This is a genomic window from Polaribacter sp. Z014 (genome assembly GCF_023555435.1).
Taxonomy (GTDB): Bacteria; Bacteroidota; Bacteroidia; order Flavobacteriales; family Flavobacteriaceae; genus Polaribacter.
This window is the reverse complement of sequence record NZ_JALCZP010000002.1, coordinates 346,029-403,699: the sequence shown is the minus strand read 5'-3', so window position 1 is coordinate 403,699 and position 57,671 is coordinate 346,029. Positions and strand designations below refer to the sequence as shown.

Annotated in this window: 55 protein-coding genes (2 of these 55 cut by a window edge); 36 read left to right on the top strand and 19 right to left on the bottom strand. The window is 30.1% G+C overall.

The window, feature by feature from the left end:
* From MPF19_RS04950 to MPF19_RS04935, 4 genes are all read right to left on the bottom strand, one after another.
* A protein-coding gene (locus MPF19_RS04950) for a carbohydrate kinase family protein (protein ID WP_249987037.1) crosses the window boundary here: on the bottom strand, window positions 1-348 show its beginning. The gene continues 543 nt to the left of window position 1, outside the view; 348 of the gene's 891 nt are visible here — the first part of the coding sequence; its start codon is at window positions 346-348; the stop codon falls past the left edge of the window.
* A complete protein-coding gene (locus MPF19_RS04945) occupies window positions 349-1,848 on the bottom strand; it encodes a mannitol dehydrogenase family protein (RefSeq protein WP_249987036.1) in 1,500 nt (499 codons plus the stop codon).
* A gap of 8 nt (window positions 1,849-1,856) precedes the next feature.
* A complete protein-coding gene (locus MPF19_RS04940) occupies window positions 1,857-3,572 on the bottom strand; it encodes a purine-cytosine permease family protein (RefSeq protein ID WP_203392967.1) in 1,716 nt (571 codons plus the stop codon).
* 83 nt (window positions 3,573-3,655) lie between these two features.
* Window positions 3,656-4,549: a hypothetical protein gene (locus MPF19_RS04935; protein ID WP_249987035.1), complete on the bottom strand. Its 894-nt coding sequence runs from the start codon at window positions 4,547-4,549 to the stop codon at window positions 3,656-3,658.
* 311 nt (window positions 4,550-4,860) lie between these two features.
* Here MPF19_RS04935 and MPF19_RS04930 point away from each other — a divergent pair, with 311 nt between their 5' ends.
* Window positions 4,861-5,598 carry an NUDIX hydrolase gene (locus MPF19_RS04930; protein WP_249987034.1) on the top strand — a complete coding sequence of 246 codons (738 nt, stop codon included), beginning with the start codon at window positions 4,861-4,863 and terminating at the stop codon, window positions 5,596-5,598.
* Window positions 5,598-6,248 carry a hexitol phosphatase HxpB gene (hxpB, locus tag MPF19_RS04925; RefSeq protein WP_249987033.1) on the top strand — a complete coding sequence of 217 codons (651 nt, stop codon included), beginning with the start codon at window positions 5,598-5,600 and terminating at the stop codon, window positions 6,246-6,248. Before MPF19_RS04930 ends, hxpB begins: the two co-directional genes overlap by 1 nt.
* 135 nt (window positions 6,249-6,383) lie before the next feature.
* Here the strand turns inward: hxpB and fabG are convergent, their stop codons facing one another.
* The 9 genes from fabG to MPF19_RS04880 all read right to left on the bottom strand — a co-directional run bounded on the left by fabG (window position 6,384) and on the right by MPF19_RS04880 (window position 17,500).
* On the bottom strand, window positions 6,384-7,127 hold the full coding sequence (fabG, locus tag MPF19_RS04920; protein WP_203392971.1) for a 3-oxoacyl-[acyl-carrier-protein] reductase: 744 nt from the start codon (window positions 7,125-7,127) through the stop codon (window positions 6,384-6,386).
* Between the two features lie 98 nt (window positions 7,128-7,225).
* Window positions 7,226-10,195, bottom strand: a complete 2,970-nt coding sequence (locus tag MPF19_RS04915; protein WP_249987032.1) for a M16 family metallopeptidase — start codon at window positions 10,193-10,195, stop codon at window positions 7,226-7,228.
* Between the two features lie 106 nt (window positions 10,196-10,301).
* Window positions 10,302-11,174 (bottom strand): succinate--CoA ligase subunit alpha, encoded by an 873-nt coding sequence (gene sucD, locus MPF19_RS04910; protein WP_249987031.1) that lies wholly within the window; start codon window positions 11,172-11,174, stop codon window positions 10,302-10,304.
* 165 nt (window positions 11,175-11,339) lie between these two features.
* Window positions 11,340-12,266: a UDP-3-O-(3-hydroxymyristoyl)glucosamine N-acyltransferase gene (locus MPF19_RS04905; protein WP_249987030.1), complete on the bottom strand. Its 927-nt coding sequence runs from the start codon at window positions 12,264-12,266 to the stop codon at window positions 11,340-11,342.
* Between the two features lie 86 nt (window positions 12,267-12,352).
* Window positions 12,353-12,919: an elongation factor P gene (gene efp, locus MPF19_RS04900; protein WP_166387429.1), complete on the bottom strand. Its 567-nt coding sequence runs from the start codon at window positions 12,917-12,919 to the stop codon at window positions 12,353-12,355.
* Between the two features lie 95 nt (window positions 12,920-13,014).
* Window positions 13,015-13,800, bottom strand: a complete 786-nt coding sequence (lpxA, locus tag MPF19_RS04895) for an acyl-ACP--UDP-N-acetylglucosamine O-acyltransferase (RefSeq protein WP_249987029.1) — start codon at window positions 13,798-13,800, stop codon at window positions 13,015-13,017.
* Between the two features lie 3 nt (window positions 13,801-13,803).
* Window positions 13,804-15,195 carry a bifunctional UDP-3-O-[3-hydroxymyristoyl] N-acetylglucosamine deacetylase/3-hydroxyacyl-ACP dehydratase gene (locus MPF19_RS04890; protein ID WP_203392977.1) on the bottom strand — a complete coding sequence of 464 codons (1,392 nt, stop codon included), beginning with the start codon at window positions 15,193-15,195 and terminating at the stop codon, window positions 13,804-13,806.
* Window positions 15,188-16,231, bottom strand: a complete 1,044-nt coding sequence (gene lpxD, locus MPF19_RS04885) for a UDP-3-O-(3-hydroxymyristoyl)glucosamine N-acyltransferase (RefSeq protein WP_249987028.1) — start codon at window positions 16,229-16,231, stop codon at window positions 15,188-15,190. Before lpxD ends, MPF19_RS04890 begins: the two co-directional genes overlap by 8 nt.
* A gap of 45 nt (window positions 16,232-16,276) precedes the next feature.
* Window positions 16,277-17,500, bottom strand: a complete 1,224-nt coding sequence (locus MPF19_RS04880) for an HD domain-containing protein (protein WP_249987027.1) — start codon at window positions 17,498-17,500, stop codon at window positions 16,277-16,279.
* 293 nt (window positions 17,501-17,793) lie between these two features.
* Between MPF19_RS04880 and porX the strand changes: the two genes are divergently transcribed.
* From porX to MPF19_RS04855, 5 genes are all read left to right on the top strand, one after another.
* A complete protein-coding gene (porX, locus tag MPF19_RS04875) occupies window positions 17,794-19,341 on the top strand; it encodes a T9SS response regulator signal transducer PorX (RefSeq protein ID WP_249987026.1) in 1,548 nt (515 codons plus the stop codon).
* Between the two features lie 347 nt (window positions 19,342-19,688).
* A complete protein-coding gene (gene tsaE / locus MPF19_RS04870; protein ID WP_203392981.1) occupies window positions 19,689-20,096 on the top strand; it encodes a tRNA (adenosine(37)-N6)-threonylcarbamoyltransferase complex ATPase subunit type 1 TsaE in 408 nt (135 codons plus the stop codon).
* A gap of 7 nt (window positions 20,097-20,103) precedes the next feature.
* Window positions 20,104-21,300 (top strand): alanine dehydrogenase, encoded by a 1,197-nt coding sequence (locus tag MPF19_RS04865; RefSeq protein ID WP_249987025.1) that lies wholly within the window; start codon window positions 20,104-20,106, stop codon window positions 21,298-21,300.
* 45 nt (window positions 21,301-21,345) lie between these two features.
* Window positions 21,346-25,266, top strand: a complete 3,921-nt coding sequence (locus tag MPF19_RS04860) for a choice-of-anchor L domain-containing protein (RefSeq protein WP_249987024.1) — start codon at window positions 21,346-21,348, stop codon at window positions 25,264-25,266.
* 55 nt (window positions 25,267-25,321) lie between these two features.
* Window positions 25,322-25,690, top strand: coding sequence for a DUF4258 domain-containing protein (locus MPF19_RS04855; protein WP_249987023.1), 369 nt, complete (start codon window positions 25,322-25,324; stop codon window positions 25,688-25,690).
* An 87-nt stretch (window positions 25,691-25,777) separates the two neighbouring features.
* On the opposite strand, the gene MPF19_RS04850 is transcribed toward MPF19_RS04855, so the two are convergent.
* Window positions 25,778-26,455 (bottom strand): TrmH family RNA methyltransferase, encoded by a 678-nt coding sequence (locus tag MPF19_RS04850; RefSeq protein WP_203393151.1) that lies wholly within the window; start codon window positions 26,453-26,455, stop codon window positions 25,778-25,780.
* 71 nt (window positions 26,456-26,526) lie between these two features.
* Between MPF19_RS04850 and MPF19_RS04845 the strand changes: the two genes are divergently transcribed.
* Window positions 26,527-27,210 (top strand): SIR2 family NAD-dependent protein deacylase, encoded by a 684-nt coding sequence (locus MPF19_RS04845; protein ID WP_249987022.1) that lies wholly within the window; start codon window positions 26,527-26,529, stop codon window positions 27,208-27,210.
* A 343-nt stretch (window positions 27,211-27,553) separates the two neighbouring features.
* Here the strand turns inward: MPF19_RS04845 and MPF19_RS04840 are convergent, their stop codons facing one another.
* Entirely contained in the window at window positions 27,554-27,775 is a 222-nt protein-coding gene (locus tag MPF19_RS04840; protein WP_203392986.1) for a VF530 family protein, read from the bottom strand.
* A gap of 134 nt (window positions 27,776-27,909) precedes the next feature.
* Between MPF19_RS04840 and gcvT the strand changes: the two genes are divergently transcribed.
* The 10 genes from gcvT (at window position 27,910) to MPF19_RS04790 (ending at window position 38,218) form a co-directional block, all read left to right on the top strand.
* Window positions 27,910-28,995 (top strand): glycine cleavage system aminomethyltransferase GcvT, encoded by a 1,086-nt coding sequence (gcvT, locus tag MPF19_RS04835; RefSeq protein ID WP_203392987.1) that lies wholly within the window; start codon window positions 27,910-27,912, stop codon window positions 28,993-28,995.
* A 166-nt stretch (window positions 28,996-29,161) separates the two neighbouring features.
* Window positions 29,162-30,277 (top strand): SDR family oxidoreductase, encoded by a 1,116-nt coding sequence (locus MPF19_RS04830; RefSeq protein ID WP_249987021.1) that lies wholly within the window; start codon window positions 29,162-29,164, stop codon window positions 30,275-30,277.
* Between the two features lie 18 nt (window positions 30,278-30,295).
* Window positions 30,296-31,294 carry a metal-dependent hydrolase gene (locus tag MPF19_RS04825; RefSeq protein WP_249987020.1) on the top strand — a complete coding sequence of 333 codons (999 nt, stop codon included), beginning with the start codon at window positions 30,296-30,298 and terminating at the stop codon, window positions 31,292-31,294.
* 120 nt (window positions 31,295-31,414) lie between these two features.
* Window positions 31,415-31,987 carry a Crp/Fnr family transcriptional regulator gene (locus MPF19_RS04820; protein WP_249987019.1) on the top strand — a complete coding sequence of 191 codons (573 nt, stop codon included), beginning with the start codon at window positions 31,415-31,417 and terminating at the stop codon, window positions 31,985-31,987.
* A gap of 79 nt (window positions 31,988-32,066) precedes the next feature.
* Window positions 32,067-32,555, top strand: a complete 489-nt coding sequence (locus tag MPF19_RS04815) for a GlcG/HbpS family heme-binding protein (RefSeq protein WP_203392991.1) — start codon at window positions 32,067-32,069, stop codon at window positions 32,553-32,555.
* A 21-nt stretch (window positions 32,556-32,576) separates the two neighbouring features.
* Complete coding sequence (locus MPF19_RS04810; RefSeq protein ID WP_249987018.1) at window positions 32,577-34,100, top strand: Dabb family protein; 1,524 nt, start codon at window positions 32,577-32,579, stop codon at window positions 34,098-34,100.
* A 26-nt stretch (window positions 34,101-34,126) separates the two neighbouring features.
* Window positions 34,127-34,846, top strand: a complete 720-nt coding sequence (locus MPF19_RS04805; protein ID WP_249987017.1) for a 3-ketoacyl-ACP reductase — start codon at window positions 34,127-34,129, stop codon at window positions 34,844-34,846.
* Between the two features lie 259 nt (window positions 34,847-35,105).
* Window positions 35,106-36,299, top strand: coding sequence for a hypothetical protein (locus tag MPF19_RS04800; protein ID WP_249987016.1), 1,194 nt, complete (start codon window positions 35,106-35,108; stop codon window positions 36,297-36,299).
* 153 nt (window positions 36,300-36,452) lie between these two features.
* Complete coding sequence (locus MPF19_RS04795; RefSeq protein WP_203392995.1) at window positions 36,453-37,319, top strand: YkgJ family cysteine cluster protein; 867 nt, start codon at window positions 36,453-36,455, stop codon at window positions 37,317-37,319.
* 113 nt (window positions 37,320-37,432) lie between these two features.
* Window positions 37,433-38,218 (top strand): hypothetical protein, encoded by a 786-nt coding sequence (locus tag MPF19_RS04790; RefSeq protein ID WP_249987015.1) that lies wholly within the window; start codon window positions 37,433-37,435, stop codon window positions 38,216-38,218.
* A gap of 49 nt (window positions 38,219-38,267) precedes the next feature.
* Here the strand turns inward: MPF19_RS04790 and MPF19_RS04785 are convergent, their stop codons facing one another.
* Window positions 38,268-39,455 (bottom strand): hypothetical protein, encoded by a 1,188-nt coding sequence (locus MPF19_RS04785; protein WP_249987014.1) that lies wholly within the window; start codon window positions 39,453-39,455, stop codon window positions 38,268-38,270.
* 218 nt (window positions 39,456-39,673) lie between these two features.
* Here MPF19_RS04785 and MPF19_RS04780 point away from each other — a divergent pair, with 218 nt between their 5' ends.
* Genes MPF19_RS04780 through MPF19_RS04750 form a run of 7 tightly spaced genes read left to right on the top strand, consistent with a single transcriptional unit; the run spans window position 39,674 to window position 43,726 of the window.
* Window positions 39,674-39,979, top strand: coding sequence for an ArsR/SmtB family transcription factor (locus tag MPF19_RS04780; RefSeq protein ID WP_203392998.1), 306 nt, complete (start codon window positions 39,674-39,676; stop codon window positions 39,977-39,979).
* A gap of 47 nt (window positions 39,980-40,026) precedes the next feature.
* Window positions 40,027-40,263 (top strand): thioredoxin family protein, encoded by a 237-nt coding sequence (locus MPF19_RS04775; protein WP_203392999.1) that lies wholly within the window; start codon window positions 40,027-40,029, stop codon window positions 40,261-40,263.
* A gap of 14 nt (window positions 40,264-40,277) precedes the next feature.
* Window positions 40,278-40,685, top strand: coding sequence for an OsmC family protein (locus MPF19_RS04770; protein WP_249987013.1), 408 nt, complete (start codon window positions 40,278-40,280; stop codon window positions 40,683-40,685).
* Complete coding sequence (locus MPF19_RS04765) at window positions 40,678-41,655, top strand: permease (protein WP_249987012.1); 978 nt, start codon at window positions 40,678-40,680, stop codon at window positions 41,653-41,655. Before MPF19_RS04770 ends, MPF19_RS04765 begins: the two co-directional genes overlap by 8 nt.
* An 8-nt stretch (window positions 41,656-41,663) precedes the next feature.
* Window positions 41,664-42,566, top strand: coding sequence for a cation diffusion facilitator family transporter (locus tag MPF19_RS04760; RefSeq protein ID WP_249987011.1), 903 nt, complete (start codon window positions 41,664-41,666; stop codon window positions 42,564-42,566).
* Between the two features lie 11 nt (window positions 42,567-42,577).
* Window positions 42,578-43,015: a nitrophenyl compound nitroreductase subunit ArsF family protein gene (locus tag MPF19_RS04755; protein WP_249987010.1), complete on the top strand. Its 438-nt coding sequence runs from the start codon at window positions 42,578-42,580 to the stop codon at window positions 43,013-43,015.
* Complete coding sequence (locus MPF19_RS04750) at window positions 43,016-43,726, top strand: aromatic aminobenezylarsenical efflux permease ArsG family transporter (protein ID WP_249987009.1); 711 nt, start codon at window positions 43,016-43,018, stop codon at window positions 43,724-43,726.
* A 1-nt stretch (window position 43,727) separates the two neighbouring features.
* Here the strand turns inward: MPF19_RS04750 and MPF19_RS04745 are convergent, their stop codons facing one another.
* Together MPF19_RS04745 and ychF are read right to left on the bottom strand one after the other, a co-directional pair.
* Window positions 43,728-44,516: a transglutaminase family protein gene (locus tag MPF19_RS04745; RefSeq protein ID WP_249987008.1), complete on the bottom strand. Its 789-nt coding sequence runs from the start codon at window positions 44,514-44,516 to the stop codon at window positions 43,728-43,730.
* A gap of 377 nt (window positions 44,517-44,893) precedes the next feature.
* Window positions 44,894-45,985, bottom strand: coding sequence for a redox-regulated ATPase YchF (gene ychF, locus MPF19_RS04740; RefSeq protein WP_249987007.1), 1,092 nt, complete (start codon window positions 45,983-45,985; stop codon window positions 44,894-44,896).
* A gap of 155 nt (window positions 45,986-46,140) precedes the next feature.
* Here ychF and MPF19_RS04735 point away from each other — a divergent pair, with 155 nt between their 5' ends.
* On the top strand, window positions 46,141-47,655 hold the full coding sequence (locus tag MPF19_RS04735) for a carboxypeptidase-like regulatory domain-containing protein (RefSeq protein WP_249987006.1): 1,515 nt from the start codon (window positions 46,141-46,143) through the stop codon (window positions 47,653-47,655).
* A gap of 58 nt (window positions 47,656-47,713) precedes the next feature.
* Here the strand turns inward: MPF19_RS04735 and MPF19_RS04730 are convergent, their stop codons facing one another.
* Window positions 47,714-48,064: a 4Fe-4S dicluster domain-containing protein gene (locus MPF19_RS04730; RefSeq protein WP_203393008.1), complete on the bottom strand. Its 351-nt coding sequence runs from the start codon at window positions 48,062-48,064 to the stop codon at window positions 47,714-47,716.
* Between the two features lie 69 nt (window positions 48,065-48,133).
* Here MPF19_RS04730 and MPF19_RS04725 point away from each other — a divergent pair, with 69 nt between their 5' ends.
* The 10 genes from MPF19_RS04725 to MPF19_RS04680 form a co-directional block, all read left to right on the top strand.
* Window positions 48,134-49,195: an acyl-CoA reductase gene (locus tag MPF19_RS04725; protein ID WP_249987005.1), complete on the top strand. Its 1,062-nt coding sequence runs from the start codon at window positions 48,134-48,136 to the stop codon at window positions 49,193-49,195.
* 93 nt (window positions 49,196-49,288) lie between these two features.
* Window positions 49,289-50,350 carry a 3-phosphoserine/phosphohydroxythreonine transaminase gene (gene serC / locus MPF19_RS04720; protein ID WP_249987004.1) on the top strand — a complete coding sequence of 354 codons (1,062 nt, stop codon included), beginning with the start codon at window positions 49,289-49,291 and terminating at the stop codon, window positions 50,348-50,350.
* Between the two features lie 80 nt (window positions 50,351-50,430).
* Window positions 50,431-51,384, top strand: coding sequence for a D-2-hydroxyacid dehydrogenase (locus MPF19_RS04715; protein WP_249987003.1), 954 nt, complete (start codon window positions 50,431-50,433; stop codon window positions 51,382-51,384).
* Window positions 51,385-51,592: 208 nt separating this feature from the next.
* The gene (locus MPF19_RS04710) at window positions 51,593-52,264 is read left to right on the top strand and encodes a YggS family pyridoxal phosphate-dependent enzyme (RefSeq protein ID WP_249987002.1); all 672 of its coding nucleotides are present in this window, start codon (window positions 51,593-51,595) and stop codon (window positions 52,262-52,264) included.
* Between the two features lie 23 nt (window positions 52,265-52,287).
* Window positions 52,288-53,367, top strand: coding sequence for an exonuclease domain-containing protein (locus MPF19_RS04705; RefSeq protein ID WP_249987001.1), 1,080 nt, complete (start codon window positions 52,288-52,290; stop codon window positions 53,365-53,367).
* 252 nt (window positions 53,368-53,619) lie between these two features.
* Window positions 53,620-54,447 (top strand): ion transporter, encoded by an 828-nt coding sequence (locus MPF19_RS04700; protein WP_203393014.1) that lies wholly within the window; start codon window positions 53,620-53,622, stop codon window positions 54,445-54,447.
* Window positions 54,448-55,371 (top strand): tRNA (adenosine(37)-N6)-dimethylallyltransferase MiaA, encoded by a 924-nt coding sequence (miaA, locus tag MPF19_RS04695; RefSeq protein ID WP_249987000.1) that lies wholly within the window; start codon window positions 54,448-54,450, stop codon window positions 55,369-55,371. It abuts the gene before it with no gap.
* Between the two features lie 54 nt (window positions 55,372-55,425).
* Window positions 55,426-55,944, top strand: a complete 519-nt coding sequence (locus MPF19_RS04690; RefSeq protein ID WP_249986999.1) for an OmpH/Skp family outer membrane protein — start codon at window positions 55,426-55,428, stop codon at window positions 55,942-55,944.
* 286 nt (window positions 55,945-56,230) lie between these two features.
* Complete coding sequence (locus MPF19_RS04685; RefSeq protein ID WP_249986998.1) at window positions 56,231-56,608, top strand: PH domain-containing protein; 378 nt, start codon at window positions 56,231-56,233, stop codon at window positions 56,606-56,608.
* A 130-nt stretch (window positions 56,609-56,738) separates the two neighbouring features.
* On the top strand, window positions 56,739-57,671 hold the 5' end (the start) of the coding sequence (locus tag MPF19_RS04680) for an AAA family ATPase (RefSeq protein ID WP_249986997.1). Its footprint extends 1,689 nt past the window's final position; only the first 933 of its 2,622 coding nucleotides appear in the window; it begins with the start codon at window positions 56,739-56,741; the stop codon falls past the right edge of the window.

The following is a 57,671-nucleotide window of genomic DNA, read 5'->3' as shown; positions in this document are numbered from 1 at the left end:
ATCGGAAACTTTCACTATTTTTTTTGCTCCTTCCGTTAATTGAATATGATCCCAAGCTCTTGGAAACATAATATCATAAGTAGCACATCCTTTATCATCTAATGTTACTTTTACTTTTCCTGTTTTTAGTTTTTCATCAACCTGTAATGCTATTTTATTAACGTTATTATCTTCAATAAATTCCTTAATTTTTGTACCATTATCATCTGCTCCAACCCTAGTAATTATATATACATTATTCTCTAAAGATTGTAATCTTACCGCAACGTTTAAAGGAGCTCCTCCTATTTTTTTGTGCGTTGGAAACACATCCCAAAGCACTTCGCCAAAACATGTTATATTTGCCATCTAAATTTCATTTAAAATAGTACTATTAATATCTTTTACGGACTTCTCTATTCCGTTTTTAACAATATCTTGATACGCATTTGTAAACGCATTTAAGAAGGTTTTAGAGTTTTTAAGTTGCCCAAAAATGGATTCTATTTCTAAAAAAGCTGCTGGATTATTTCTAGCTAAAATTGCTTTTTCGGTTAAAACTGTTTCCATAGCATCTTTAATTATTAATTGCGCTCCATTTTCATTTACACCAACACTATAAATAGCAAAAGCAGCAATGATAAAAGCAGCATGATTTACGGTTCTATTATTTTCTAATTGATTATAAACTGTAGGTAAAATAAAAATTGGAATTTTAGCAGAACTCTCAGAACAAATTCTTTCAATTTGATCCTTTATATAAATATTTCCAAACCTTTGGATTAATGAAAACTTATAATTTTTAAGATTTACACCTTCTAAATGTCCTAAAGTTGGCGTAACTTCATTTCCCATATATATTCTTAAGAAAGAACTGATATCTGCATCATTTGCCGCTTCATCAATAGTAGAATAACCATATAAAGCTCCTAAAATACCTAATACAGAATGACCTGCATTAAGCAAACTTAACTTCATTTTTTCATAAGGAACAACATCTTTTACAAACTGTGCTCCAACGGTTTCCCAAGCAGGTCTTCCTACTACAAAATTATCTTCTATCACCCATTGCTTAAAAGGCTCACAAACCACTGGCCAGCCATCATCAATACCTGAAGTTTCTTTTAATTTTTCGATATCTAATGCAGATGTTGCAGGAGTAATTCTATCTACCATTGCATTCGGAAATGATACGTTTTCATCAATCCAAGAAACCAACGTTGGTGCTGCTACTTTTACATAACTCAACAACATTTTTTCTGCCATGTGTCCATTCCCTTGAATATTATCACAAGATTGAATGGTAATTCCTTTCAAACCTTTTTCTTTACGCATTTTTAAGGCTTGTGTTAAATATCCAAAAATAGTTTTAGGAGCACTTGGAGTTTCTAAATCATGTTGAATTAAAGGGTTTTCAAAATTGAATTCACCCGTTGCTTCGTTATAATTATAACCTCCTTCTGTAATGGTTAAACTGATGATTTTAACATCTGGACTCGCCATTTTTTCAATGACCTTAATAGGACTCTCTGGTGCAAATAAAACTTCTACCATAGAACCGATAATTTGTTTTGTTAACGAACCATCTAATTCTTTTATAACCAAAGTATATAAACCGTTTTGCTCTTTTAATATGTTGTAAATTTTGGTGTCAAAGTCTAACAATGCAACCCCACAAATACCCCAATCGGATTGTAAATTATTTTGTAATAATTGGTCTGTATAAAACGCTTCGTGAGATCTATGAAATCCTCCAATTCCAACATGTACAATACCTGTTTTAACCTTGCTTCTATCATAAGAAGGTGAAGTTATTTTAGTACTAATTTCAGCTAAATTCTGTTGATTTAATTTAATTATATTTTTCATGATTTTTTTTATTTATTTAAAGAATTACCTCTTTTAAGTGCCCAAATTGATGTTATAAAATAAATGATAGTACACACAAACGCATAGGTGTAAAAAAGTTCTCTATTTTGTATATATATATTTTCTGTTTCACTCCCAAATAAAACAATACAAGCTAATACTAGCGTAATAAGCAACGTAAGCATTGAAACTATTTTTAACACTTTTGTAAGAAGACTTGTGTCTTTTACCGCTACTACTTCTTTCTCAGCTTTTTGTTCTTGAAATTTTTTAATGTTGATATTTCTTACTCTTTCTTTTTCTTCTTCTTCTGGATATTTATTTTTTGCACCATAACGTCCTGCTAAAAAGGTGTAAATAAGAATTGTAAAAATCCAAGTTGGTATAAATAAATAATAGAAAGACATTATATTTAATGCATTTAATCCAAATCCAAATACCAAACCTAAAGCCCAAGAAGCAATAGCAGGAGTACTAAAAGTTAATTGACGATAATGAGACCAATAACGTGTATATCCTATTTTAGGAAAAATTTGATGCTCTGCAAAAACTATACTACCAACTGGTACAACTAATAAACCTGCATAGGTTAATAATGGAAGCATTTGAGAAAACACAAACGGAAAACAAGCTACTACCATGGTTACCACCCCAACTATAATGGTTGTCTTTTTTCTTGAAGTTTTAGTAAAAATTGCTTGTGCTGCTAAACCTGCTCTGTAAAGATTTGCAACAGCGGTTGTCCAACCTGCTACAATTACAATTACAAAACCAGACCAACCTAAAGCATAATAAGCTACATCTCCCGGATCTAATTCTACAATAGATTTACCAATAATAACAGCTGCTCCTGCCCCCATTATTCCTGCAGAAATCCAAGCTACAAAATGACCAAACATCATTCCTGTACTTGTTGTTAATCCGTAAGATTTCTTTTTAGCAAAACGAAATAAAGCCATATCAATAAGACCAAAATGGGTAATTGAATTCGCTGCCCAAGCAAAACCGATAACTTCAAGTAATCCAATTCCTGGTTCTCCATCACTATTAACTCCTGTCCAAATAGATTGATCTCCTAAATTTATAAGTTCCGTCCATCCACTTGGCAATGTTCTACCTAAAACATCTAAAGAAAGTGCTGGTAAAAGTATAAATGCACCACTAATAAACATCACAAATAACCAAGGCGCACAAATTGCAGAAAATTTAGATACTGCAGTAAAACCATATATAGCAATAGCAACCACTACAATACCAACAAGTAAAACAATTAAAACAAACCAAAGATTTGTTGGGTACCAATCTAGTTGCGCCGGAATATCAAAAGCAAACCGAACTGCAGTGGAAGAAACAGTAATCATCGCCGCAGAAATTACCGTAAAAATAACAACGTTTGCCCAGTTATAGAGCTTTGTCATAGAATCTCCTGCTATTTTATTAAGATACGTATATAAACTTAACCTGGTATCTACAGCAATTGGAGATGTAATTAACGTCCAACTTAAAACAGCCAATATATTACCAATCAATAAACCTAAAATAATATCTTTAGTAGTTGCTCCTAAAGCAACAAAAGTAGCACCAATTACAAACTCTGTGGCGGCCACATGCTCTGCAGCATAGAGACCTGCAAAATGTGTCCAATTATGGAGTTTGTTTTTGGCAATTGGTAGCTGTTCTGCTTCTAAGTTTTCGAACTGCTGAAATTGGTTGGATGTTTCCATGTGATGTTTTTTAAAGTTAATTTTATTAATTTTTTATACAATGCATTGCATGGTAAGTTTTACTATTTGTAATTATGAAAATCTTAAAATAAAGTTATATCTAGTTGAAGTACTGTTTTTTCCTGTTCGGGATTCCACATTGCTGTTACTCCTATTGGTAAATTATAAGTTCCTAATTTTACGTTTTTATTATAGGTTGCACCTACATTAATAAGGTTACCTGCATTTTCTGTATAAAATGTTTTATCTGTAACAAAAGACCAAGCGCCACCAGCAAATAAAGATAAGCTAGCATCCTCTTTTTCCCAAACTTTACTACTTACCTCAAAATAATGAGTCCAAGAATTTTTTAAAGAACCATCCGTTTGCACCTCATAATCTCCTGCGCCACCGTTTATAATAGTTGCGAAATACAATAATGTGCTAGGTGTAATATTGTAGCCAAAATTAACATCAACAAAATTATAACCTTGTGTTTTATCATAACTCCAATAATGCAAAACATCTCCTCTTTCTTCTACACCTGTATAATTATTATGCGAAACCGCTTCAATAAAAAATGTATCTGAAAAACGATATTTCGTATATAATGAAAACTCTTGATAATGTGCTGCTACGTTTTCACCTGTATTTTTATTAATAACATCTGTAGAAGCTCCAAAACTGGTTCCGCCCCAAACACCTAAAGTAAATTTAGAATCTCTAGAATTAAACTCTAGACTAGTAGCAATCATTGGTCCAGGAGTAACAACAGAACCATGCCACAAATGCATATTTTTAAGATGTGCGCTTATTGAAAAAGCTTTGTAATCATCTTTTTTTACATCCGTATCTTGAGCAGACACAATATGAGTCCCTAATAGCAAAAACACACAAACAGCTAATGTTATGCTTCTCACTTTTCTATGCTTAATTATGATATCATTTCTAGTTGATGCTAAATATCTTAATGATACATGTTTAATTGGTAGTGTCATTATTTCTAATTTAATGTGAAATCGTTTTCGCTTTTAAACGTCATAATGACGTTTACTATGCAAATGTAAATAAAATTATTTTACACTTCCTAATAAAAGTCAAAAAATATACTCTAATTTAGCTAAAAACTATGGTATATTGATTTAACTTACACCGAAATTAGAATTAATGGATTTAGAAATAGTATTTACAGATGACGTTTAATTTATATTTTTATTTATTAATTTCACAAAACATACTCTTTAACGTCATAAAAACGTTTATTGGTAAATCCCTAAAAATTAACTAAATTTACAACTTATAATATCTTATGAAAATTAAAAAAATTCCAAATTTATCGGTAGACTGTGTAATTTTTGGCTATGACACCAATACAAAATCATTAAATGTTTTATTAATTAAACGATATTTAAAAGCCAAATCTAGTAATGAAGTTTTGGTAGATGATTACGTATTAACGGGATATCATGTATATGAAAATGAAACTTTAGATGAATCTGCCTCTAGAGTTTTAAAAGAATTAACAGGGTTAACAAATCTATATAAAAAACAATTTAAAGCTTTTGGAGACCCTAATAGGCTGATGAATGAAAAAGATATTCTATGGATAAAAAATGAAGATTTCAATTTTAGAACCATTACAATTGCTTATTACTTTTTATTAAAAACGGAAGATATTGATGTTATCCATAACAAATATGAAGCAAAGTGGTTTCCATTTTCAGACTTACCTAGTTTAGGTTTTGATCACAAAAAAATTATACAAGAAGCTCATGAAGACTTAAAAACAAAATGTTTACATGAACCCATTATTTTTGAGCTTTTACCTGAAAAATTCACCATAAACGAGGTACAAGATGTATATCAATCCATTTTAGGGATAGAGATAGACAACAGAAATTTTAGAAGAAAAGTAATCAATAAGAAATATATTATTGCTTTGGACGAAAAGCAAGTTGGTGTTTCTAAAAGACCAGCACAACTCTATATGTTTAGTAAAAACATTTATGATAAAATGATCAATAATAATTTTTTAATCAACATTTAATGAAGATAAACACTTTTATTTTTGACATGGATGGAGTTATCATAGACTCAGAACCTTTTTGGAGACAAGCACAAATAGAAATTTTAGCCAGTTATAATGTTACCGTTACCATAGAAGACTGTATTAAAAACACCATGGGCAAAAGGATAGATGATGTTGCCTTAACCTGGTGTCAATTGCACCAATTAACTGTAAATCCTAAATTATTAGAACAAGAAATTATTACCGCTGTAGTTCAATTAATTACTAAAAAAGGAAAAGCTAAAAATGGCTTATTCGAGTTGTTAGATTATTTAACAAAAAACAACTTTAATATTGCCTTAGCAACATCCTCTAGCAAACCTATTATTAACGCAGTTTTTAACAGACTGAATATAGCTCATTATTTTAATGTTGTTTGCAGTGCAGATACTGAAGAATACGGAAAACCACATCCGGCTATTTATCTGAAAGTAGCAAAATTACTGAAAGTGAATACGGAAAATTGCTTGGTTTTAGAAGATAGCGTTACAGGTTTAATCGCTGCTAAAGCTGCCTCTATGAACACTATCGTAATTCCTGAAAATAAAAATGACCCTAGATTTACGATAGCAAATAACATCTATTCATCTATGTTAGATGTTATTATTTATCTGAAGACTCTACAATAATTTGAGCTGATAATTATAAATATAAAAACATCTCGTTACATATAAAAACAACTCTAATAGAACATATTTAGAAACGTAAAAAAAGCTTCAATATAAAATATTGAAGCTTTTTTAGAATATTATAAAGTATTCGCTTTAGTTCATACCTCCATCTACAGATAAAGTTTGACCTGTAATATAAGCACTCATATCAGAAGCTAAAAACACACATGCGTTTGCAATGTCTATTGGCTGCCCTCCTCTTTTTAAAGGAATTCCATCTCTCCAACTTTGTACAGTTGCTTCATCTAATTTTTCTGTCATTTCTGTTTCTATAAAACCAGGAGCAACTACGTTACTTCTAATATTTCTAGAACCTAACTCTAAAGCCACCGATTTAGAAAAACCAACAATACCAGCTTTTGAAGCAGCATAATTAGTTTGACCAGCATTTCCTTTAATACCAACAACAGAACTCATATTTATAATAGATCCTTTTCGTTGTTTCATCATCGGACGAATAACAGCTTTGGTTAAATTAAAAACAGATTTTAAATTTACTTCTATAACTTTATCAAAATCGTCTTCAGAAATACGCATTAACAAATTATCTTTTGTTATACCTGCATTATTTACTAAAATATCTATAGCTCCAAATTCTTTTAAAACTTCTTTTGCCAATTCTTGAGCAGCATCAAAGTCTGCTGCGTTAGATTGGTATCCTTTTGCTGAAACTCCAAAAGCCTTTAACTCTTCTTCTAAAGCAATTGCTGCATCAACAGAAGAACTGTAAGTAAAAGCTACATTTGCACCTTGTTTAGCAAATTCAATAGCAATTCCACGACCAATACCTCTTGTAGCACCTGTAATAATTGCAGATTTATTTTCTAATAATTTCATATTATTTCGTTGTTTTTACAGGCGCAAAGATACTAAAAATAAAAAACTCGTAAAACAAATTTTGCTTTACGAGTTTTACTATTTAAAAGTAATAATTACTATTGCTTTACTTCCTTTTTGTCTACATAATTAAATAAATAATCAATATCTAATTCTTTTATTTTACCCAGTTTTTGTAAAGATTTTACATCTAAATCTTTCTTATTACCAATAACCATCACATTATAAGATTCTCCTTTAATATTTTTATTAAAGAATGTCTTTAAATCTTCCATGGTCATTCCTTTAATAGTATTGTACATTGCCTCTCTATTGTCATTATCAATTCCTAATTTTTTAAGTCTTTCATAAGACCAAAAAATATTAGATTTTGTAATTCTTTGCGCTGCTAATTTCTTTAAAGTAGCTTCTTTAGCTGCATTAAATTGTTTTTCGGCTTCAGGCATATCATTCATTAATTCCATCATTGCATCTACAGCCTGCTCTAATTTGTTAGCTTGCGTACCAACATAAGCCATTACATAATTAGGAGAATCTTTTTTAGAAGCTCCTTGATAAGAAGCAAAAGCAGAATATGCTAAAGATTTAGATTCTCTAATCTCCTGAAATACAATTGATGATAAACCACTTCCAAAATACGTATTAAACAACGTTGAAGCTGCCATATTTTCTGGTTTAAAAGGCTCTCCTTTTGCCAAAAACATTAGTTCCGTTTGTACCATATCATAATCTGTAAAGAATACATTGTCACCAGTTTCGGTTTCTTTATATACTTTTGCCACTGGATATTCTTTTAACTCTCCATATACTTTATGATTGGTATTAAGTGATGCCACAGCAGTATCTACATCTTTACCATAATAAAAAATACGTTGCTTATAATTTTTCATATCCTTAATAAGCGCAACTAATTCTTCTGGATCGATAGCTTTTAATTCATCTATTTGCATGATGTCTCTTAAAGGAGAATCCTCACCATATTTACCATAATTCATCAAACCATTCCAAAGAATATTTTCTTTTTGTGTTTTTCCGTCCTGACGCCCTTTGTAGATTTTTTCTACATATTTATTGTAAGTATCCTTATCCGCTTTAGCGTTATCCCAAAGATGTTCTAACAACTTTAAACCTTGATCTAAATTTTCTTTTAATCCGCTTAAACCAACATACGTTTTATCGCTTGCTGTACTAACATAATAAGATATTCCCAATTTATAGAACTCTTTTTTAAGTTCTTCATTGGTATATTTATCAGTTCCAATATATTCTAAATAACCAGCAGCTAAAGATAATTTTTTATCATTATCACTTCCCATATCAAAAATGATATTCATATCGAATAAATCATTTTTATCATTTAAAACATAAGAAACTTTAATTCCGTTTTCTGTATTAGTTTCTTTAATTGCCGTCTTATAATCTACATATTTAGGCTGTAAAGGTTTCGATTCTATCTTATTGAAAGCTGTAATAAATTCAGAACTTTTATCTCTATTTAAATGTACAGGTGTAATTCCCGGATTTGCTACTTTTACAATATTCTTGTCTTCTCCTTTTCTTTTGTAAGTAACTACATAATTATCTTGATAAAAATTCTTAGCAAAAGCCACTAATTGCTCTTTTGATATTTTCTTTAAATCGTCTAAAAACTGAACTCTTTTAGACCAATCTTGTTGATAAATAAATGCATTTACATAGGTGTCCGCTAAAGCTGAATTGTCTTCATACTGTTTTGTTTGGCTTAATTTTAAGTCATTTACAACAGCTTCAATCATCCAATCTTCAAACTCGCCATTTTTTAATTTTTCTATTTGAGCTAATAACAATTCTTTAACTTCATCTAACGTTTGACCCGTTTTTGGTGATCCTGTAAAAGAATGATACCCATAATCATTTAAAAAAGTTGGCGAACAACTTGCTCTTTGCACCAATTGTTTCTGATTTAAATTTAAATCGATAATACCAGCATTACCGTTTGCCATAATCATATCACAAAGGGTTACCATTTTTTCTTCTTCTGTGTTTATTCCTTCAGATCTAAAAGCGATAGAAATAGATTCAGACGTTGGACCAAAAACTTCATTTACAATTGGAACTGTAATTTTTTCTTCTTTAGGCAAAGTTGGATGTGTTAATTCTTTTCTCTTGAATTTACCAAAAGCAGCATTTACTTTTTTAATGGTAGGTTCAAATTCAAAATCTCCCACTAAGATTACTGCCATGTTATTAGGCACATAATATTTGTTAAAATAATTATGGATATCTACCATAGAAGGATTTTTTAAATGATCTGCCTTACCAATAGTTGTTTGTTGTCCGTAAGGATGATTTGGAAATAAACCATCTAACATGGCAGCATAACGTTTTCTAAAATCATTATCCTGACCTCTATTAAACTCTTCAAAAACTGCTTCTAATTCCGTATGAAACAGACGTAAGACCAAAGTGCTAAAACGTTCTGCTTCTAAATCTACCCATTTATCTAATTCATTTGCAGGAATTTTATTTGTATACACCGTTTGCTCAAACCACGTATAGGCATTTGTACCTGTAGCCCCTAAAGATGCCGTCATTTTATCATATTCATTGGCAATAGAATAATTAGACGCTTCTAAAGAAACTTTATCAATTTCTTTATACAATGCCAATTTTTTGTCTGCATCTTTTTCTGCTCTATGCTGTTCATATAAGTCAGAAATTTTATCTAAAAATACTTTTTCTTTTTCCCAATTTACAGTTCCTATTTTATGAGTTCCTTTAAACACCATGTGTTCTAAATAATGTGCCAAACCTGTAGATTCTTTTGGGTCGTAATTAGAACCAGCTCTTACGGCAATGTAAGTTTGAATTTTGGGTTCATCAGAATTCTGACTTAAATACACTTTTAACCCATTTTCTAAAGTATACAAGCGTAAACCTGTTGGGTCATTCTGTACTGTTTCATAAGATAACCCGTTGGAATCTTTTTGCGAAGTTACCTCATAATTCTTTTCTTTCTTTTTGCTAGTAGTACAACTTACTGCTGTAACTAACAAAAAGCTAATGCATAACAATTTTAGTTCTTTCATAAATATTAATTTTGGTTGAAATAAAAAACTCCGTTGAATTTACGAATTCAACGGAGTTTATGCTATTTTATTGTAAAACTTTAACAGTTTCTTAATGGAAATCGATTTACTTTAAGACTTTTGCAATCATTTCACCAATTTTAGCTGGAGAGCTCACTACGTGAATTCCGTTTTCTGCTAAAATTTTCATTTTTGCTTGTGCTGTATCATCAGCTCCACCAACAATTGCACCTGCGTGCCCCATTGTTCTTCCTGCTGGTGCAGTTTGACCTGCTATAAAACCAACAACCGGCTTTCTGTTTCCATCAGCTTTAATCCATTGTGCCGCTTCAGCTTCCAAATTCCCTCCAATTTCACCAATCATAACAATTGCTTCTGTTTCTGGATCATTCATTAACATCTCAACTGCTTCTTTTGTTGTAGTTCCAATAATTGGATCTCCACCAATACCAATAGCTGTAGTAATTCCGTAACCTTGTTTTACAACTTGGTCTGCTGCTTCATACGTTAAAGTTCCAGATTTAGAAACGATACCTACTCTACCCTTTTTAAATATAAAACCTGGCATAATACCAACTTTAGCTTCATCTGGTGTAATTACACCCGGACAGTTAGGTCCAACCAATCGACAGTCTCTACTATCAATATAAGCTTTTACTTTTACCATGTCTGCAGTAGGAATTCCTTCTGTAATACAAATGATAACTTTTATTCCTGCGTCTGCAGATTCCATAATTGCATCCGCAGCAAAAGCTGGTGGTACAAAAATAATAGAAGTGTCTGCCCCAACCTTATCTACAGATTCTTTAACGGTATTAAAAACAGGTTTACCTAAATGCACTTGACCTCCTTTTCCTGGAGTTACCCCTCCAACAACATTCGTTCCATAATCAATCATTTGACCAGCGTGAAAAGTACCTTCACTACCTGTAAAACCTTGAACAATAATTTTTGAATTTTTATTTACTAAAACACTCATTGGTTTGATTTTTTTTATATTGTTACACAAAAATAGTTTATTGATTGTTTCTAAAAAAGTATTCAAACAAATTATTATCAATAAAAAAGTAATAATTATATGTTTAGATAGCCTTTTTAAAGAATAAGATACTCTTAAAAGTTTTTAGAGAGTTTATCTAAAAATTTATGAGTTCTTTCTATCTTTTAAAAAACGTTTTATTTCTGCCATTTCTTTTAATTTTTCTCTTGATTCTGAAACCGGAGTACCAAAATAACTTTTTCCTCCTGCAACAGATTTAGTAACACCTGTTTGTCCGAGAATTATAGCTCCTTTACCTATAGTAATTCCGCTATTGGTACCAACCTGCCCCCAAATGGTAACTTCATCTTCTATAATTACGCAACCAGCAATACCCGTTTGCGAAGCTATTAAACATTTTTTACCAATTTTGGTGTCATGCCCAACATGAACTTGGTTGTCAATTTTGGTGCCTTTTCCAATAGTTGTATCACCAGAAACGCCTTTATCAATAGTACAAGATGCTCCTAAATCTACATTATCTTCTAAAACTACTCTTCCTCCAGAAATTAATTTATCAAATCCTTCTGGTCTGTTTTTATAATAAAATGCATCCGCTCCTAAAACCGTATTCGCATGAATGGTAACATTATTACCTATTACTGAATTATCATAAATAGTTACATTTGGATGAATTACACAATTTTTACCAATAGTAACATTGTTTCCTATAAATACATTTGGTTGAATAATTGTATTCTCTCCAATAATAGCCGATTCAGAAATACTAACTTTAGCAGCTATAAATGGATTAAAATGTTTTGTTATTTTATTAAAATCACGAAAAGGATCCTCTGAAATTAGTAATGCTTTTCCTTCTGGGCAATCTACTTTTTTATTGATTAAAATTGTAGTTGCAGCAGAATTTAATGCTTTGTCATAGTATTTAGGATGATCTACAAAAACAATATCTCCTTTTTCTACAACATGAATCTCATTGATTCCTAAAATCTCAAAATTTTCATCACCAATAAAATCTGTGTTTATCAGTTTTGCTATTTGCTGAAGTGTTTGTGGTTTTTTGAATTTCATGTTTCAGTTTTCAGTAGCAGTAATCAGTCACAGTTTCAGTATTGAGTAAGCACTGCAAACTGCTACTGAATACTGCCCACTAATTCTTACTCTTTAATACGTTCTTGATATGTTCCTTTGGTAGTTTCTATCTTAATTTTATCTCCTTCATTAATAAACAAAGGGACGTTTACAGACGCTCCTGTTTCTACCGTAGCAGGTTTAGTTGCATTGGTAGCAGTATTTCCTTTAACTCCAGGCTCTGCGTGTGTTACTTCTAAAATTACACTTGCTGGTAAATCTACAGAAAGTGGCATGTTATCTTCAGAATTGATGATAATTGTTACAATTTCTCCTTCTTTCATTAATCCTGGATTATCTAAAGCTGCTTCTAACAAACGAATTTGAGTATAATCTGCTTCATTCATAAAATGGTAAAATTCACCATCATGATATAAAAACTGAAATTTATGAGTTTCTACACGTACATCGTCAATTTTTCTCCCTGCAGGAAAAGTATTATCTACTACTTTACCGTTGGTAACACTTTTTAATTTTGTTCTAACAAATGCAGGTCCTTTACCTGGTTTAACATGTAAAAATTCTATAATTTTGTATATATCGTTGTTATATCTAATACACAATCCGTTTCTAATATCTGATGTTGTTGCCATATTTTTGCTGTATGCTTTTGGTATTTGTTAAAAGCAATTATTGTTAGTTATACTTATAATTTTCTTTAATTACACTCTAATTTTAATATAAAAAATTAGTTAGCTTTAGAGTATCCTTTCATAATTCCTCTATGCGAATCTTTTATAAATTGAATAATTTCATCGCGTTCTGGAGTTGCTTCCATTTCTGCTTCAATGATATCAATCGCTTGAGAATTATTATAGTTTTTTTGAAATAAAATTCTATATATATTCTGAATTTCTCTTATTTTTTCAGTTGAAAAACCTCTTCTACGCAAACCTACTGAGTTAATACCTACATAAGCAAGTGGCTCTCTAGCGGCTTTAACAAAAGGAGGAACATCTTTTCTTACCAAAGAACCTCCAGTAACAAATGCATGATTACCTATAGATGCAAATTGATGTACTGCAACCATACCAGCCAAAACAACATTGTCTCCAATAGTTACGTGTCCTGCTAGGGTTGTGTTATTAGAAAAAATACAATTATCACCAACAAAAGTATCATGTGCAACATGGCAATAGGCCATTATTAAACAATTGTTACCAATTTTGGTTTTCATTCTATCTGATGTACCTCTGTTTATAGTAACGCATTCTCTTATGGTAACATTATTACCTATTTCTACTGTAGTTTCTTCATCGTTAAACTTTAAATCTTGAGGAATTGCAGAAATAACTGATCCCGGAAAAATTCTACAATTTTCACCAATTTTAGCACCTTCCATAATGGTTACGTTAGAACCAATCCAAGTTCCGGAACCTATGGTTACATTATTATGAATGGTTGTAAACGGTTCTATTACTACGTTTCTTGCTATTTTTGCTTGCGGATGTACATACGCTAATGGTTGATTCATAACTTATTTTTTTCTTGCAATTTGAGCCATTAATTCTGCTTCTGCCACTATCTTTCCGTTCGCATACGCATAGGCTTGCATATGGCAAATACCTCTTCTAATTGGTGTAATTAATTCACATTTAAAGGTAAGTGTATCTCCTGGCAACACCTTTTGTTTAAATTTAACATTATCCATCTTCATAAAATAAGTTAGATAATTTTCTGGGTCTGGAACTGTGTTTAAAACTAAAACACCACCACATTGTGCCATTGCTTCAATTTGTAATACTCCTGGCATTACTGGTGAACCTGGAAAATGACCAACGAAAAAGTTTTCGTTCATGGTTACATTTTTCATTCCTACCACATGTTTATCAGAAAGTTCTAGAATTCTATCTATCAATAAAAATGGTGGTCTATGAGGTAAAACGTCCATAATCTGATAAATATCCATTAATGGAGGTAAATTCAAATCGTATTGAGGAACATTATTTCTTTTTTCTTGCTTAATAATCTTAGCTAATTTCTTTGCAAATGTGGTATTTACTAAATGCCCTGGTTTATTTGCAATAACCTTTCCTTTAATTCTAATACCAACCAAAGCTAAATCTCCAATAACATCTAATAATTTATGTCTAGCAGCTTCATTAGCCCAATGTAAAGTAAGATTGTCTAAAATTCCGTTAGGTTTAACAGCAATATTATCTTTATTGAAAGCTTTTTTTAATTTCGCCATCGTTTCTGTAGATAATTGTTTGTCTACATACACAATTGCATTATTTAAATCTCCACCTTTAATAAGATCGTGTTCTAAAAGCATTTCAATTTCATGCAAAAAACTAAACGTTCTTGCTGCAGCAATTTTTTCTTTAAAATCAGAAATCTTTTCTAAATTTGCATTTTGAGTTCCTAATATTTTAGTACCAAAATCTACCATAGCTGTAACCTGGTACTCATCTGAAGGCATTAAAATAATTTCGCTGCCTGTAACATCATCTTTAAAAGAAATAATTTCTTTTACTACATATTCTTCAATTTCTGCTTCTTGTTCTTGTATACCTGCTTTTTCTAAAGCTTCTACAAAATATTTAGAAGAACCATCCATAATTGGAGGTTCAGAAGAATCTAATTCAATTAAAAGGTTGTCTAAATCTAAACCAACTGCAGCAGCTAAAACGTGCTCTGAAGTCTGAATTTGAACACCATTTTTTTCTAAGTTTGTTCCTCTTTGTGTATTGATAACGTATTCTGCCTTTGCCTCTATAATTGGGGATCCTTCTAAATCTATTCTGCTAAAAGCAAAACCATGATTTATAGGAGCAGGTTTAATTGTCATGTTTACGGTATTACCTGTATGAATACCAACACCTGATAAACTTACTTCTTTTTGAATTGTTTTTTGCTTCTTACTCATTTATGTTTGGTTTTTGAGTCTTCAACTCTTTTTCTATATTGTTAATTTTCGATGCTATTTTAGGTAAATTTCTAAAATAAACCGAACTTTTATTAAAATCTTGTATTTTAAATGCAGGCGATCCGTTTACCATTTCATTATCTTTTAAGCTTTTAGAAATACCTGCTTGGGCTAAAATCTTTACATTATCACCAATAACTATATGGCCAACAAAACCTACTTGCCCACCAATCATACAATTTTTACCAATTTTTGTTGATCCTGCAATACCTGTTTGAGCTGCAATTACGGTGTTTTCTCCAATTTCTACGTTATGAGCAACCTGTATTTGGTTGTCTAATTTAACACCTTTATTTATAATGGTAGATCCCATTGTTGCTCTGTCTATTGTACAAGCAGAACCAATATCTACATTATCCTTTATAATAACATTACCAATTTGAGGTATTGCTGTATATACTCCATATTTATCTGGTGCAAAACCAAATCCATCTCCACCTATTATAGTTCCGGAATGAATTTTACAATTATTTCCTATTACCGTTTCAGAATAAATTTTCACTCCCGAAAAGATAACACAGTTATCTCCTATAATTGTATTGTCGCCAATGTAAGCGTTCGGATAAATTTTTACATTTTCTCCCAAAATTACGTTTTCTCCTATATATGAGAATGCACCAATATATTCATTAACACCTATTTTTGCCGAATCAGAAATAAAATGTGGTACTTCCCTACCCGTTTTATTATTTTTTACTTCATTATAAAACGCTAATATTTTAGAGAAAGCTTCATAGGCATTTTCTACTTTTATTAGTGTAGATTTTACTTCTTTTTCTGGAACAAAAGTACTGTTAACAATAACTACAGATGCATGTGTAGTATATAAAAAGGACTTATATTTTAGATTAGACAAAAAGGTTAACGAACCTTTTTCTCCTTCTTCTATCTTAGATAATTTAGAAACTTCTACATTAGAATTACCAACGATGTTACCTTCTAAAATATCTGCTATTTGTTGTGCTGTAAATTTCATTAGACGCAAAAATATAAAATTTATAGTGATTTGGCTAATCTCATTTTATTTTGGATAGCAAATAAAGTGTTTTATCACCGGATTTGTTAACGCTTGCAAATTTAATTGGTCAGATGCTTTTGCAATATCTATTAGTTTTCCCTTTTTATTCAGAATAAAAATAGGTTTTTCTTGCTGATATGCTTGGTTTTTGATCTTTTTAGTGAAAACAAAATATTTTGCTTCGTTTTCTGAAAGTTCTAATTTATTAGAAACATTATTTATTTTTTTATTTAATTCTTTTGCTTCAAATTCTTTTTGCTGAATTTCTATACGCAACAATTTTCTATCAACAATCATATTAGATAATAAGGATAAAATTTTATCACTATGATTTGTCCATTCTTTTATGGCAGACATCACATCATAATCATCTAATTTAGAAAACATTTCTAAAGTTTCATCTGTAAAGTTTTCTTGAGATATTTTTTTATACAAGAAATAATGTAAAGAAGTACTTGCAAATAATGCGACTCCTTTTTCTGCTAATTCTTTGGCTCTTTTTAAAACATTTACCAGCATATTTTCTGCTACTAAACCTGTTTTATGCAAATATACTTGCCAATACATTAATCTTCTAGCTATTAAAAAATTTTCTACAGAATAAATACCTTTTCCTTCAATAACTAGCTCATCATCTTGTACATTCATCATAGCAATTAACCGATCAGAAGAAATATTACCTTCTGTAACACCTGTATAAAAGCTATCGCGCTTTAAATAATCTAATCGATCTATATCTAATTGACTAGAAATAAGTTTACACAAAAATTTTCTATGATACTTGCCTTCAAATATTTCTATGGCTAAATCTAATTTTCCATCAAATTCTTTATTTAACTTTTTCATGAATTTTAAAGAAATTTCTTCATGCGAAATTCCATTTACAATGCTATGTTCTAAAGCATGTGAAAAAGCTCCATGACCAATATCGTGCAATAAAATTGCAACATAAAGTCCATTTTCTTCTTCCTTGGAAATTTCTATTTCCTTAAAACGCAAAACTCTTACCGCTTTTTGCATTAAATGCATACAACCTATTGCATGATGAAAACGAGTATGATTTGCTCCTGGATATACTAAATTAGAAAAACCCATTTGAGCTATTCTTCTTAATCGCTGAAAATAAGGGTGTTCTATTAAATCAAAAATTAAAGTATTCGGTATTTGAATAAATCCGTAAATAGGATCATTCAGAATCTTTAATTTATTATGTTTTTTATTCTTCAAATGAGTGTTTTTTATCAACTTAAACAAAAGTACATAATATTATTAGATGCAATTAACTACTATTCTTTTTTGTATTATAAAATGAATTTACACTTAAAAAATAAACATAATTAATATATAAGAGAGCATAGACCTTTCTATGCAAACAAAAGGGCTTTGTAAACTTTGCTATAAACTTTGATACATTTAAGAATTAGATTCTTTTTTTTGGCAATATTTTATCATTTTTAAAAACCAAAAAGTATAACTTTTAGTTACTTTTATCGTTAAATGTTAAAATTATAAACGAAAATATGAGCAGTATACAAATTTTATGGGTTGATGATGAAATAGAATTATTAAAACCTCACATTCTTTTTTTAGAACGTAAAAATTACGAAGTAACTACTTGTACAAATGGTGCAGATGCTATAGATTTAGTAGGAGAACAAAAATTCGATATCGTTTTTTTAGATGAAAATATGCCTGGTTTAACAGGCTTAGATACCCTTGCAGAAATTAAACAAAAACAAGCAAATTTGCCTGTGGTAATGATTACAAAAAGCGAAGAAGAATATATAATGGAAGAGGCAATTGGCTCTAAAATTGCAGATTATTTAATAAAACCCGTAAACCCAAATCAAATTTTATTAAGTTTAAAAAAGAACTTAGATCATTCTCGTTTAGTCTCAGAAAAAACAACATCTAGTTATCAACAAGAATTTAGAAAAATATCTATGGATTTAGCCATGGTAAATTCTTATGAAGAATGGATTGATCTTTACAAAAAACTAGTTCATTGGGAGCTAGAACTAGAAAACATTAGCGATCCTGGAATGTTAGGTATTTTAGAAAGCCAAAAACAAGAAGCTAACAGCCAGTTTTTTAAATTCATTAAAAAAAATTATGAAGATTTTTTAACAGCACATGATAAACCTACTTTTTCTCATACCTTATTTAAAAACTATGTGGTACCAGAATTAAGTAAAAAACAAGGCGTTTTATGGGTTATAATAGATAATTTACGTTATGATCAATACAGAATTTTAGAACCATTAATTAATAATTTTTATAAAAAAGACCAAGAGTATTCCTATTTCTCCATTTTACCAACCGCAACACAATATGCTAGAAACGCCATGTTTTCTGGTTTAATGCCTTCTGAAATGGAAAAACGTTATCCAAATTTTTGGAAAAATGATATTGATGAAGGCGGAATGAATTTATATGAAAATGACTTTTTAACCGCACAAATAAAACGTTTAGGCATAGATATTAAACACGAATATTATAAAATTACCAATCTTAAAAACGGTAAAGATTTAGCCGATAATTACAACGGTACAAAACAAAATGATTTAACCGCTGTGGTGTATAATTTTGTAGATATGTTGTCTCATTCTAAAACAGAAATGGAAGTAATTAAAGAATTAGCAGGAGACGATAAGGCATACAGAAGTTTAACTTTAAGTTGGTTTAAAAACTCACCTTTGTTCGAAATTATTCAAAAAGCGCAACAATTAGGTCAGAAATTAATAATTACCACAGACCACGGAACCATCAATTGTAAAAACCCAACCAAAGTTATTGGCGATAAAAATATTAGTGCCAATTTACGCTACAAAACAGGTAAAAGCCTAACCTATGAAGATAAAGACGTGTATGCCGTTAGAAATCCAAAAGACATATTTTTGCCAACAGTAGCCATGAATAGTTCATTTATTTTTGCAAAAGAAGATTTGTTTTTTGCGTATCCAAACAACTTTAATCACTTTGTAAAATACTATAAAAACACCTATCAACATGGAGGCGTTTCTTTAGAAGAAATGATTATTCCATGTGCTGTTTACAGTCCTAAATAAATTAGTTTACAGTATTTTAGTAAGCAATAATCCGTTACAATAAAAGTGTAAAAAAAGGATATTTTCTATATTATAAATTAGTAGAAGCTATTTCCTGCTTTCACTACTCGCTTTTTTTACAGAAAAAGCAAAAAAGAGCTCAAACAGACCGCTCAATCAGGGCTAAACTTGTTTGCTAGCTGCAATTAATTATAAAAAGTCCGACAAGGTTTAACTACTTGTCGGACTTTTTGTTTTCATCAAATTCAGCATTACAAATATATTATTAGGTTCTAAGCATCATTTACTTTATATTATTGAGCGTAAACTGTAACTGTTTACTAAATAGTTTTTATATTTTTGTAATTATGAACAAAAACTATTCTTTAGAAAATCTATCTGAAGTGGCAGCAGAACTTATTGCATCCGTAGAAAACAAAACACTATTGTTTTACGGACAAATGGGTGTTGGCAAAACCACACTTATAAAAGAAATATGTAAACAATTAGATGTTTTAGACAGCATCTCCTCTCCTACTTTTTCATTGGTAAATGAGTATCATACCTCTAAAAATGAAAAAGTTTTTCATTTCGATTTTTACAGAATTGAAGACGAAGAAGAGGCTTTAGATATGGGAATCGAAGAATATTTTGATAATAATGACTGGTGTTTGGTAGAATGGCCAGAAAATATAGAAAATTTGCTACCTTTAGATGCTGTTCAAATTCATTTATCTATTTTAAATGATGCACAAAGAAATATTCAACTAAAATAACTAAACTATGAGTTCATTTTCTCCTTTCAGTAAAGAAGAATTACTTCCGCAAGAAGAAATGTTAGAAATTAAAAGGCAAAAAGGAGAACTTTTTATTGGTTTACCAAAAGAAACCTATTTGGGCGAAAAACGTGTTTGTTTAACACCAGATGCCGTTTCTGCATTATGTGCTCACGGACATAGAGTTGTAATAGAAACAGGTGCAGGAGATCATGCAAATTATGCAGATAGAGAATATTCTGAAGCCGGTGCTAAAATCTCTTACGATGTAGAAGAAGCTTTTAAATGCAATATTGTTTTAAAAGTGGCACCTCCAACAGAAAGAGAAATCGAATACATGAACCCACAAACGATTTTAATTTCTTCATTACAATTAAAAACACAAAATAAAAAATACTTTGAATGTTTGGCTAAAAAGCGAATTACCGCTGTGGCTTTCGATTATATAAAAGACGACCATAATACGTACCCTATAGTAAAATCTTTAAGTGAAATTGCAGGAACAGCTTCTGTATTAATTGCCGCAGAATTAATGAGCGGAATTAACAAAGGAAACGGTTTGTTGTTAGGTAATATTGGTGGCGTTCCGCCTTCTAGTGTTGTTATTTTTGGTGCAGGAACCGTAGGTGAATATGCTGCTAAAACAGCTATTGGTTTAGGTGCACGCGTTAAAGTTTTTGATAATTCTATTAGTAAGTTACGTAAATTACAAGATTCTATAAATGCTCCTATTTATACATCTACATTACAGCCAAAATCGGTTGCCAAGGCATTAATGCGTGCAGATGTAGCAATTGGAGCCATTCGAGGTAAAAATAGATCACCAATTTGTGCCACAGAAGAAATGGTAGAAACCATGAAAGAAGGTGCTGTTATTATAGATGTTAGTATAGATAGAGGTGGTTGTTTCGAAACCTCAAATGTTACTACACATAAAACGCCTACTTTTATAAAACATGGTGTTGTACATTACTGCGTACCTAATATTCCTGCTCGTTATGCAAGAACAGCTTCTTTGTCTATTAGTAATATTTTTACACCTTATTTATTAAATATAGCAGAAGAAGGCGGTTTTGAAAATGCTGCACGTTATGATAAAAGTTTGCGAAACGGAATGTATTTTTATCATGGAATTCTTACAAATAAAACGGTTGCAGATTGGTTTGATTTACCTTTTAGAGATATTAATTTGTTGATTCTTTAAAAGCTTTTCTAACAGCAATATTTTTGTCTTATAAATATTTTCTATATGAAACATTTCACATTTAAAACAAGTAACCTAAATAGATTTTTAAAATCTATCGTTTTTGTTGCTGCACTTATAATTACATCTTCTTTATTTTCTCAAACAGTAAGTGTAGATGATACCAAAACGGCAGAAGAACTGGCTAACCAACTTATAGATAATTCTTGTATCTCAAAATCTAGTTTTAATAGTTCTTCCAATCAATCTGTTGCTTCATTTACTAATAATGGTGGTAGTTTTCCAATATCTGAAGGGATAATTATAAGATCTGGTATTGCAAAACAGACTGAAGGTACATTTTCTAACACAAATTTAAGTAGCGAGAATTCTACTAATGGAGATGCTAATTTACAAACTTATAGTAATAATGAAGGTGGAACAAAAGACATAACCGATGTTGGTTTTTTAGAGTTTAATTTCACCCCAGTAGGTAAAGAATTTAGTTTCAATTACATATTTGCTTCAAATGAATATAGCGAGTATCAATGTGAAAGCGGAGATATTTTCGCAATTATTCTAACGAATTTAGAAACAGGTGTTAGTGCAAATATTGCAACTATTACCGATAATGAAAGTGTTTCTGTAAAAAACATAAGAGATGGACTATTAAATGGTTTATGCTCTTCAAAAAATGCTAATTTATTTAGCACGTATTATGGAGATAATAGTGATAATTCTTCGATAAATATGCGAGGTTTTACCACAAAACTAAAAGCCTCTGCAACCGTAATTCCTAATACTAAATATCAAATAAAATTTGTAATTGGAGATTATGGTAACTCAGATCTTGATTCTGCAGTGTTTATAGAAACAGGAAGTTTTAATAATTCTTTAGATTTAATTGCTGATAAATCACTCTGCTCCGAAGAAAATGTAGTTATCGATTCTGGTTTTCCTAAAACAGATGGATTTAAGTTTGAATGGAAAAAAAATAACGTGCTCCTTTCTGGTGAAAACGGAACAACACTAACAGTGAACAGCCCAGACACCTATTCAATAACAATTACATCTTTATCTGATGTTAGTTGCCAGCTAAATAGTAATATTGCAATTACAACAATTACTGCAACCAAACCAGTTGATATTAAACTTTGTGGAGAAGTTACTACTATTAATATTCCTTATAATGTACAAAGTCAAATCTTAAACGGGGCAAGCCTTTCTAATTATACTCTTAATTATTTTGAATCATTAAGCGCCGCTAAAAATAATGATCCTTCTATTCTTAACCCAACAAATTACCCAGTAACAAATAGCACATTTACGCTATGGGCTAGATTAGCAAGTAAAGATAATACCTGTTTCGATGTAGTTAGCTTTAATGTAGAAATCACTCCCAAACCAAAGGTAGATACATTACCAGATGCTTATGTTTGTAATGAATATGAATTACCAGTACTAACTAATGGAGAGTATTATACAGAAACTTTAGGAGGCGGAACAAAATTAGCATCTGGAAATAATATTACAACTGAAAGCACAATATATATTTACAGCAAGGATACTACTTCAGAATGCCGCAATCAAACTAGTTTTGAAGTATTGTTTTCTGAAAATTATAATATAGAACGAGAATATTGTGGAGAATTTAAAGTTCCTGCTACTAAATTTGGTCAATTTTATACAGACGTAAATGGCCCAAATGGAACTGGAGAATTAATACCAACTGATACAATTTTAACAGAAGAAAACACAACTATTTATTTTTATTCTAAATTAAATGGAGTGACTTGTACTGAAAAGAAATTCGACTTAATTATTCATCCATTACCAGGTATAGATACAATAAAAGACATAATTACTTGTAATTCTTATACCTTAGATCCATTACCAAGCGGAGGTGCTTATTATACAGGATATAAAGGCTCTGGTTCTAGATATCTACCAGGTGACCTAATAACATCTTCAATTCGTCTATTTATTTATAATAAAAACGAAGTTACGGGTTGTGCGTCTGGTGGACTTTTACCTAATAGAGTATTTATTACAATTATAGATCCTAAAGAATTTGAAGATGTTACAGAATGCGGTAGCTATATCATACCCAATAAACCTATTGGAAAATATTATAAAACAAATGTATTTGACGAAGAAAATATAATACCAGCCGGAACAGAAATTACTGAATCAAAAAATATATATTATTATGCAGATGAAATAACTACCACTCCAAATTGTACTGGTTATGAAATTTCTGTCACTATTAATCCACTTCCACCAATAGATACTTTAGATAATATTGTAAGGTGTGAGGATGATTTACCTAAATTGCCTGCATTAAAATTAGATCATGGAAATTATTTTACTGGTAAAAACGGTTCTGGAACTCCTTTAAGTGAAGGTGATGAAATAAGCAGTACTCAAACAATTTATATATACAATACAAACGGAACCTGTCCTGTAGAAACCAGTTTTACCGTAACTATAAATAAAAAACCAATAATACCACCTTTTCCTCCTCAAAAGGTTTGCGAACCTTTTAAGTTACCAGAATTAAGTTTTAATGGTAGATATTTTACAGAAACTGGTGGACCAAATGGAACTGGAACAGAATTATTTGCGGGAGATTTTATTGAAGACGGAACTCAAACTATTTATGTTTACAGTGAACACCCAGACCTAGCAACTTGTAGCAGTGAAAAAAGTTTTATAGTTGAAATTTTAGGAAGAGTTGTCGATGAACCTAATGATGTTATAATAGCTTGTGAAACGTATGTTTTACCTCCTTTAATTAAACCAGGTAACTACTATAAAAACGATGATAAAACAGGGTTTTTAGAAGTAGGAACCCCCATTACTGAAACACAAACTATTTATATTATTGGTGATGATTCTAGATATGAACCTTGTCAAAATATGAGTTCTTTTGAAGTTAAAGTATATAACAAACCTAATTTAGAAGATTTAGGTGTAATAACGGATATAAATCAATGTGGTTCTATAACATTACCGAGCATAACAAATCCAGATATTACAGTAGAGTATTATAACGACGAAGATAGAACAGATTTAATTTCAGATTTAACAATTGCAAATACCAGTTTAGAAGAAGATGTTACACGTACCATTTATGTACGTGCGTATCCTAAAGGAAATCCAGATTGTTTTACAGAAGGTAGTTTTTCAATTACCATTTATCATTTATTAGATTTAGTTGTAAAAGGAGGTGCTATTTGTGTAGATCATACTACCAATAAAACAAATAATCCTTTTTTAATAGAAACAGGGTTAGACGCAAGTATTTACGATATAAAATGGTATTTAAAAGGAGATTTATTAAATCCAGATTCTTCTCAAGCCAATTGGAGTGCAATAAAAACAGGTGCGTACACAATAGAAGCTAAACGAAATAGCGACAATGCCATAAATACCCCCAATAAAAGTACTGATTGCAATTATCATCCAACAGAAGTAATTATAGAAAGTTCTACTCCTCAATTTGAAGTAAATATCTTATCCAATGATTTTTCTGATTTATATGCTGTAGAAATTAGTACTATTGAACAAGGTTTAGGTAATTATACCTATTCTTTAGATAACATAAACTTTCAAACTTCTAATACATTTAGAAATATTAATCCGGGTACTTATACTGTTATAGTTAGAGATTTAGAAAATATTTGTAATGATATAAAACTTGAGTTTACTGCCTTAAATAATCCAAGTTATTTTAATCCTATAGAAGGAAATTGGAATATAACAGATTTACAAGCTGATGCTTCCGCGACAATAGATATTTTTGACCGATTTGGTATTCATATAATAACCATAAAACCAAAAAATGGTTTAAGTGGCGGATGGAACGGTGAAAATAATAATGGTAAAAAAATGCCTAGTACAGATTATTGGTATGTACTAAAATATACCAACGAAGATGGAAATCCTGCTATTTTTAGATCGCACCTTTCTTTAATAAGAAAATAAGTTATTTTGCTTAAATCTGATTTAAAAACTTAAATTTGCATTTCAAAATTTTACAATGCTCATTAAAAGAATAGGTTATTATTTAGTAGGTTTATCGTTAGGTTGTGTTGCTGTATATTTTTTCTGGCAAAAGAAACAAGCTACATTTGATTATGGAATGGATGCAAGAACATTAAAATCTATCAGAATTAAAGAGCGTTTATTTTCTGATGAAGCTAAAAATGCCATGCATAAATTTAATATTGATACTTTAAAAATTAACACCATTTTATATACTGGTGATGTTGATTTTGGAAAAAGCAAACCAAGACAAAAACCCTGTGCAGAATATTATATCACAGGTAAAAAAGACTTAGAAAAAGTAAGTTTATTGGTAAAACGTTGCGACTCTTCTGCTACCATTGAGCAGGTTATTGTGGAGTAAACTTATTTTTAATATCTATAAATTGATAATAAATATCTATATTTATTAAAAGATGTCATTTCTATTATAGTAGGAATGACATCTTTTTTATTCAGTTTTTAATTTTTCTAAATAATATCTTTCAATTTTATCTACATTTTTAATGGTTTTTCGAACCCAATTAAAATACAAAACGTCCTTTTCTTCTTTAGATAATTGCCAATCAACAGAAGAATTTCTCAATTTTGTGGTTACGTCTTGTAAAATAATAGCTGCAGCAACAGAAATATTTAAACTTTCTGTAAAACCAACCATTGGTATTTTTAAAAATCCGTCTGCTTGTTCTTTTACATAGTCGGAAACGCCCTCTGCCTCCACTCCAAACACAAATGCAGATTTTTTAGTAACATCAAAATCTTGTAGTAAACAAGAATCATTATGTGGTGTTGTTGCTATAATTTGATAGCCTTGTTCACGCAAATGATCTAAACAAACTTTAGTATTGTCTCCGTCTTTTTTATATCGTTTAGAAGTAATCCATTTCTGAGAACCTTTTGCTACATGTCTAGATACTTTATTGGTGTATTTGTTTTCTATTGCATGTACGTCTTGTACTCCAAAAATATCTGCAGTTCTAACAACCGCACTTGCATTATGAGGTTGAAAAATATCTTCTAAAACTACCGTAAAATGACGCGTCCTATCTTCTAAAACCTTCTTAAAAAGATTTTTCCTTTTATCCGTTAAATAGGTTTCAAAATAATTTAATAGTTTTTCATCAATCATAAGTACAAACTTAGAATTATTATTTTTATCTTCATTGGAGATTTTATAAAAATACAAAAACCTACATTGTTATGAAGAATTTAGTTGTTTTAACTGGAGCAGGAATTTCTGCAGAAAGCGGCATACAAACGTTTAGGGATGCCGATGGTTTATGGGAAGGTCATAATGTTATGGAAGTAGCTTCTCCAGAAGGTTTTGCTGCAAATCCTAAATTGGTTTTAAACTTTTACAACGAGCGAAGAAAACAGTTGTTAAAGGTTGCGCCAAATAAAGGTCATTTAAATTTAGTTGAACTAGAAAAGGATTTTAATGTTGAAATAATTACTCAAAATGTAGATGATTTACACGAGCGTGCAGGCAGTAAAAACGTAACGCATTTACATGGCGAACTTTTAAAAGTGAGAAGTTCTATTGACGAAAAGATTGTTTTAGACTGGAAAAAAGATTTAAACTTAGGTGATTTATGTCCTAAAAAAAGCCAATTAAGGCCTCATATTGTTTGGTTCGGAGAAATGGTACCGATGCTAGATAAAGCCATAGAAATTACTAAAAAAGCAGATATTTTGGTAATTATTGGTACTTCTATGCAAGTATATCCGGCGGCGGGTTTAGTAGATTATGTAAAATCGAATACCCCAATTTATTTTATAGATCCAAAACCAGCAGTTTCTAAAGGTCGGTTTAATAATTTAACCATTATTAAGGAAATTGCGAGTGTAGGAACAGAAAAACTAATAGAATTATTGAAAGGTTAAGTTACCTCCTTTATTCTCTATCTCTACTTTTGTTCATCCCTTGTCATTTTGAAATGAGCTTTTTTGCCTTTCGACTTCGCTCTAGATAAACTAATGAGAAATCTCATAACAGTGAAACCGCAAAACGGAGCATCTTTATGCGATTTCTCCCAAAAGGTTAAAATAACAAACTGTGTAAAAACACTTATATTTACTACTTTATTGAGGTTTAAAGTAATTAAATAAACACTAAAATTTAGCAAACAAGGTTAGCCCTGATTGCAGCAATTGTTTGAGCTCTTTTTTATTCTTTTTCTGAATAAAAAAAGCGAGTGCGGAAAGCAGGAAATAGCTTCAAAAAAAATTAATCAATCATATTTTTTAAATAAAACTGCTCTACTTTTTCTCTTGCCCAAGGTGTTGTTCTTAAAAATTTTAAACTCGATTTATAGGTAGGATTGTTTTTAAAGGCATTTATATTTAAGGTATCACCTAATTCTTCCCAACCATATTCTTTAAACAATTGTTCTAACATGGTGGCTAATTTTATACCGTGTAACGGATTATTTGGTTGTTCTGTGCTCATTATTTCTCAAAAAAATTAGAATAAAATCAAATGTAATGCTATTATTTTTTTTAGTTCAAAAATAATAACAATTATTAGCAATTGTTTATTCCTGATTTTTCAATAATTTAGCTGAAATTTAAAGAAATCTTTACATGAAAAATATTGCGTTAAATAATATTCACGTTGCTTTAGGTGCTAAAATGGTTCCTTTTGCTGGTTACAACATGCCTGTACAATATGAAGGAGTTACGGCAGAACATTTAACAGTTAGAAATTCTGTTGGTGTTTTTGATGTGAGCCACATGGGTGAATTTTTGGTTGAAGGTGAAAATGCTTTGGCTTTAATACAAAAAGTTACTTCTAATGATGCTTCTAAACTAGCAATTGGTGATGCGCAATACAGCTGTTTCCCTAATGAAGAAAACGGAATTGTAGATGATTTAATTTGTTATAAAATTAAAGAAAACCAATATTTATTAGTTGTAAATGCTTCTAATATTGAAAAGGATTGGAATTGGATTTCTAAATATAATGAGGAATTTAATGCGGATTTAAAAAACTTATCTGAAGGTTATTCTTTGCTTGCCATTCAAGGACCTAAAGCTGTAGAAGCTATGCAATCTTTAACTTCTTTAGATTTAGCTGCTATTCCTTTTTATAAATTTAAAGTAGGCGATTTTGCAGGTATAGAGAATGTAATTATTTCTGCAACGGGATATACCGGTTCGGGCGGATTTGAAATTTACTGTAAAAATGAAGAAGCGGAACAAATTTGGAATAAAGTTTTTGAAGCTGGAGCAGATTTCGGAATTAAGCCAATTGGTTTAGCGGCAAGAGATACTTTGCGTTTAGAAATGGGGTATTGTTTATATGGAAATGATATTGACGACACCACATCGCCTATTGAAGCAGGTTTAAGCTGGATTACTAAATTCACAAAAGACTTTGTAAACGCAGAAGCTTTAGCTAAAGAAAAAGAACACAAACCAGAAAGAAAATTGGTTGCTTTTGAATTTAATGAAAGAGGTATTCCAAGACATGGTTACGATATTGTAGACGGAAACGGAAACGTAATTGGAGTAGTTACTTCTGGTACCATGAGTCCTTGTTTAAATAAAGGAATTGGAATGGGATATGTACCAAGAATTTTATCGAAAGCAGGATCACAAATTCATATACAGGTTCGTAAAAAAGCGATACCTGCAACGATAGTAAAATTACCTTTTTACAAAGGATAAAAGCATTTTAGAATTCTACTATAATGATATATGTCCGTTCGTGCAGTCGAGAACTTTATAGTCAATATAAGTTCTAACTTCGCTCAAACGGACAAATAGTTGTCTATATTTATTTTAAGGCAACTATTTTTTATTTAATCATCTATTGAAATTTCATCAAAAAAATATGAATTGTTTATTAACTGGAGGAACCGGAATTGTTGGAAGTCATATTATTTTTGAATGGCTGCATAAAGCCATTGTTGATAAAACGGTACAGCATCTTTTTGTTGTAATAAGAGCCAATGAAAAAACAGCAGAACAGCGTTTGTTGGCTGTTTTACAAGATGCCTCTCGCCCTGCGTTTTTAAATGATTTTACGCTTGAAGCTTGTCTAGAAAAAATCACTATAATTCCGCATGATTTAGGAACCATTAGCAAAGAGGTTTTAGAAAACTATAATTTTGATACCGTAATACATTGTGCTGGATCTACTAATTTATCTAGCACAAATGATTCTAAAAAGACAGTCCATTCTCAAAATTATTTAGTTACCAAGCAACTTTTAGAACAATTACCAGAACGTGTAAATCGTTTTTTATACATTAGTACGGCCTATTCTTTTGGAATACAAAATGAAAAAGTAAACGATGCAATTGAAAACTATGTCGTTACCAATTTCAGAAATCCGTATGAGCAATCTAAATATGAAAGTGAGCGCTTTGTTAGGGAAACTTGTAAACAGAAAAAGATAGCTTCTCAAATTTTAAGACCAAGTATTATTTGTGGTCGTTTAATTGATAAACCTTTTTATGAAACTCCTAAATATGATGTTTTCTATTCTTGGGCTATCTTTTTAGCAAAGTATGCCTCCAAATCTAAAGAAGCTTTTAGGATTTGGATTGACAAAAAAAGTGGTTTAAATATTGTACCTGTAGATTTTGTTTCGAAAGCTATTTTATATGCTTTTTTAAATCCGCAGATAAAAGAATTGAATATTGTAAACCCAACACAGATATTACATAAAGAATATGTAGGCGATGTTTTAGAGTCTTTTGAAGTAAATTCTTATGAATATGTTACAGAAAAACCTAAAAACTTAAATTCTTTTGAAACACTGTATTACAAAACCATAGGAGATATTTTTGAAAATTATATTTCTATTCCGGATTTACAATTTAAAACTGACCAAATTTTAAAACTCATTCAGCAGTTAAAATTAGAAAATACACTCGGTGTTCATGAAAATTTCATGAACTTGATTAATTATTCGGTAGAAAAGAAATTTAGAAAAAGTTACTAATTATAATCACAATAAAAGTTGGATTCATTAACACAGATAGTTTTAGGTGCTGCAGTAGGAGAAGCGGTTTTAGGAAGAAAAATTGGTAATAAAGCCATGTTATATGGTGCCATTGCTGGTACAATTCCTGATTTAGATATTTTTGCTAATTTTTTTGCTGATAAAGTAACCGCTTTAGAAATGCATAGAGGTTTTACACATTCTATCTTTTTCTCGGTGCTCTTTGCTCCTATTTTTGCTTTCATCGTCACACGATATGAAAAATATAAAAATGTTAAAGATTGGTCTTGGCTATTCTTTTGGGCTTTTATAACGCATCCTATTTTAGATGCACAAACCACTTGGGGAACACAACTTTTTTGGCCTTTGGATATTCGATTGGCTTTTAAAAATGTTTTTGTAGTAGATCCTTTATATACTGTACCTTTTTTAGTCTTTTTAGTTTTAGCAATGCGACAAAAAAAGGAGGCTAAAAAAAGAAGGTTTTACAACAATTTAGGGCTTATTATCAGTAGTTCTTATTTAGTACTTACATTGGTTTTAAAAGGTGTTTCTTATCAAACATTTACCAAAGAATTGGCTGCGCAGAACATCGAATACAAAGAAATTGAAACAAAACCAACGCCTTTGAATACCATTTTATGGACTGCCAATGTGGAGACAGAAAATGAGTATTTAATTGGGCATTCTTCTTTTTTCGATAAAAATCCGATTGAATTTTCTAGTTATCCTAAAAATCATGAATTATTGGGTGATTTGGTAAAGCAACCTAAAGTACAACGGATGATTACCATTTCTAAAGGTTGGTATACGATCAATAAAAAAGATAATATTCTATATTTTAATGATTTACGTTTTGGCGCTTTAAGTATGAAACCAAATGCTGAAAATTTCGTTTTTAAGTACAAAATTGAAATTGATGCAAACGGAATTCCGTTTTTCATAGAAGAACCTAAGGAAAAACGAGACGTTAAAAAGTTGTTATCAGAATTATGGGAAAGGATTAAAGGGAATTAAAAACACCCATTTTATTTATCAATTTTAACAAGAATATTAATTTAAGATTAATTAGAATTGCTATTATTTTGGAATTAAAAAGGAAGTCGTATTATTGCTCATCTAGAAGTATTTAATTTAATGAACTACGATTTACTAAAGAAAAACCTACAAAAGAGCTCAGAGCTTTCTAACACAGAATTAGAAAGCATTTGTCATTTTTTTAAACCAAAGACAATTCAGAAAAAAGAGTTTTTATTAACACAAGGAAGTATTTGTAAGTTTGAAGGTTTTGTATTAGAAGGTTGTTTTAGAATTTTTACTATTGATAAAAAAGGAAAAGAAAACACCTTATACTTTGCAGCTAAAGATTGGTGGTTAATGGATATTGATAGCTTTCTAAATCAAAAACCATCAGATTTAAATATGCAAGCTTTAGAAGACAGTAAAGTATTATTAATTAACAAAGAAGATAAACTTTCGCTGTATGAATCCGTGCCCGTTGTAGAGAAATTATTTAGAATCATGTCTCAAAAAGCCATTGTTGCATGGCAACGTCGTTTAATTAGAAACAACTCTCAAACGGCGAAAGAACGCTACTTACATTTTATAACCACGTATCCAAACATTGTTACCAAACTTACAGACAAACAAGTTGCTAGTTACTTAGGAATAACACATGAATTTTTAAGTAAAATAAAAAAGAATACATAATTTTATGGGAAGTTGAACTTGTTCAACTATTTTATCAATACATTTTATAATTTTTGTGAAACTAATTATAAATAGCCTTATGAAGTTTTTAAAACCAGTAAAATTTTATCTTATTGCAATCGTATTTATTGTAATATCAAATTCAGTACAAGCCCAAATAACAAATGACATTTCGCACGATGAAGCGTTTCAAACCCTATTAGCAGCAAAGAAAAGTGCCGAAGATTCTAATGTGTTAGTTAATATAGCTGTGGTTGATGCTGGCGCTAATCTAAAAGCATTTATACGAATGGATGAATCTTTTTTAGGGAGTATTGATGTAGCCATCAAAAAAGCAAAAACAGCTCGTTATTTTAACATCGATACAGGTAAATTAGGAGAATTAACGCAACCTGGAGGAATTATTTACAATATAGAACATTCTAACGGTGGCTTAATGACGTTTCCAGGTGGAGTTCCTATCAAAAATAAAGAGGGTAAAATTATTGGTGCCATTGGTGTTAGTGGCGGAACCATAGAACAAGACAGAGCAATTGCTATTGCAGGAGCTGCATCAATTATAGAATAATTTATCAAAAAAACTAAAAATATGAAAATCATAAAAAATTACATTTTAATTACACTTATATTCTTATCACAAATTGGTGTCGCTCAAGTTACTGATGATCTCATGCTTTACAGAAAAGACTTCAAAAATATTTCTGGAAAAAACACGGTTTCTGTTACTAGTTATGAAAAAAATGGTGCGCACTATGTTTTTGCTGGAGGTGCAGGAGGTATTGATGTGTACAGTTTAGATAAAGAGGGAGTACTTACACCAATTAGCAACCACGAATTACACCTAAAAAAAGGACCTTCAAGAGGCATGGTTGCTGATAATATTAATGGTACTGACTTTTTATTTGTTGCAAACAAGCACGGAAATGTAATTGAGACTTTTAAAATTCTAGATAATGGCTCGTTAGAACGTGTGTCTTTAATTGAAGATACGGATAAAATGCACCTTGGTACTGCTATTACATTGCAAGTAATTCATATGAAAAAAGCATCTTACCTTTTTGTTGGTGGTTTAGAAGAAAATCCTGGTTTAACTTCTTTAAAAATAGAAAATGACGGAAAACTTACCCATGTTCAATCTATGAAAGATGATGAAAAGATTCACACAGATGGAATTATTGGAATGTTTACACATGTTGTTAAAGGAAAAACGTATTTATATACAGGCGGATTCCAAGACAATGGTGTAAGTAGTTTTAGAGTGTACGAAAATGGAAAATTCAAAAATGTAAACAATATTAGCGACAATACTACAGACAGGTATTTAACAGGCGCCTACCCTGTAACAGGTGTTACTTTGGGTGATCATAAATATGTGATTGTAGGACACAGACATCATAAATATTACGAAAATAATGGATTTATAAAAAGACCAAATTTTGTGTATCATGGTGATGGCGTTAGTGTTTTTAAAGTTGATAAAAAAGGAGCTCTGGTTCCGCATTTTGTTTTAAAAGATGATGAAACCACAAAATTAAAAGGACAAACAAGAATTGAAGTTGTTTCTATAAATAACAACGAAGCAGTATTAGCTGTTGGTACAAGAGACGATGCTAGTATTCAATTATTAAAATTAAACGAAGCAGGAATTTTGAGTCCGATAAATTATTTAGAAACTGGTTTTTCTATTTATTATGGTTTAAAATCTCATAAAATAGGTGAAGATAATTTCTTAATTGCAGGCTCAAACAGATTTGATTTACAAAAAATAGTGAGCTATAAAATTGCCCCGAAAATTGACAGAAAAGGAAAAGTCATCAAGCACATCGTTCATCTAAAATACAAAGAAGATGCTACCGAAGCGCAAGTAAATGCCGCGGTAAATGCTTTTGTTGATCTTAAAAACAAAATTCCTAGCGTTGCAGGATTTGAATGGGGTGTAAATGATAGTACAGAAGGTCATACCAAAGGTCTTACTCATACTTTTGTGATTACATTTAAGGATGAACACGCAAGAGAAACGTATCTTTTTCATAAAGCACATATTGCTTTATTAAATAAATATGGTCCATTTTTTGGCGATGCATTAGTGATGGATTATTGGACAAAAGAATAATAAAAATTAGACTAAAAAGATAGATAATGAACAATCTAAAAAATAAAAAAGCCATTATTACTGGTGGCGGTAGAGGTCTTGGTAAGTCAACTGCTTTGGCTTTTGCAAAAGAAGGAATTGATATTGCCATAACAGGTAGAAATGAAACCGTTTTAAAAGAAACGGTTGCTGAATTAGAAACTTTTGGTATTAAAGCAATCTACTCGGTCTTTGATGTTGGTAATTATGAAGAAGTGAAAAGTAGTATTAAAAATATTATAGACACCTTAGGCACTGTAGATATTTTAGTGAATAATGCAGGTATTGCTTCAATCGGTTCATTTAATGACATGGAAGTAAGTGAATGGACGCAAATTATACAAACCAACGTATTAGGAATGTACCATGTAACTAAAGAAGTTTTACCATATCTAATAGCTAAAAATGAAGGTGATATTTTTAATATTTCATCAACCGCAGGTTTAAACGGAAATGCAAATATTTCTGCTTATTCTGCATCTAAATTTGCTGTAATTGGTATGTCGGAATCTTTAATGAAAGAAGTACGTAAAAATAATATTAGAGTGTGTACACTTACACCAAGTACCATAGAATCTGAAATGACAATAGAATTAGGTATGGTGAACGAAAACTCTCAAGATAACGTTTTACAACCAGAAGATTTTGCAGAATTAATTGTTGCCGGTTTAAAACTACCAAGAAGAGCAATGCTTAAAGGCGCTGCTTTATGGTCTACAAATCCATAAAAATAGTTTCATTAAAAATAACCTTAAAGACTTTAAAACCCCAATCAAAATCGATTGGGGTTACTTTTTTAGGATTCATTTTAAACGTAATTATTTAAAGTTATCATCATATTTTTATCAAAATTAAAAACCTGTTTTTTCTTATTGATTTATTAATTCAAAAAAACTAATTTAGCTACCTTCAAATAATAATTATAAATACATATCTTTTATTCAGGTTTACGTTTTAAAGTATTTAAGACCAATCATTATATATCTTATGAAAAAACTACTAATAATTATTTTCATTATTTCTACTTCAATTGTAACCGGACAAACAAAAAGAGACTCCTTAAACGTACTTTATAAAAATTATTTCGAACTTTTAAAAACCAAAGAAAAACTAGACACTATAGTTTTTAAAGTTAAAAACTTTGAAGAATTAATGAGGTCTAATAACCAAATCATACAAAAGTTTTCTGATGCAGAACTTTTTGGTCTTAAAAATCAATTAGAGCAACGAAGAAAAAAAATAATAAATACAACCGAGTTTGTTTTTGCATCAAACGCTAGTTTAAACGCTATTAAACAATTGGATGCAACGAGTGATTATCTAACTCAAATTTCTAGTTTAAATAATCCTGAAAATTCAGACTTAGGTTTTTCTTTGTCTATTGAAATCACAAAAATTATAGAGCAAGAAATCATAAAAGGGAACAGAAAAATTAATGGAGTTAAAAAAAAGAAATTTCTACTTTTTGTAAATAACATAATCAACTCTCCGTTAGCTGAAAAAATAACAAGTGCTATTCCTGTAGTTAGTTCTATAAAGTCTGTGGTAAATTTAGTCATGGCAAATGCACTTAATGGTAACGATGTTTCTATTGATGACGTTGTTGAATTAAAAAAATCTTTAAAAGTTTACTTAGAACATTATGAAGGTTTGGCAAGGTCGCAAACAGAATTTGAACAAAACCTTAATAATTTAGACATTAGAAAAGAAGGTTTGGTTTTACTTTTAACACAATATACTACAGAACGTTCTAACACATTAAATCCGAACGAAATTTCTGAAAAAGATAAGAAATTATCGTTAACAAACGTAATTAATAAATATTACACAAAGAGTATTGTGCAACAACGAGTAGATAAAATAATTAATGCTAAACCATTGGATTATAATAATCACTTAACAAATAAAAACTTGATATTTCCTAACTATGCATTAAATCAAGCTAAATTTATAAGAGATGAAATTGAATCTTTAAGTAAAGAATATATTTCCATCTTTACCACCTATCAATCCGCCTTAAAAAAAGTTTTAGAAAAAAGTAAAGAAATTGGAGATAAAAATAAAATTGATACTAAAATTTTGGAACTAGAAGCAAAGCTTTTAGCTGTTCAGGTTACGTTTGACGATAATTTAAATATTTACAATTTAAATAGTAAGTTTAAAACGCTTATGGAATATTAAATTCTTTTAATATTTTAGATAAAATCACCCAACCATACTTTGTCAATTTTTATTTGGCATAAAAAAACAATACAATAACAACGTAATTACAGCTGCATTATAGCGCAGTTATAATCCGCATATAATTCAATTATTACAAACAATTCCTATACAATGCAAACAACCAAACTAAGTTCTAAAAGTATATTACCACTCACCTGCTCTAGATCTGGTAGCTGTTGTTTTGGAAAAGCAGTTATGTTAAACCCTTGGGAATTGTTATCTTTTAGTAAAGAGAAAAAAATCAGTCCGAAAGAATTTAGAGATTTATATACAGATTTTGGTGGTATAAGATTAACTTTTAATGGTAAACCTGATAAAAAAGGACAATTAGCGTGTAGCCAATATGTAGATAATTTTGGGTGCAGTGTACACCAAGGTCGTCCATTAGCTTGTAGATTATACCCTTTAGGAAGACAAATACAATTTGACAAAGCAGATTATATTTATGAAGGAAAACAATTTCCTTGTTTAACAGACTGTGCAGAAGTGTTAGATTTACCAAAAATGAGTGTTGGTGATTATTTAAAAGGTCAAGGAGCAGCTCCTTTTGAAAAGGCACAAGACGCTTATTTAACCGTGATGCAAAATATTGCAGACATTGCTTTTGAATTGTTATTAGAAAGTGGTTTATCCGCCTCTGGCGATACAAAAACATTGGCGGTATGGAGTGAAATGGGCAACGAACTTCCAGAACTCTTAGCTGAAAGAATAGGTGAAAATTGGATAGATTCTTTAATGATTCCCGAAATAACAGATCCTATAGAAAATCCTATTGAATTTGCTCAGAAACACAACGATTTATTACTACTAAAAGCCCAAGAATCTTTTGGGAATTTACAAACACTTGAGCAAGTACATAAAGCTTGTGTTTTAATTATGGGAGTGGCATTACATTTATCTAGAGGTTTAGGTGCAGACACAAAAGGCATTGCAGAACTTTGGATAGAAACTGCAAAAAAATATGGAGCCAAAGAATAAAAATTAAGTTCTCGAATAGTTATTTAATTTTCTTTCAAAAAAAATGTAAGGTTTCTATTTTTTAATCGATTACATCAAATTAGAATCAATTAATACTTATTTAAACCCATCACATGAAAAAAACAATTATTACAGTATTTGCAAGTTTATTGCTTGTTGTAAGCTGTAAAAAAGCGCCAGAAGTAAAAAAACAAATTGAAGAGAAACCCGTAGAGAAAACATTTGCTCAAAAAATAGAAATAGCTCATAAAAAGGACACTTTTTTAACAAAAGAAGCTGTTCAATTTGATGCTGTAATTGAATTTGGCGGAAATGAAATTTTTGATGCAACAGTTACTGTTTCAACCACTTCAGACATTGCTAAAATTACCTATAAAAATGGTGATGAAATTTATGTAAACAAAGAAAATATTTTTGTTTCACCTAGTTTAAAAGACAATCCTGGGGTTCGTTTTCATGCATATACTTGGAGCTACTTTTTCTTATACCCTTATAAACTTAGTGACCAAGGAACCAAATGGAATAACGATTTTAAAACAAAAGAAGCTACCCAAAATTTTGATACGGCAAAGTTAACTTTCGAAGCAAATATTGGTGATGCACCAGATGATTGGTATATTGTATATACTAATAAAAAGACACATCTTTTAGAGCATGTTGCATACATTGTTACTTCTGGTAAAACAAAAGCAGCTGCAGAAGCAGATCCTCACGCCATTAAATACGAAGATTATAAATTAATTGATGGTATTCCGTTTGCCTCAAATTGGGGGTATTATGAATGGACTTTAGATAATGGTTTATCTAAAAAAATTGGAAGTGCAAAAATAACCAACATTCACTTTGTGGAAGGTTTTAGAAAAGACTTTGCTATTCCAGAAAACTATATTAAGAAATAAATTTTCTTTTTTAATATAAAAAGCCTCACAATAATTTGTGAGGCTTTTTTTAATTTCTAAAGTTATTACTAGTAATAATATATTTTAGTCTTTCTTTTAAATCTTCTCCGGTGTCATACACCATTTGCTCATTGGAAGGAAAAGGTACTACTTTTAAGACCACTAAATCTAAATAAGATTTATCTAAAGCTCTTTTATCACCTTTATAATTGGCATAAATGTGTTCAAAAATAAACTCGCTTTCTATAGGATACGTTTCTATTACTTGACGAGAAATTAAATCTACATATTTTACTTGCCCAACAACTTTTGCAGTTTTTAATTGCGTAAATTGATATAAATAACAACGAATATTTACCATTTTATCAACCTCAACTTTATTACCTTCACTATCTAAAACATTCTTTCCCTTTTCGTCTAAAAGAAATTTTAAACCATCTTTAACTTGACTTTCTTTGATAATTTCTTTTTCCTTAACCTGTTCCGGAGAAACTGTTATATTTCTAAGATTTAACTCTAAACTAAAATCATAAGTTATTTGTCTGCTTTTTCTTCCATGATAAACAGTCCAAAAATCATTTAAACCATACGTATCAAAGTTTAATAAATCTTCTTCTAACTTCTTAGGAATGATCTTTTCGGTTTCATTTTTCATAGAAACAATCACAAAATCTAATCCGTTTTGATGTGCAATTTCCATTAAATTACGCACATCTTTGTAATTAGGATTTATTTTTTCTAAATATTCTAATTCAGAATAAGCAGTTCTATAATCTAATTTAGCATTGCTATTAAAAAGTACTTTTGCTTTTTCATATAAATGATCCGATAATTGATTTTTTGTTGCTATAATTTCATTATCATAATTAACAAATTTAAAATCAGCATCTCTACCTTCTTCCAAAATTGCTATAGGTAATAAGGGTTTTATGTTTTCTTGTCTATTTTTTAAATTCGCATAAAGTCCGAAAATTGTTTCTAGACTTTCTGGATTATTATCTTTCTTTAAAAAATTAATTTTTGCTAAATCTTTAGAATTTGCTTTTACAAAAGCTTGTTCTAACATAATAACATAAGGCTGATTTCCTTTTTTAGTCTTATTTTTCTTTAAGTTTTCTAAAGCTATATTTATAGCTCCATCATAATTTCCATTATTAATAGCTTCTTGTGTACTTTTAACACTACCGCAAGAAATAAAAATTAAGAACGATAAAATAAATAGTAATTGTTTTTGCATAATAAATAGTTTGTTTTCTATTTTTCAATAGTTATGCCAAAAATATCCTTTTTTATACTTTAATGCCTATTTTAAATCATGTACTTTCCTGTAAATGGATATTTTAAAAAATTAAACTTTTATGAATAGAAACAAAAAATAATTTACAAAAAATAGGTTATATGTGACATTTGTCACATATAACCTAAAAAACCCATCGTACATTTGCGATAGACAATATGAAAAGAAATATAGAACCCATAGCGTACAAAGAAAACACTGAAGCCTTAGCCAAATTTGCAAAAGCTTTAGCACACCCTACTCGAATTGCCATTTTAAAGCATTTAGAAAATCAATCTTGCTGTTTTACTGGCGATTTAGTAGAAGTATTTCCTTTGGCGCAATCAACTATTTCTCAACATTTAAAAGAGTTAAAAAATGCAGGCTTAATTCAAGGTGAATTAAAACCACCCAAAATTAAATATTGTATAAATCAAAAAAACTGGAACCTTGCAAAATCATTGTTTCAACAATTTTTTGATTGATATTTTTTCAATAATCATATCACCTATTGGCGATAAAAAAAAACATTATGAGTAAAGTAATTAAAGTTTTAGGAACTGGTTGTCCAAAGTGTAAATCTATGACAGCAGTTGTTCAAGAAGTAGTTTCAGAAAACAACATAGATGCAACTATTGAAAAGGTTGAGGATATTATGAAAATTATGGAGTTTAACGTTATGAGTACGCCTGCTTTGGTTATAGACAATGTAATTGCCATAAAAGGGAGAATTCCTTCTAAAGAGGAAGTATTGGAACTTTTAAAGTAATCAATTTTCATGTCATGAATTATCAAATTAAAGCCTCTTCACTTTCCAATGAAGATGCTGTTATTCATATAAAAGAATCGAATATTGATTTTGGCACAACTCCTAAAACCGCCGAAATTTCACCGAATCCGGCAGAACTATTCTTAGGTTCATTTGCTGCTTGCATGTTAAAAAATGTAGAACGTTTTTCGAGTATGATGAAATTCACCTACTCAAAAGCTACCCTTGAAGTAAATGCCTCTCGTCTTGAAAATCCACCAAAGATGGACAATATTATATACAATTTAACCATCTACAGCGACGATAAAAAACTTAATATAGGTTTATTAAAAAAGAACATAGAAAAATTTGGTACTATTTACAATACCATAAAATTATCTTGTAACATTTCTGGAACTATTAAAACTATAGAAAATGTTTGATTGGATTCAAAATATAGCAGATTGGTTTGTCTATGATGTTTTAAACTTAAGCAAAGGTGAACACATTGCAGAAGCTTTAAATTTCTTTATTTACGACACCACTAAAATTTTAATTTTACTATTTGTTATTATCTTTTTAATGGGAATTGTAAATAGTTATTTCCCGATTGATAAAGTAAAAAATTACCTTTCTAGAAATAAATTATACGGATTAGAATACTTAATGGCAAGTCTTTTTGGGGTGGTCACTCCTTTTTGTTCTTGCTCATCAGTTCCTTTATTTATTGGTTTTGTAAAAGGCGGAATTCCGTTAGGAGTTACTTTTGCATTTTTAATTACTTCTCCCCTTGTTAACGAAGTTGCCATCGGACTTTTCATTGGTTTATTTGGAGTTAAAATCACTCTAATTTATCTAGTTAGTGGTATTTTATTAGGAACTATTTCTGGTATTATTCTTCAAAAATTAAAATTAGAAACTTATTTAACACCTTGGGTAAAAGAAGTTCTAGCCAATGCACAAAGAGAACAAGACGTTTTTATTGCTGAGAAACAAACCTTAAAACAACGATTACCAATCATTTGGGAGGAAGTCGTAAATATTCTAAAAGGTATTATTCCGTATGTACTTGTTGGTATCGCCATTGGCGGATTAATGCATGGTTATATTCCTGAAGGCTTTTTTGAACAGTACATGGCAAAAGACAATTTATTTGCAGTGCCCATTGCTACCATTTTAGCAGTACCCATGTATTCTAATGCCTCCGGAATATTACCAGTAGCGCAAGTTTTAGTGGCTAAAGGAATTCCGTTAGGAACTGCAATCGCTTTTATGATGGGCGTTGTGGGCTTGTCTTTACCAGAAGCAATGCTTTTAAAGAAAGTGATGACCTTAAAACTAATTGGAATATTTTTTGGAGTGGTAACACTCTGTATCATCATCTCGGGATATTTATTTAATATAATTTTATAAGAATTCTTATGGCACATTCACACAACCACGCACCTCCAACTTTAAACTCTAAAGATATTAACCGCTCTTTTCTAATAGGTATTGCTTTAAATGCTGCATACGTAGTCATAGAATTGTTTTATGGTTGGAAAATTGGTTCTACCGCTTTACTTTCTGATGCGGTACATAATATTGGTGATATTTCTGGTTTATTATTGGCTTTTCTAGCCTTTCGGTTACTTCGTTTTAAACCCAATTCCGTATTTACATACGGATTAAAAAAAGGTTCTGTATTGGCCTCTTTTATCAATTCTATATTATTAGCTTTTGCTATTGGAGCCATTGCTTGGGAAGGAGTTCGTCATATTCTAAATCCGCATAACATTAACGGAAATATAGTGATGATTGTGGCTGCCATAGGAATTGTCATTAATTTTTCATCAGCTCTTTTATTTCGTAATAAAAAGAAAGACGATTTAAATATTAAAGCAGCATATTGGCATTTAATGGCAGATGCATTAGTTTCTTTAGGTGTGGTAATATCTGGATTAATTATAAAATATACTGGTTGGAATTTAGTAGATGGAATTGCCGCAATTCTTGTTGCTTTAGTTATTCTAGGTAGTACCTGGAGTCTTTTTAAAGATAGTATTATAGCTATGATGGATGGTGTTCCTTCAGAAATAAACACCCATGAAATTACTTCACATATAAAAGAAGTAGCTGGTGTTGCAGGTGTGCATCATATTCATATCTGGAGCATGAGCACCAATGAAAATGCACTAACCTCTCATATTGTAGTAGAAGACTTAAATGATATTCCAAGAATTAAAGCAGACATAAAAGAGGAATTAAAGGAACATAATATTACACATAGCACCTTAGAGTTTGAATTAATAGAAGAAAAGTGTTTAGAAAAAAATAAACTTTAAATCAATTTCACATGAAAAGAATCAAACTTTTTGCCGTATTAACAATCGTTTTAATACTAACCGCTTGCAGCGGAGAAAAAAAGAAGAATGAGCAATCTTTAGATCAAGCTATTTCTAAAATAGAAGTTATGGACTTCCACTCTACGCACCGTTGTATGACTTGTAATGCAATTGAAAAAAACACTAAATATACTTTAAATACGTATTTTTCAAGAGAATTAGAAGAAAATAAAATTACGTTTCAAGTAATTAATGTTGACGAAAAAGAAAATGAAAAAGTTGCTGAAAAATTTGAAGCTGCTGGAACTGCATTAATTTTAAATGTGATAAAAAACGGAAAGGAAACTAAAATAGATTTAACTGATTTTGCTTTTATGAATGGAAACGACCAAGATGTCTTTTCTAAAGAATTAAAAGCTAAAATAGACACTGAATTAAAAATCCTATAAATGGATTTTTTACAATCTCTTTTAGAGCATTACAATTTCCCTATTTTATCAGCCTTCATACTCGGACTAATGACTGCCATTAGTCCGTGTCCTTTGGCTACCAATATAACGGCAACTGCATTTATCTCTAAAAACATTTCTAGTAAACGAAAAGTTTTTTTAAGTGGATTGTTATATTCTTTAGGCCGTAGTTTTAGCTATACTGCCATTGGGTTGATATTGTACTTCGGTGCGAGTAAATTTCATATTGCTCGTTTTTTTAATCAAAATGGAGAAAAATATTTAGGGCCTTTATTAATAATTATTGGTTTGATTATGCTAAATATTATCAAACTTAATTTTTTAGGAAAATCTAATTTTCAAGAAAAACTATCTGATAAATTTAAAGACAAAGGCTTATTAGGTTCCTTTTTAATTGGAGTCGTTTTTGCGTTGGCATTTTGTCCGTATAGTGGCGCTTTATTTTTCGGAATGTTAATTCCGATGACCATTGCATCTGCAGACGGCTTGTATTTACCTATAATTTTTGCATTAGGTACCGGATTACCTGTTATTCTTTTCACCTATTTATTAGCCTTTACTGCAGGTAAAGTGGGAGTGTTTTACAATAAAATAACTAAAATTGAAAAAGTAATGCGTACTGTTGCCGCTGTGGTTTTTATATTAACAGGCTTGTATTATGTTGCTATTTTTACAGGAATATTAAAATAATTTAATTTTTAATTTGCAACACATTAATGCGTTGTACTAGTGAATGCGCAACAGGACCGAATTGGTTAAAGATAGCAACATCAACAGCATCAAGACCATAACCTATAGTTACATACCCTCCTTTTTTACCAGTTTGGGTAGCATCAAAAGTATACCATCGTCCACCTATATAAGCTTCAAACCAGGCGTGCATATCCATAGGCTCTAATTTATATAAATAACCAACCACCATACGAGCAGGAATGCTTAAACTTCTACATAAAGCTATGCCTAAATGCGCTAAATCTCTACAAACTCCAGAGCGTTTTTGATACACTTCTGTAGCAGAAATAGGGTAATCACTACTACCCGGAATATAACTAATATTAGTTCGCAGCCATTCTTCTATAGCAAATACTTGTTTATAACCAACCGGTTTATTTGCAGTAATAGTATTTGCCAAATCATTAAAACGGTCAGACTCACAGTATCTACTTGGCAACAAATAACAAAGCACATCATTAGGTAACTGATGTATTTCTACAAAAGGTGCATCAAAATTTACATCTACAAATTCAGAGGTTTTTACATCTGAACTCGTATAAATTGAAAACTTACCTATTGGAGCTACAAAACGCTGACATAAGTTACCAAAATCGTCCGTAAATTCAATAATATTTACATTAGGAGATATTTTAAATTCATCCCGCTCAATCCATTGTTCTGCACCACTACGTGGACGCAACCTTACAATAAAAGGAGTTCGTGTTTCTATATCAAAAACCAAATTACAACTAACATGTAACCACATAGATAAATCTTATTAATAACAATTGTTATTACCAAAATTGGCAACACTTAAATATAGTAGATTCCTTATAAAGAAGTGTTGCTTTATATGTTATAATAACGTCATAATTATACGTAAACAACAATTATTAGTCCTATAATTAGTGAATTAAGCACTTTATAAAAAGAGATAACAATCTATTTCTTTTTAATCAATAAATTTTTACTCTTCTTATTGTTTATCAATAATTTATTTTCATAAAATGAATCAGATAAAAACATTTCTTAAAGTATTCTTTTAAAAATAGATATGTGATATCATAGAAAAATCCCAATAATTTCTCATTGGGATTTTTTTAAATTTTATAAAAATAATTCTAAAATTAGATTTAGAATTTATTACACATTAAATCTAAAGTGCATGATATCACCATCTTTAACAATGTACTCTTTACCTTCTACTTTCATTTTACCAGCTTCTTTTACTTTTGCTTCAGAACCATACGCTACAAAATCTTCATAAGCAATTGTTTCTGCTCTAATAAAACCTTTTTCAAAATCTGTATGAATAACTCCTGCAGCTTGTGGCGCAGTAGAACCAATAGGAATTGTCCAAGCTCTAACTTCTTTTACACCTGCTGTAAAATAGGTTTGTAAGTTTAATAATTTATATGCAGAACGCACTAACCTAGATACACCAGCTTCTTCTAAGCCCATATCTGCTAAAAACATTTGTCTTTCTTCGTAATCGTCTAACTCTGTAATATCTGCTTCTGTACCTACTGCTAAAACAATAACTTCTGCATTTTCGTCCTTTACAGCTTCTTTTATTTTTTCTACATACTCATTTCCAGAAACAGCAGCACCTTCATCTACATTACAAACATATAATACTGGTTTTAAAGTAATAAATTGTAACGGCTGTACAAACTCCATTTCTTTTTCTGTAAACTCTAAAGTTCTTACAGAAAGTCCTTTTAATAAAGTTTCTTCAATTTTAAGTAAAACAACTAATTCTGCTTGCGCTTCTTTATTACCTGTCTTAGCAGTTCTTTTTACACGTTCTAAACGTTTTTCTACTGCTTCTAAATCTTTTAATTGCAATTCAATATCAATCGTTTCTTTATCTCTTACAGGATCTATAGAATTATCAACATGAATAATATTGTCGTTATCAAAACAACGTACTACATGTAAAATAGCGTCTGTTTCTCTAATATTTGCTAAAAACTGATTTCCTAAACCTTCACCTTTACTTGCTCCTTTTACCAAACCAGCAATATCTACAATCTCTACAGTAGCGGTTTGAACTCTTTCTGGAACAACTAATTCTTCTAATTTTTTTAAACGTGCATCTGGTACGTTTACAACTCCTAAATTTGGTTCAATAGTACAAAAAGGAAAGTTTGCACTTTGCGCTTTTGCGTTTGATAAACAGTTAAATAAAGTTGATTTTCCTACGTTTGGTAATCCTACAATTCCGGCTTTCATCTAAATAAATTTTTCTTCAAAAGAAAGTTTTTAACTTAAAATTAATAAACTCTCTTAAAGTTTTAAGAATGCAAATATAATACTTTGTTAAACTTAAAATGATTTTTATTTATAAATAAAGAATAACGGTACATTTATAAAAAAATCAACCATTTATGATAAAAAAACTACTTTATGCTACATTACTATTTTTGAATATTATAGTAATCAATTCACAAACAATTTCTGGTAAAGTCATCAACCAAAATAATTCAAATTCCATTGAAAAAGCAGCTCTTTTAACAGACCTAAAATCAGGAACAACTTCGGATGAAACGGGTACATACACCTTAAATTTAAGTAACGTAAAAACACTTACTGTTTCTTGTTTAGGATATCAATCTAAAACCATTACAAAAAATCAATTAATAAACAATCATTACATTATAAACTTACTAGAAGACGTAAACCAACTAGATGAATTTCAACTAAACCTTACCAAAGTTACTTTGGATAGTTTATTGATTAAAACAGCTACTAACATGAAAGAGAATTACCTTTCATCACCAGTAAAACAAGATGTTTATGCTATCGAGAATCAAAATTTAGACTTTAAAAAGCTAGAGTTCGAATTAAATGCTAGTTCACTTTTAAGTAGAAAAAAAAGAAAATTAGCAGAAAAAGAATTAATGCAATTTGCTGATAATCTTCAAGAAAAAAACCCTGCTTTTGGTACTGAATTTAAAGCAACTGTTCTAAATAAAAAATTCTATTCTGAAGAACGTAAAAAAGAGGTAGATTCTTATAAGGTAGAAGCTATTCAGGGTTTTAAAAAATTAGATATAGGTAATGGAGTAACCTTAGAAAACATTACCCAAAGACTACAAAATATAGTTTTAAAACAATTAAATTCTAAAAATACCTATAAAGTAAAATCTGGACTTTTTAAACTGGAAGACTCTTTGTCTATGGCAGAAACAACTAGAGTTGCAGATTCAATAGCAAAAGACAATACTTTTAGTGATTACAATCAAAGTTATCCGCTTAGAAATTTAAAATATACAAGTGTATTTTTTAATGCTTCTTCCGAAAAGAATTTTCTTGATCAGAAATATTACGAACATCAATTAGAAGAAAATGAAATATTAGGAACTAAAAAATATTATGTAGTTTCATTTACGCCAAACAAATCAAAATCTAAATATTCTGGTAAAATGTATATTGATCCAACTGATTTTTTTATCAAAAAAATAAAATATACCTATGCGGATGGAAAACGCGGACAACATTTAAATTTAAAGTTTTTATTAGGAATTAAATTCTCTGAAAACGAACATAATGTAACCATTTTTTATGAAAAAGATAAAGACGAAAAAATATACAGTTCTTACATAAAAGAATCTAAAACAAATTACGCCTACATAGATAGACCTATAAAATTTATAGAAAATGCTGATGAAAGAAACAAGGTGAAATTTAATATAAAAGTAGAAATAAATGTAAAGGAAGACAGGGAAACCTATGTAAATAATATTAGAAATTTTGATTCTGATAGTTTTAAAAAGAAAACCAAAGAAGAAATTAAAGAAGCCTATAAAAAAAGAACTCTTTTTATGACTTCAGAAGCTTATGACACTTCTAATTGGAAAGATAAAACTTTAATTCATCAATACTTAGCGCAATATAACTAAACAAAAAAGCCCCAAATCTAATAATTTGGGGCTTTTATAATATTCTAAAATATTTTATTTAGTCGTTATGCAAAAATTGTTGTTTTGCTAACAACTCTTCTTCTGTTTCTACAACGTCGTCATCTGGCACACAACAATCTACAGGACATACTGCAGCACATTGTGGCTCATCATGAAAACCTTTACACTCTGTACACTTATCTGGAACGATGAAATAAATTTCATCTGAAACTGGTTCTTGATCTTCATCGGCATTTACAGACTTACCATTCGGTAAAACTGCATTTCCTTTTAAATCGGTTCCGTCAGAATATTTCCAATCGTCTGCTCCTTCGTAAATTGCAGTGTTAGGACATTCTGGTTCACATGCCCCACAATTTATACATTCATCTGTTATTATAATTGCCATAATTTTTGTTCTGTTTTTGTACCTTTGCAATTGCAAAAATAAAGCCAAAATAATAGACAACCAAAATAAATGGATAGTATTCAAAACAGAATTATTGCTTTCGCAAAATTAGGCGCCTTTTTAGGGCAGTTTTCTATCGATAAAATAAAAAAAATCGATAATATTGAACATAATGAAATCTTTTTTGATGGCTTTTTACATCAGATAAAATTAGCCCAAGAAAAGAATTCTTGGTTTACTAAAGACAACCTTTTGTTCTCTTTAAATAGCTTACATAAATCACTAACAGAAAATAACTTAAATAAGTTTACCGAAAGTTTTGATTTAAATACTAAATCATCTAAAAAAGTAGCGATTGTAATGGCAGGAAACATACCTTTGGTAGGTTTTCATGATTTTTTATCCGTATTAATATCTGGTCATTCGGTATTGGTAAAGCAATCTTCTAGTGATAAACACTTATTACCCTTTTTAGCAAAGTATTTAGAGTATGTAGAACCTACTTTTAAGGGAAAAATCACTTTTACGGAAGAAAAATTGACGGATTTTGATGCTGTTATCGCTACAGGAAGCGATAATACGGCACGTTATTTTGAATATTATTTCAAAAATAAGCCAAATATTATCAGAAAAAGTAGAAATTCGGTGGCGGTTATCACCGGAAAAGAAACGGAAGATGATTTTATAAAATTATCTGATGATATTTTTCAATATTTTGGATTAGGTTGTAGATCTGTTTCTAAATTGTATGTCCCAAAAGGCTATAGTTTTGATACCTTTTTTAATGGAATGTATGCTAAAAAAGATATGATTGAAAACGCAAAATATGCTAATAATTACGATTATAACAAAGCGGTATACCTAATGAGCTTGTTTGATTTATTAGAAAACGGTTTTCTAATGATTAAAGAAGATGAAAGCTACGCCTCTCCTATTGCCACAATATTCTATGAATATTATGACAATGAAACAGATTTAAAAATAAAATTACATCAAGATAAAGAGAAGATACAATGTATTGTTGCCAAAAACTTTATAGAAAATGAAGTTGCTTTTGGGCAAACACAACATCCTGAGTTAACAGATTATGCAGATGGTGTAAATACCTTAGAATTTTTATCAAAAATATAACCCTCTCAAAGGGATTTTGAAAACAAATTAACGTTAGCTTATTTGCTGACTTAAATTATTATAATAAAAGTAGTTAAACTTAATTTTATTCAAGTGAAAAAACATAATTTTAGTGCAGGTCCTTGTATTTTACCACAAGAAGTGTTGCAAAAAGCATCAGAAGCAATCTTAAATTTTAATGATGATAATTTATCATTAATAGAAATTTCTCACAGAAGTAAGCCTTTTGTAGAAGTAATTGAAAAAGCACGTTCTTTAGCTTTAGAGTTGTTAGGATTAGAAAATAAAGGCTACCAAGCATTGTTTTTACAAGGTGGTGCTAGTTTAGAGTTTTTAATGGTTGCTTACAATTTATTAGATAAAAAAGCAGCTTATTTAAACACTGGTACTTGGGCAGATAAAGCTCAAAAGGAAGCAAAAGCTTTTGGAGAAGTTGTAGAAGTTGCATCTTCTAAAGACAAAGGTTACAACTATATTCCTAAAGGATATACCATTCCAGCAGATGCAGATTATTTTCACTGTACAAGTAACAATACAGTGGCAGGTACGCAGATGAAAGCTTTTCCGGAAACGAATGTTTCTTTGGTTTGTGATATGAGTTCAGATATTTTTTCTCGTCAGTTAGATTTTGAAAAATTTGATCTTATTTATGCAGGTGCTCAGAAAAATATGGGTCCAGCAGGTACAACTTTAGTTATTATTAAAGAAGATATTTTAGGTAAAGTAGAAAGACATATTCCTTCTATGTTAAACTATCAAATTCATATTGATAAAGATAGTATGTTTAATACACCTTCTGTATTTGCAATCTATGTTTCTATGTTAACTTTACAATGGTTAAAAGATTTAGGCGGAATTCCTTTTATTGAAGAAGTAAACAATAAAAAGGCGGCTCTTTTATATGCAGAAATAGACAGAAACCCTTTATTTAAAGGAATAGTAGCTAAAGAAGATAGAAGTACCATGAATGCTACTTTTACTTTAACAGATGATTCTTTAAAAGAAAAATTTGATGCCTTATGTAAAGAAGCTGGTATTAGCGGTATAAATGGTCATAGAAGTGTTGGTGGCTATAGAGCTAGTATGTACAATGCATTGCCTTTATATAGCGTGCAAGTTTTGGTAGATGTAATGAAAAGCCTGAGCCCATCCTAACCTTCCCAAAGGTAAGGAACTCTCACTGTTGAGTAATAATTAAACAGTTAAACAAATACACGATTCAACAAGAAATTAGAATGAAAATATTAGCAAACGATGGAATTTCTAAAAGCGGAATAGCTGCTTTAGAAAAAGGAGGATTTGAAGTACTAGACATAAAAGTAGCACAAAATCAGTTAGAAAATTATATCAATGAAAACAATATTGATGCAATTTTAGTAAGAAGTGCAACACAAGTTAGACAAGAATTAATAGAAGCTTGCCCTAGTTTAAAATTAATTGGTCGTGGTGGTGTTGGCTTAGATAATATTGATGTAGAATACGCAGAAGACAACGGTTTACAAGTAATTAATACGCCAGAAGCTTCTTCTAGTTCTGTGGCAGAATTGGTTTTTGCACATCTTTTTGGTATGGCTCGTTTTTTACATTCTTCTAACCGAGAAATGCCTTTAGAAGGAGATTCTCGTTTTAAGGAATTGAAAAAAGCGTATTCTGAAGGAATTGAATTAAGAGGAAAAACCATTGGTATTATCGGTTTTGGACGTATCGGACAAGAAGTTGCTAAAATTGCTATCGGAATAGGAATGAACGTTTTAGCTACAGATGACGAAGTAACAAGCGCTCCGATAACTTTAGAGTTTTTTAACGGACAAAAAACTACTTTTATTATTGACACTATTGATAAAGAAGAACTTTTAAAAGAGTCTGATTTTATTACTTTACACACACCAGAACAAGAAGATTATATTATTTCTGCATCAGAAATTGAAAAAATGAAAGATGGTGTAGGAATTATAAACACAGCAAGAGGTGGCGTTTTACATGAAGTAGACTTAGTAAAGGCTATAGAAAGTGGTAAAGTACAATTTGCAGGTTTAGATGTTTTTGAAACAGAACCAACACCGGCAGTACAATTATTAATGAATCCAGAAATTTCTTTAACTCCACATATTGGTGCGGCCACTAAAGAAGCACAAGACAGAATTGGCGTAGAATTAGCAAATCAGATTATTGCTTTGTTAAAAAATTAGAATAAAGGTAAAAGATAATAGGTAAAAAAACCGTAATCTTTACTTAAATATTGAAACGCAAAGTTCGCAAAGTTTTATCGCTAAGAGCGCAAAGAAATAGTCTGTAAAATATTTTTCTTAAAACATTTGTAAAGAACTATTTTAAAAAATTAAACTCTGTGTTTCTCTGTGAAACTTTGCGAATCTCTGTGTAATAACAAACTTAAACATGATTAAAGAAAACCTATTAAAAGTAAAACAAACCCTTCCAGAAAATGTAACCCTGGTTGCCGTTTCTAAAACCAAACCTATAGAAGACTTACAAGCGGCATATGATGCTGGTCAGCGTATTTTTGGAGAGAACAAAATTCAGGAAATGGTAGACAAATATGATGCTTTACCCAAAGACATTCAATGGCACATGATTGGTCATTTACAAAGTAATAAGGTAAAGTACATGGCTCCTTTTGTAAATTTAATTCATGGTGTTGATAAATTTTCTACTTTAAAGGAAATCAACAAGCAAGCAAAAAAACATGATAAAGTTATCAACTGTTTATTACAAGTAAAAATAGCCAAAGAAGACACTAAATTTGGTTTTTCTTTTAATGAAATTGATACCATTTTAGCATCAGAAGCATTCGCTGAATTAAAGAATATAAAAATTACTGGTTTTATGGGAATGGCCACGTTTACAGACAATAAGCTACAGTTGAAAGAAGAATTCTCTTCACTAAAAACCTTCTTCGACGCACACAAATTGAAAACTACAACTGAAAACTGCAAACTAGAAACTTTATCTATGGGAATGAGCGGAGATTATATGCTCGCTATAGAAAACGGAAGCAATATGGTAAGAGTTGGTAGCGCTATATTTGGTCAAAGAAATTATAATGCTTAATTTTATCCTTAAAGAAAAAGACTTTGTACGCAATTTTAGATATTGAAACCACCGGAGGAAAATTTAATGAAGAAGGCATCACAGAAATTGCTATTTATAAATTTGACGGACATACTACAGTAGACCAGTTTATTAGCCTCGTAAACCCAGAGAAACCAATTCAAGAATTTGTGGTAAAACTTACGGGCATTAATAATAAAATGCTCAGAAACGCTCCCAAATTCTATGAAGTTGCCAAAAGAATTATAGAAATTACTTCAGATTGTATTTTAGTAGCTCATAATACCACTTTCGATTATAGAATTTTAAGTACAGAATTTGATAGATTGGGATATGATTTTAATAGAAACACCTTATGTACGGTAGAATTAAGTCAGCAATTAATTTTAGGCCAACCCTCTTATAGCTTAGGCAAACTTACAAAGTCTTTAGGAATACCTATTACAGATAGACACAGAGCTTCTGGAGATGCTTTGGCAACAGTACAATTATTTAAATTATTGCTAGCAAAAGATACTAGTAAAACCATTATACAAAGTTCTATAAAATATTTTGATAGAAGAGATCAGAAACAAAAATTACGAAAATTAATAGAAGAAATTCCAACCATACAAGGTATTTTTTACATTCATGATAAAGAAGGGAAAGTTATCTTTATAGGAAAAGGGAAAAATATAAAAGCAGAAGTAAATAACCTTTTTTTAAAAGTAACAAGAAGAGCTGTTAAAATTCAAGAAAGAGCACAATCTATCTCTTTTGACAAAACAGGGAATGAACTTTTCACACGCCTAAAATATGCCATAGAATTAGAAGTTTTATCACCTAAATTTAACTTTAAAAAGAAACCAAAATTTATTACTCAAGACTTTAATAATGAAGACTTTATTATCGTTGAAAAGGGAAGAGAAATAGAAGAAAATGCCATTATACTAATAGAAAACAATGAGGTTTTTGGTTTTGGATATACAAATTTAAGCAATCAAGAAACCAAGTTAGATATTTTAAAAACGGTTTTAACACCTATAGAAGATAAAATTCAAGCAAAAAATATTATTAAGAACTATATGAATAAAAATAAAGTTCAGAAAATTATTAGATTGTAATTCAAACACTTCTAAATCGTAAATTATAAAACAAGGCAACTATTTGTATTCTATTACTTTTTCTTAATCCAATCGTATTTGTAGAATCAATGTTTCTCTTTTTTAAGTGTTTATAAAGCTTTATTTTTAAATATACTTCTTTAGATTCGCCACAGATACATTTTATGAATTTAGAGCTATTAATTATCAATTTCAACAAAAGGACGTAAAGGCCTGTGAAAAACTATACAGTAAAAGAAATTTATATAAAAATTGAAGAATAACTATAAAAATACTTCTTGGAAACATCGCCTTCATGAAATTATTTATGAAGCAGACACCAAAGCAGGTAAATTATTTGATGTTGTCTTATTAATTGCTATTCTAACGAGTATTCTATTGGTAATGCTAGAAAGTGTAGAAAGCTTTGATGCCAAGTATCATGTCTATTTAAATATTTCTGAATGGATTATTACCATCCTTTTTTCTATTGAATATATCCTAAGAATTATATCTATAAAAAGGCCTTTAAAATATATATTTAGCTTTTACGGTATTATAGATTTACTTTCTACCATACCCAAATATCTGTCCTTATTCTTTATAGGTTCTCATCATTTGGCAGCTTTAAGAGCTTTGCGTTTGTTAAGAATTTTTAGAATATTAAAACTTGCAAGATATATTGGCGCTTCTAATAAACTATTAATTGCCTTAAAAATGAGCAAAGCAAAAATTTCTGTTTTCTTATTTTTTGTTGTCATACTTTGTGTTATTTTAGGTACTGTAATGTATATGGTAGAAGGTGCAGAAAATGGATTTACAAGCATACCTAGAAGTGTCTATTGGGCAATTGTTACACTTACCACAGTTGGTTACGGAGACATTGCACCTCACACTCCTTTTGGTCAGTTTATTGCAAGCATTGTTATGATATTAGGTTATGGTATTATTGCCATTCCTACAGGAATTGTAAGTGCAGAAATGGCTAAAACTACAGATAATAACGTACAAACAAACACGCAAGTTTGCCCTAATTGTACAAAAGGAAACCATAAAGATGGCGCAGAATTTTGTTATAATTGTGGTAGTAAATTAAACTAAATGACTTCTAATAATTTTTTAATTACCATTGTTGGTCCAACTGCAATTGGTAAAACCGCTTTAAGCATTCAATTGGCAAATCATTTTAAGAGTGCTATTATTTCTTGTGATTCTAGACAGTTTTACAAAGAAATGACTATTGGAACCGCTGTGCCAGATGCAGATGAATTGGCAGCAGCAAAACACCATTTTATACAAAACAGAAGTATTTTTGAAGATTATAATGTGGGCTCTTTTGAAAGAGATACCCTAGCAAAATTAGACGATCTTTTTAAAGAAAACCCAATTCAGATTATGGTAGGTGGCTCTGGTTTGTATGTAGATGCTGTTTTAAAAGGATTGGATTATTTTCCGGAAGTAGATCCTAAAATAAGAGAAGACTTAACACTAAAATTAGAAAAAGAAGGTGTAGCAGTTTTGCAAGAACAGCTAAAAGAATTAGACCCAGAAACCTATAATGTTATTGAATTACAAAACCCTAAACGGGTGATGAGAGCCTTAGAGGTTTGTATTGGTTCTGGCATTCCCTACTCTACTTTTAAAAACAAACCCAAAGCTCCTAGAAATTTTACGTCCATAAAAATAGGATTAGATGCCGATAGAGAAATTATTTATAATCGTATAAATATGCGTGTAGATATTATGATGGAAAATGGCTTGTTAGAAGAAGCAAAAGCATTATACCAACATAAAAATTTAAACGCACTGCAAACCGTTGGTTATAGAGAATTGTTCTCTTATTTTGATGGAGATTTTACCAAAGAGTTTGCCATTTCCGAAATTAAGAAAAACACTAGAAGATTTGCAAAGCGACAAGGTACTTGGTTTAAAAGGGATGAAAACACCTTATGGTTTGATTATCAAACGGACATAAATACTATTATTGCCAAAGTTTCTGATAAAATTAACATTTCAAAACTGTAAAAACTTTTGTAATTCAATCGCTTTTATATCTTTGTTACACAAAAATAAAAATACATGAAATCAAAAATTATATTTATTGCTATTGCACTATTAAGCACCATTTCTATTGCACAATCTAAAGTAGGAACCGTGGATAGCGAATACATTATTAGTCTAATGCCAGAAACCAAAATTGTATCCCAAAGATCACAAAATTACGGAGCAAAATTAGATTCTTCTTTTAGCATTAAAGTAAAAAGTTATCAAGCTAAAGTAGAAGCTTTTAAAAATAATGAAAAAACATTGGGTGAATTAGCAAAACAAGCAGATATTAAAGAATTGACTACCATGGAAGATGATATTAAAAAATATCAACAAAACGGAAACAAGCTAATGCAATTAAAGCAAAATGAGTTAATGCGACCTTTGTACACAAAATTAAGTGAAGCTATTGCTACTGTGTCTAAAGCCAATGGATACACGCAGGTTTTAACTATTACTGGTAACGAATTTGCTTACATAGATAATAAATTTGATATTACAGAATTGGTCTTAAAAAACTTAGGCGTTGCAATACCTGCAGCCAAAGAATAGACTTTTCTTCTAAGAATATAGTATAAGAAGCCTTACAGAAATGTGAGGCTTCTTTTTGTTTTAGACAGGTATTTTTAACGATTAAATAAACTCTATATAAACTATAATAGAAGTTACTTTATAGGATTTATTCTATAGATAGAAATGACAAATTTTGATGATGTTCATAATACACAAACATTTAGTTGATAACATTGCGGGAAACCGTAAACTTTATTCAAAGTTATTGTCGAAATTTAGGCTAGAAAAAGAAATAATTAATAATAAAATATACTTTTAAATTACAATGGGATTATTTAATAAATTGTTAGGAAATGCAAGTGAGATTTCATCTGAAAAACTAAATCAAAAATACGGCAGATTACTTATTGAAAATGAAGATATTGAATTAGGTTTTAAACTATTAAGAGATACTTTTATGTTTACAAACAAACGTTTAATTCTAATTGATGTACAAGGAATTACAGGCAGCAAAATAGAATATAAATCTATGCCATATAAAAGTATCTCCAGATTCTCTCTTGAAACCTCAGGGACTTTTGATTTAGATGCTGAATTAAAAATTTGGATATCAAGTGAAAATATTCCTTCAGTGAGTAAAAAATTTAATAAAAGCATTGATGTTTATGAAGTACAAAAATATTTAGCTAATAAAGTGATGTGATATGTTAAATAATAATTCAAAATCATCTTATTAAACAAGTAACTTAAAAAAGAATATGCAAAATAATTGCACTTCATTTACTTCTGATGATAAGAGAAATAAAGTAAAACGTTAACACAATAAAGATATAATGCCAATACTGAATGATATAATTGACTGGGTTGAAAACAAACCTAACTTCTGGCAAGTAGCAATTGACCGCTTAATTAGAAATAATGAACTTACTGATAATGACATTACGGAATTAACAAAAATTTGTAAGGTAGATTATGGATTATCGAAATATGTTTTTACTAAAGTAGATTTTAATGATTTAAGAAATTTTGCAAATAACGCAAGCAGTAGTAATGATGTTATACTTTCTAAAATTTCTAATGTTGATAATATAAACGCACTATCAAAAAATTGTGAATTAGATTTTGCCCCAAAAGGGCTTACGATAGTTTATGGCGACAATGGTTCTGGAAAATCAAGCTATGTAAGTATTTTAAAACATACTTGCAACACAAGAGGACACAAGCCAGAAATTAACGATAATTTATACGACCCAACTTCTTTTGGAAAGGATAAAAAAGCTGATATTGAATATACAATTGATGGAACAAACTTTAATATAGTAAATCTTGTAAACGAAGAAGTAAGTAATTCTGTTTTAAAAAGTGTCGATGTTTTCGACACTTTTAGTGCAAACCATTATATTGAAGGAGAAGATGAAATTGCTTTCATTCCACAAGGTTTGTCTATTGTAGAAAAATTGGCAGCTAATATAAAAATAATTGAGAGCAAACTAAATTCAGAATTATTAAGTCCAGCATTAAAAGGATTTGAATATTCACTTTTAGATGTTTCCGCATGTTCAACAGCTAAAACTTTTCTCGAGAAATTAAACGCAGAAACAAATTTAGATGAGTTAAGAACTGAATCTATTTGGAATTCTACTAAAGATTTTAGAATTGAACAGTTGATTAAAGAAATAGAGAAATTAAACGCAATAGACCCAAAGAAAAACTTAAAAGAAAATGAAGAAAAGATAAAACGCTTTGAAATTTTGGAAAAGAAATTT

Bases quoted from the DNA above. Each gene is read 5' to 3' on its own strand.
- MPF19_RS04945 (WP_249987036.1), bottom strand. From the start codon at position 1,848: ATGAAAAATATAATTAAATTAAATCAACAGAATTTAGCTGAAATTAGT.
- MPF19_RS04940 (WP_203392967.1), bottom strand. From the start codon at position 3,572: ATGGAAACATCCAACCAATTTCAGCAGTTCGAAAACTTAGAAGCAGAA.
- MPF19_RS04935 (WP_249987035.1), bottom strand. From the start codon at position 4,549: ATGACACTACCAATTAAACATGTATCATTAAGATATTTAGCATCAACT.
- MPF19_RS04930 (WP_249987034.1), top strand. From the start codon at position 4,861: ATGAAAATTAAAAAAATTCCAAATTTATCGGTAGACTGTGTAATTTTT.
- hxpB (WP_249987033.1), top strand. From the start codon at position 5,598: ATGAAGATAAACACTTTTATTTTTGACATGGATGGAGTTATCATAGAC.
- fabG (WP_203392971.1), bottom strand. From the start codon at position 7,127: ATGAAATTATTAGAAAATAAATCTGCAATTATTACAGGTGCTACAAGA.
- MPF19_RS04915 (WP_249987032.1), bottom strand. From the start codon at position 10,195: ATGAAAGAACTAAAATTGTTATGCATTAGCTTTTTGTTAGTTACAGCA.
- sucD (WP_249987031.1), bottom strand. From the start codon at position 11,174: ATGAGTGTTTTAGTAAATAAAAATTCAAAAATTATTGTTCAAGGTTTT.
- MPF19_RS04905 (WP_249987030.1), bottom strand. From the start codon at position 12,266: ATGAAATTCAAAAAACCACAAACACTTCAGCAAATAGCAAAACTGATA.
- efp (WP_166387429.1), bottom strand. From the start codon at position 12,919: ATGGCAACAACATCAGATATTAGAAACGGATTGTGTATTAGATATAAC.
- lpxA (WP_249987029.1), bottom strand. From the start codon at position 13,800: ATGAATCAACCATTAGCGTATGTACATCCGCAAGCAAAAATAGCAAGA.
- MPF19_RS04890 (WP_203392977.1), bottom strand. From the start codon at position 15,195: ATGAGTAAGAAGCAAAAAACAATTCAAAAAGAAGTAAGTTTATCAGGT.
- lpxD (WP_249987028.1), bottom strand. From the start codon at position 16,231: ATGAAATTTACAGCACAACAAATAGCAGATATTTTAGAAGGTAACATC.
- porX (WP_249987026.1), top strand. From the start codon at position 17,794: ATGAGCAGTATACAAATTTTATGGGTTGATGATGAAATAGAATTATTA.
- tsaE (WP_203392981.1), top strand. From the start codon at position 19,689: ATGAACAAAAACTATTCTTTAGAAAATCTATCTGAAGTGGCAGCAGAA.
- MPF19_RS04865 (WP_249987025.1), top strand. From the start codon at position 20,104: ATGAGTTCATTTTCTCCTTTCAGTAAAGAAGAATTACTTCCGCAAGAA.
- MPF19_RS04860 (WP_249987024.1), top strand. From the start codon at position 21,346: ATGAAACATTTCACATTTAAAACAAGTAACCTAAATAGATTTTTAAAA.
- MPF19_RS04855 (WP_249987023.1), top strand. From the start codon at position 25,322: ATGCTCATTAAAAGAATAGGTTATTATTTAGTAGGTTTATCGTTAGGT.
- MPF19_RS04850 (WP_203393151.1), bottom strand. From the start codon at position 26,455: ATGATTGATGAAAAACTATTAAATTATTTTGAAACCTATTTAACGGAT.
- MPF19_RS04845 (WP_249987022.1), top strand. From the start codon at position 26,527: ATGAAGAATTTAGTTGTTTTAACTGGAGCAGGAATTTCTGCAGAAAGC.
- MPF19_RS04840 (WP_203392986.1), bottom strand. From the start codon at position 27,775: ATGAGCACAGAACAACCAAATAATCCGTTACACGGTATAAAATTAGCC.
- gcvT (WP_203392987.1), top strand. From the start codon at position 27,910: ATGAAAAATATTGCGTTAAATAATATTCACGTTGCTTTAGGTGCTAAA.
- MPF19_RS04830 (WP_249987021.1), top strand. From the start codon at position 29,162: ATGAATTGTTTATTAACTGGAGGAACCGGAATTGTTGGAAGTCATATT.
- MPF19_RS04820 (WP_249987019.1), top strand. From the start codon at position 31,415: ATGAACTACGATTTACTAAAGAAAAACCTACAAAAGAGCTCAGAGCTT.
- MPF19_RS04815 (WP_203392991.1), top strand. From the start codon at position 32,067: ATGAAGTTTTTAAAACCAGTAAAATTTTATCTTATTGCAATCGTATTT.
- MPF19_RS04810 (WP_249987018.1), top strand. From the start codon at position 32,577: ATGAAAATCATAAAAAATTACATTTTAATTACACTTATATTCTTATCA.
- MPF19_RS04805 (WP_249987017.1), top strand. From the start codon at position 34,127: ATGAACAATCTAAAAAATAAAAAAGCCATTATTACTGGTGGCGGTAGA.
- MPF19_RS04800 (WP_249987016.1), top strand. From the start codon at position 35,106: ATGAAAAAACTACTAATAATTATTTTCATTATTTCTACTTCAATTGTA.
- MPF19_RS04795 (WP_203392995.1), top strand. From the start codon at position 36,453: ATGCAAACAACCAAACTAAGTTCTAAAAGTATATTACCACTCACCTGC.
- MPF19_RS04790 (WP_249987015.1), top strand. From the start codon at position 37,433: ATGAAAAAAACAATTATTACAGTATTTGCAAGTTTATTGCTTGTTGTA.
- MPF19_RS04785 (WP_249987014.1), bottom strand. From the start codon at position 39,455: ATGCAAAAACAATTACTATTTATTTTATCGTTCTTAATTTTTATTTCT.
- MPF19_RS04780 (WP_203392998.1), top strand. From the start codon at position 39,674: ATGAAAAGAAATATAGAACCCATAGCGTACAAAGAAAACACTGAAGCC.
- MPF19_RS04775 (WP_203392999.1), top strand. From the start codon at position 40,027: ATGAGTAAAGTAATTAAAGTTTTAGGAACTGGTTGTCCAAAGTGTAAA.
- MPF19_RS04770 (WP_249987013.1), top strand. From the start codon at position 40,278: ATGAATTATCAAATTAAAGCCTCTTCACTTTCCAATGAAGATGCTGTT.
- MPF19_RS04765 (WP_249987012.1), top strand. From the start codon at position 40,678: ATGTTTGATTGGATTCAAAATATAGCAGATTGGTTTGTCTATGATGTT.
- MPF19_RS04760 (WP_249987011.1), top strand. From the start codon at position 41,664: ATGGCACATTCACACAACCACGCACCTCCAACTTTAAACTCTAAAGAT.
- MPF19_RS04755 (WP_249987010.1), top strand. From the start codon at position 42,578: ATGAAAAGAATCAAACTTTTTGCCGTATTAACAATCGTTTTAATACTA.
- MPF19_RS04750 (WP_249987009.1), top strand. From the start codon at position 43,016: ATGGATTTTTTACAATCTCTTTTAGAGCATTACAATTTCCCTATTTTA.
- MPF19_RS04745 (WP_249987008.1), bottom strand. From the start codon at position 44,516: ATGTGGTTACATGTTAGTTGTAATTTGGTTTTTGATATAGAAACACGA.
- ychF (WP_249987007.1), bottom strand. From the start codon at position 45,985: ATGAAAGCCGGAATTGTAGGATTACCAAACGTAGGAAAATCAACTTTA.
- MPF19_RS04735 (WP_249987006.1), top strand. From the start codon at position 46,141: ATGATAAAAAAACTACTTTATGCTACATTACTATTTTTGAATATTATA.
- MPF19_RS04730 (WP_203393008.1), bottom strand. From the start codon at position 48,064: ATGGCAATTATAATAACAGATGAATGTATAAATTGTGGGGCATGTGAA.
- MPF19_RS04725 (WP_249987005.1), top strand. From the start codon at position 48,134: ATGGATAGTATTCAAAACAGAATTATTGCTTTCGCAAAATTAGGCGCC.
- MPF19_RS04715 (WP_249987003.1), top strand. From the start codon at position 50,431: ATGAAAATATTAGCAAACGATGGAATTTCTAAAAGCGGAATAGCTGCT.
- MPF19_RS04710 (WP_249987002.1), top strand. From the start codon at position 51,593: ATGATTAAAGAAAACCTATTAAAAGTAAAACAAACCCTTCCAGAAAAT.
- miaA (WP_249987000.1), top strand. From the start codon at position 54,448: ATGACTTCTAATAATTTTTTAATTACCATTGTTGGTCCAACTGCAATT.
- MPF19_RS04690 (WP_249986999.1), top strand. From the start codon at position 55,426: ATGAAATCAAAAATTATATTTATTGCTATTGCACTATTAAGCACCATT.
- MPF19_RS04685 (WP_249986998.1), top strand. From the start codon at position 56,231: ATGGGATTATTTAATAAATTGTTAGGAAATGCAAGTGAGATTTCATCT.